This is a genomic window from Desulfovibrio sp. ZJ200 (assembly GCF_011039095.1).
Lineage (GTDB): Bacteria > Desulfobacterota > Desulfovibrionia > Desulfovibrionales > Desulfovibrionaceae > Desulfovibrio.
Genome location: NZ_JAAKEH010000029.1, coordinates 1 through 40,910, shown reverse-complemented (window position 1 = coordinate 40,910; position 40,910 = coordinate 1). Strand labels below are relative to the sequence as shown.

Annotated in this window: 37 protein-coding genes and 2 tRNA genes; 17 read left to right on the top strand and 22 right to left on the bottom strand. The window is 60.6% G+C overall.

Annotated features, from left to right (window positions below; translation table 11 throughout):
• Positions 1–109: 109 nt before the first annotated feature.
• Positions 110–376, bottom strand: a complete 267-nt coding sequence (locus G7Y52_RS09500) for a hypothetical protein (protein WP_165070940.1) — start codon at positions 374–376, stop codon at positions 110–112.
• On the opposite strand from G7Y52_RS09500, the gene priA reads away from it, so the two are divergent.
• The 4 genes from priA (at position 375) to G7Y52_RS09480 (ending at position 6,644) form a co-directional block, all read left to right on the top strand.
• Positions 375–2,744 (top strand): primosomal protein N', encoded by a 2,370-nt coding sequence (priA, locus tag G7Y52_RS09495; RefSeq protein WP_165070938.1) that lies wholly within the window; start codon positions 375–377, stop codon positions 2,742–2,744. The two genes, G7Y52_RS09500 and priA, sit on opposite strands and share 2 nt — an antisense overlap.
• 313 nt (positions 2,745–3,057) lie before the next feature.
• Entirely contained in the window at positions 3,058–3,735 is a 678-nt protein-coding gene (locus G7Y52_RS09490; protein WP_165070935.1) for an outer membrane beta-barrel protein, read from the top strand.
• 184 nt (positions 3,736–3,919) lie between these two features.
• Positions 3,920–4,591: an outer membrane beta-barrel protein gene (locus tag G7Y52_RS09485; RefSeq protein WP_165070933.1), complete on the top strand. Its 672-nt coding sequence runs from the start codon at positions 3,920–3,922 to the stop codon at positions 4,589–4,591.
• A 658-nt stretch (positions 4,592–5,249) separates the two neighbouring features.
• A complete protein-coding gene (locus tag G7Y52_RS09480) occupies positions 5,250–6,644 on the top strand; it encodes a DnaA/Hda family protein (protein ID WP_165070931.1) in 1,395 nt (464 codons plus the stop codon).
• Between the two features lie 237 nt (positions 6,645–6,881).
• On the opposite strand, the gene G7Y52_RS09475 is transcribed toward G7Y52_RS09480, so the two are convergent.
• Complete coding sequence (locus tag G7Y52_RS09475) at positions 6,882–7,070, bottom strand: hypothetical protein (protein WP_165070919.1); 189 nt, start codon at positions 7,068–7,070, stop codon at positions 6,882–6,884.
• Positions 7,071–7,170: 100 nt separating this feature from the next.
• On the opposite strand from G7Y52_RS09475, the gene G7Y52_RS09470 reads away from it, so the two are divergent.
• From G7Y52_RS09470 to G7Y52_RS09440, 7 genes are all read left to right on the top strand, one after another.
• On the top strand, positions 7,171–8,931 hold the full coding sequence (locus G7Y52_RS09470; RefSeq protein WP_165070916.1) for a YcaO-like family protein: 1,761 nt from the start codon (positions 7,171–7,173) through the stop codon (positions 8,929–8,931).
• Between the two features lie 338 nt (positions 8,932–9,269).
• Entirely contained in the window at positions 9,270–10,418 is a 1,149-nt protein-coding gene (locus G7Y52_RS09465; RefSeq protein ID WP_165070913.1) for an ABC transporter substrate-binding protein, read from the top strand.
• 238 nt (positions 10,419–10,656) lie between these two features.
• Positions 10,657–11,550 carry a branched-chain amino acid ABC transporter permease gene (locus G7Y52_RS09460; RefSeq protein ID WP_165070910.1) on the top strand — a complete coding sequence of 298 codons (894 nt, stop codon included), beginning with the start codon at positions 10,657–10,659 and terminating at the stop codon, positions 11,548–11,550.
• Positions 11,550–12,587, top strand: coding sequence for a branched-chain amino acid ABC transporter permease (locus tag G7Y52_RS09455; RefSeq protein WP_165070906.1), 1,038 nt, complete (start codon positions 11,550–11,552; stop codon positions 12,585–12,587). Before G7Y52_RS09460 ends, G7Y52_RS09455 begins: the two co-directional genes overlap by 1 nt.
• Positions 12,584–13,411 (top strand): ABC transporter ATP-binding protein, encoded by an 828-nt coding sequence (locus G7Y52_RS09450; protein WP_165070902.1) that lies wholly within the window; start codon positions 12,584–12,586, stop codon positions 13,409–13,411. Before G7Y52_RS09455 ends, G7Y52_RS09450 begins: the two co-directional genes overlap by 4 nt.
• A gap of 60 nt (positions 13,412–13,471) precedes the next feature.
• Complete coding sequence (locus tag G7Y52_RS09445; protein WP_165070898.1) at positions 13,472–14,194, top strand: ABC transporter ATP-binding protein; 723 nt, start codon at positions 13,472–13,474, stop codon at positions 14,192–14,194.
• Positions 14,195–14,466: 272 nt separating this feature from the next.
• Entirely contained in the window at positions 14,467–17,097 is a 2,631-nt protein-coding gene (locus G7Y52_RS09440; protein WP_165070894.1) for a pitrilysin family protein, read from the top strand.
• A gap of 147 nt (positions 17,098–17,244) precedes the next feature.
• Here the strand turns inward: G7Y52_RS09440 and G7Y52_RS09435 are convergent.
• From G7Y52_RS09435 to G7Y52_RS09410, 6 genes are all read right to left on the bottom strand, one after another.
• Positions 17,245–17,331, bottom strand: a tRNA-Leu gene (locus tag G7Y52_RS09435).
• A gap of 403 nt (positions 17,332–17,734) precedes the next feature.
• Positions 17,735–18,607 (bottom strand): EamA family transporter, encoded by an 873-nt coding sequence (locus G7Y52_RS09430; protein ID WP_165070891.1) that lies wholly within the window; start codon positions 18,605–18,607, stop codon positions 17,735–17,737.
• A 28-nt stretch (positions 18,608–18,635) separates the two neighbouring features.
• Positions 18,636–19,433 (bottom strand): alkaline phosphatase family protein, encoded by a 798-nt coding sequence (locus G7Y52_RS09425; RefSeq protein WP_165070888.1) that lies wholly within the window; start codon positions 19,431–19,433, stop codon positions 18,636–18,638.
• Positions 19,433–20,476, bottom strand: coding sequence for a hypothetical protein (locus G7Y52_RS09420; RefSeq protein ID WP_165070886.1), 1,044 nt, complete (start codon positions 20,474–20,476; stop codon positions 19,433–19,435). The genes G7Y52_RS09425 and G7Y52_RS09420 overlap by 1 nt, the downstream gene beginning before the upstream one ends.
• A 172-nt stretch (positions 20,477–20,648) precedes the next feature.
• The gene (locus G7Y52_RS09415; RefSeq protein ID WP_165070884.1) at positions 20,649–21,200 is read right to left on the bottom strand and encodes an NAD(P)H-dependent oxidoreductase; all 552 of its coding nucleotides are present in this window, start codon (positions 21,198–21,200) and stop codon (positions 20,649–20,651) included.
• A gap of 12 nt (positions 21,201–21,212) precedes the next feature.
• Positions 21,213–21,758, bottom strand: coding sequence for a flavodoxin family protein (locus G7Y52_RS09410; RefSeq protein WP_165070881.1), 546 nt, complete (start codon positions 21,756–21,758; stop codon positions 21,213–21,215).
• Between the two features lie 188 nt (positions 21,759–21,946).
• Between G7Y52_RS09410 and G7Y52_RS09405 the strand changes: the two genes are divergently transcribed.
• The gene (locus tag G7Y52_RS09405; protein ID WP_165070942.1) at positions 21,947–22,228 is read left to right on the top strand and encodes a helix-turn-helix domain-containing protein; all 282 of its coding nucleotides are present in this window, start codon (positions 21,947–21,949) and stop codon (positions 22,226–22,228) included.
• Positions 22,229–22,582: 354 nt separating this feature from the next.
• On the opposite strand, the gene G7Y52_RS09400 is transcribed toward G7Y52_RS09405, so the two are convergent.
• From G7Y52_RS09400 to G7Y52_RS09340, 13 genes are all read right to left on the bottom strand, one after another.
• Positions 22,583–22,659: transfer RNA gene (locus tag G7Y52_RS09400), tRNA-Arg, on the bottom strand.
• 135 nt (positions 22,660–22,794) lie between these two features.
• Positions 22,795–23,064, bottom strand: coding sequence for a 30S ribosomal protein S20 (gene rpsT, locus G7Y52_RS09395; protein ID WP_165070879.1), 270 nt, complete (start codon positions 23,062–23,064; stop codon positions 22,795–22,797).
• A 362-nt stretch (positions 23,065–23,426) separates the two neighbouring features.
• Positions 23,427–25,511 (bottom strand): glycine--tRNA ligase subunit beta, encoded by a 2,085-nt coding sequence (glyS, locus tag G7Y52_RS09390; protein ID WP_165070877.1) that lies wholly within the window; start codon positions 25,509–25,511, stop codon positions 23,427–23,429.
• Positions 25,512–25,514: 3 nt separating this feature from the next.
• A complete protein-coding gene (glyQ, locus tag G7Y52_RS09385) occupies positions 25,515–26,393 on the bottom strand; it encodes a glycine--tRNA ligase subunit alpha (RefSeq protein WP_165070874.1) in 879 nt (292 codons plus the stop codon).
• 203 nt (positions 26,394–26,596) lie between these two features.
• The gene (locus G7Y52_RS09380; protein ID WP_165070872.1) at positions 26,597–27,343 is read right to left on the bottom strand and encodes a DNA repair protein RecO C-terminal domain-containing protein; all 747 of its coding nucleotides are present in this window, start codon (positions 27,341–27,343) and stop codon (positions 26,597–26,599) included.
• 2 nt (positions 27,344–27,345) lie between these two features.
• On the bottom strand, positions 27,346–28,362 hold the full coding sequence (locus tag G7Y52_RS09375; protein ID WP_165070870.1) for a helix-turn-helix domain-containing protein: 1,017 nt from the start codon (positions 28,360–28,362) through the stop codon (positions 27,346–27,348).
• Complete coding sequence (locus tag G7Y52_RS09370) at positions 28,359–28,661, bottom strand: hypothetical protein (RefSeq protein WP_165070867.1); 303 nt, start codon at positions 28,659–28,661, stop codon at positions 28,359–28,361. The genes G7Y52_RS09375 and G7Y52_RS09370 overlap by 4 nt, the downstream gene beginning before the upstream one ends.
• Positions 28,662–28,768: 107 nt before the next feature.
• Positions 28,769–29,704, bottom strand: a complete 936-nt coding sequence (locus G7Y52_RS09365; RefSeq protein ID WP_165070865.1) for a SurA N-terminal domain-containing protein — start codon at positions 29,702–29,704, stop codon at positions 28,769–28,771.
• Between the two features lie 335 nt (positions 29,705–30,039).
• Positions 30,040–31,137 (bottom strand): peptidylprolyl isomerase, encoded by a 1,098-nt coding sequence (locus G7Y52_RS09360; RefSeq protein WP_165070863.1) that lies wholly within the window; start codon positions 31,135–31,137, stop codon positions 30,040–30,042.
• Positions 31,134–31,493 carry an MmcQ/YjbR family DNA-binding protein gene (locus tag G7Y52_RS09355; RefSeq protein WP_165070860.1) on the bottom strand — a complete coding sequence of 120 codons (360 nt, stop codon included), beginning with the start codon at positions 31,491–31,493 and terminating at the stop codon, positions 31,134–31,136. Before G7Y52_RS09355 ends, G7Y52_RS09360 begins: the two co-directional genes overlap by 4 nt.
• A 25-nt stretch (positions 31,494–31,518) precedes the next feature.
• The gene (gene mfd / locus G7Y52_RS09350; protein WP_241159687.1) at positions 31,519–34,899 is read right to left on the bottom strand and encodes a transcription-repair coupling factor; all 3,381 of its coding nucleotides are present in this window, start codon (positions 34,897–34,899) and stop codon (positions 31,519–31,521) included.
• Between the two features lie 299 nt (positions 34,900–35,198).
• Entirely contained in the window at positions 35,199–35,516 is a 318-nt protein-coding gene (locus G7Y52_RS09345; protein WP_165070847.1) for an IscA/HesB family protein, read from the bottom strand.
• Between the two features lie 133 nt (positions 35,517–35,649).
• Complete coding sequence (locus G7Y52_RS09340; RefSeq protein ID WP_165070843.1) at positions 35,650–35,973, bottom strand: IscA/HesB family protein; 324 nt, start codon at positions 35,971–35,973, stop codon at positions 35,650–35,652.
• A 282-nt stretch (positions 35,974–36,255) separates the two neighbouring features.
• On the opposite strand from G7Y52_RS09340, the gene pyrR reads away from it, so the two are divergent.
• From pyrR to G7Y52_RS09315, 5 genes are all read left to right on the top strand, one after another.
• On the top strand, positions 36,256–36,816 hold the full coding sequence (pyrR, locus tag G7Y52_RS09335) for a bifunctional pyr operon transcriptional regulator/uracil phosphoribosyltransferase PyrR (protein ID WP_165070840.1): 561 nt from the start codon (positions 36,256–36,258) through the stop codon (positions 36,814–36,816).
• Between the two features lie 317 nt (positions 36,817–37,133).
• Positions 37,134–38,228, top strand: a complete 1,095-nt coding sequence (gene yedE / locus G7Y52_RS09330) for a YedE family putative selenium transporter (protein WP_165070828.1) — start codon at positions 37,134–37,136, stop codon at positions 38,226–38,228.
• Complete coding sequence (locus G7Y52_RS09325) at positions 38,228–38,446, top strand: sulfurtransferase TusA family protein (RefSeq protein ID WP_165070824.1); 219 nt, start codon at positions 38,228–38,230, stop codon at positions 38,444–38,446. Before yedE ends, G7Y52_RS09325 begins: the two co-directional genes overlap by 1 nt.
• Positions 38,447–38,626: 180 nt before the next feature.
• Complete coding sequence (locus G7Y52_RS09320; RefSeq protein WP_165070822.1) at positions 38,627–39,217, top strand: DUF3343 domain-containing protein; 591 nt, start codon at positions 38,627–38,629, stop codon at positions 39,215–39,217.
• Positions 39,208–40,098, top strand: a complete 891-nt coding sequence (locus G7Y52_RS09315; protein ID WP_165070820.1) for an NAD(P)H-hydrate dehydratase — start codon at positions 39,208–39,210, stop codon at positions 40,096–40,098. The genes G7Y52_RS09320 and G7Y52_RS09315 overlap by 10 nt, the downstream gene beginning before the upstream one ends.
• A 238-nt stretch (positions 40,099–40,336) precedes the next feature.
• Here G7Y52_RS09315 and G7Y52_RS09310 read toward each other — a convergent pair whose 3' ends face one another.
• Positions 40,337–40,876 carry an IS630 family transposase gene (locus G7Y52_RS09310; RefSeq protein WP_277424290.1) on the bottom strand — a complete coding sequence of 180 codons (540 nt, stop codon included), beginning with the start codon at positions 40,874–40,876 and terminating at the stop codon, positions 40,337–40,339.
• Positions 40,877–40,910: the final 34 nt, after the last annotated feature.

Sequence of the window (40,910 nt, the reverse complement as noted above, 5' to 3'; positions counted from 1 at the left end):
CTTTGAAAATGCTCTGCTGACGCGAAAGCGGCAGCCGCCGCAACGCGGCGTACATTCAGGCGAAAACCGCGTTTTTCGCCTGAATGCCACCTTTGACTTTCATAAAAAGTCAAAGGTAATCTGCTCTAGCTAAACGCTCTGGCGACAGCGTTAGAGCATTTTGCTTTTGAAATTGAATACGTTCAAAAGCAAAATGCTCTAGGATACGGGGCTTTTTCAAAAAACCAACCTCATGGCAGCAAACGGCAATGCCCGCCAATGCCGTTTGCAGGCATTTTCCCGCAGGGCAGGCCGAAAATCCGGCGCGCCCGCCGGGGCATGCTCTGCCGTGTTGCCCTGAGATTCCTTTTGGGGCGGGAGCAACGAGCTTTTTCATGTACGCCCGAGTCGCCCTTCTCAGTCCCCCGTATGCCAGCCTGACATATGAGCTGCCGCCGGAGTTCCCCCCGGAGTTCTGGCAGCCCGGCCTGCGCGTGGCCGTGCCCCTGGGCAGGGGCAAGCCGGGCGCGCTGCGGGCCGCCGTGTTGCTGGAAGTATGCGCCGCCTCAGGCCTGCCGCCGAACGTGCCCTGCAAATTCGTTTGCTGGCCCTTGGAAAATCTGCCCTTGCTCCCGCCGGAACTGCTGGCGCTCACTGAAGATCTGGGCCGCCGCCAGGGCCTTGCGCCCGGGAATATCCTCGGGCATCTGCTGCCGCAGGGTCTGCGCAGCGCGCGCGCCTGCCTGCGCCGCATCCACGCGGGGCAAACGGCCTCCCTGAGCCTGCGCCGCATTGCCGAAGCCGACGCGGCTGAACGCTCTGAGCTGGCGCAGGCCTTGCGCACGGGTGAGGCGCGCATGCTGGCTCCGGGCGCTGACGCCGCCAGTGAGGAATTTTGCCAGTTGCGCGCGGAGCCGCCCTGGCCCGTGAGACCGTCGGCCGCGCGACAGATTGAGGTGCTGGAGTATCTGCACGAGCATGGGGCCGCAAGCCGCCGCCGTCTGCTGCAAAATCTTGGGCAGGCAGCGGCAGCCGCGCTCCGGAGCCTGCTCAGGGCCGGGCATCTGGCGCTTGTCAGGGAGGATGCCGGAGAAGGCGTGGAACAGGAGCTTTTGCCGCCGCCTCCCGCGCCGTTCAGCCTCAATGCGGATCAGGCTCAAGCCCTGGAATCCCTGCGCGCTGCGCTGGACGGGGAATCAGCCGCCTCGCGCCTGCTTTTCGGGGTCACGGGCAGCGGCAAGACTGCCGTGTATCTGGAACTGGCAAAGCTGTGCCTTGCCCGCGGCAAAAGCTTGCTCCTGCTGGCTCCGGAAGTGGCGCTGGCTCACAAGCTGCGTCGTGACGCGGCCTGCGCCCTGCCGGACGCGCCGCTTTTTTTTTACCACGGCTACCAGTCTGCGGCCCGGCGAGAAGCCACGTTCCGCGCGCTTGCGGCACGCAAGGAGGCCGGCCTGATCGTGGGCACGCGTTCCGCGCTGTTTTTGCCTGTGCCGCGCCTGGGCTGCATAGTTCTGGACGAGGAGCATGACGCCTCCTTCAAACAGGATGAAAGTATGCCATATCAGGCCAAGGAAGTGGCCTGGTTTCGCGTGGCGCAGGCGCAGGCGCTTTTGTTGCTGGGATCGGCCACGCCGGATTTGAAGACGTTTTACGCGGCGGAAAACGGGCAACTGCCCGTGCTGCGCCTGCCGCGCAGGGTAGGGGGCCGCGCCCTGCCGCCGGTGGAGCTGGTGGATATCAGCGGGCTGCCGCAAGCGGCTTCTTCCTTTGAGGGCGGCGGCCTGCTTGCGCCGCAGAGCGAGTCGGCCCTGCGCGAAACTCTGGCCAGGGGCGAGCAGGCCGTAGTGCTGCTCAACCGCCGCGGCTACGCGCCGCTGATGTACTGCCTGGACTGCAACAGCACCCAGCGTTGCCCGCAATGCGAAATCGGTCTGACGTATCATAAGGGTCGGGAAAAGCTGGTCTGCCACTATTGCGGCTACAGCCGTCCCTTTCCTTCGCCCTGTCCGCAATGCAAGGGCATGAATTTTCTGCCTCTGGGCGAGGGCACCGAGCGTTTGGCCGAACGTCTGGAAGTGCTGGCGGGCAGGCCCGTGCTGCGACTTGATCGCGACAGCACCCGCCGCCCCGGCCGCATGGAGGAAATTCTGGCGGCCTTTGCCCGCCTGGAAGCGCCCATTCTGGTGGGTACCCAGATGCTTTCCAAGGGCCATCATTTCCCGCAGGTGACGCTGGTCGTGGTGGCTGACGGGGATCTGGGCCTGAACCTGCCGGACTACCGGGCTGCGGAGCGCACCTTTCAGCTTCTGGTGCAGTCCGCCGGGAGAGCGGGGCGGGGCGAAAAGCCCGGCCGCGTGCTGATTCAGACCCGCGATGTGGGCCATTATTGCTGGCAATATGTGCAGACGGGCGATTACGAGGGCTTTTACGCGGCGGAACTGGCGCGTCGCCGCTTGCGGCGCTATCCGCCCTTTGTGCGTCTGGCCCTGATCCGGATTTCTTTTGCCGTGGCTGAACCCAAAGGCCCCGCCGCGCTCAACGAGCTTGCCGCCGCGCTGCGGGAGCGGGCGCGCGCCTGCGGCGTGCAGTTGCTGGGGCCCGCGCCCGCGCCTCTGGCCCTGTTGCGCGGTCGGCGGCGTTTCCACTGCCTGCTCAAAGCCGAAAACTGGCAGATTTTGCGGCAACTCTATTTTTTCGCGGAAAAATGCTGCGCATCCGGCCCGTTACGGCTTTTCCTTGACCTCGATCCCGTGAATATGCTGTAGAGAGTTTTGCTAATGAAATTAGCTAAACGCTCTAGGGCGTCGGACTTCAGACGGCGGGGAACGGCGGCGGGTCGTCAGCATGGCGATCCGCCGCCGTTCCTTTTTTTCAGGGAGTGGCATAGAGCTTGCTATAAGTATTGCGTCCGGAAAAAAATTCTTTCCGCAAGACAGAGGAAGGCGCGGACAGGCAAGGAGAGCCGGACGCGAGGGTAAGTCAAGACAAATGTTAGAAATTTTATTGACAATTTTTAACATTTGGACCAATCTCAACATTCCCTGTGAACAGAAGGGGAAAGCACTCAGGAGGACTGTCATGAGACGCGTTGTTGCCGCTTTGGCGCTTATCTTCACCCTGATTCTGCCCGGCTTGGCCGCGGCGGAAGGCACAGGCATGTATCTGGCCCCCAAATTTCTGATGTCCATCCAGGATACCGGGACCGTGGAGCGCTCTTCCGGCCTTGCCGGCTCGGGTCTGGACGAGTACAGCCAGTTTACCCTGGGCGGCGCTCTGGCCCTGGGCTATGATTTCTGGCCCCAGCAGATGCTGCCTCTGCGCGCGGAAATCGAATTCGCCCTGCGCGGCAACAGCGAAAAAAGCTGGAGCGACAGCGGTCGCTTTGTGACCAATGCCAAAGGAACGTGGAATAATTCCACCTTGTTTGCCAATCTGTTCTGGGATTTCCACAATGACTCGTCGCTCACGCCGTATATCGGCGCGGGCCTGGGGCTGGCTTTCAATTATACCGGCTATGACTTCACCGGCGCCGACGGCAGCAAGTTCTCGGCGGATGATCGCTTCACTAATTTCGCCTGGAATGTGGGCGCGGGCGTGGCCTACAACTTTACCGAGAGCTTCGCCATCGACGCTTCCTACCGTTTTGTGGGGCTGGGCTACAATGAGGTCAGCGCGCATTCCAACGGCGTGAAGTATGAAGTGGGCAACGATCCCTATAACAACGAATTCATGCTGGGCCTGCGCTTCGCCTTCTAAAAAATTCCCGCCATTCTCCGGAACGGCTTATCCCCTGTCCTGCACAGGGGATTTTTTTTATTGAATAAAGCAAGCGCGCCAACAGATTGCAGCGCCATTGCGGCTGAATAAGATTGACGTGTTGCGGCAAGCATGTAAAATTACGGTTCCGGTAACCTTAATCTTTTACTCTGGAGGAAGCGATATGAAACGTCTATTTGCAGCCGCGGCCTTGATCGCCGTTCTGGCTCTGCCGGGTATGGCCAAGGCGGAGGCAAACGGCTTTTACATTGCGCCCAAATTCCTGATGTCCATTCAGGATACCGGCACTATTTCCCGCCCGTACAGCGACATGACGGATGAAAGCTACAGCCAGTTCACTCTGGGCGGGGCTCTGGCCCTGGGCTATGACTTTTACCCGCAGCAGATGCTGCCGCTGCGCGCGGAACTGGAATTCGCCCTGCGCGGCAACAGCGAAAAGAGCTGGGATTCCACGTTCGGTGGCGCTAACGTGAGCACCAAGGGGCTCTGGAATAATTCCACCCTGCTGCTGAATCTCTATTACGACATCCAGACCGATACGCCCTTTGTGCCCTATATCGGCGCAGGCGTGGGGTTGGCTTTCAACTACACCGAGTATACCGTCAATGCGAATGCTGCTAACGGCTATATCAATGCCAGCCAGAGCGACAACTTCACCAATTTCGCCTGGAACGTGGGCGCGGGCGTGGCCTATAACTTCAATGAGAATTTCGCCGTTGACGTGGGCTACCGCTTTATGATGCTCGGGTACAATGAAGTTTCCAGCAATGGGGTAGAGATCAGCAATCAGCCCTACAACAATGAGTTTATGGTGGGTCTGCGCTTTACTTTCTAAGGAGCTGCAGCACGCTGCTCACGGGAGCAGATTCCCTTTGAGAGTACACAATCTCAACGTGGTAAAGAAGTCTGCTCCCGCAGCCGCTAAAGCTCGTTCAAAGTGGAATTGCTTCAGGCCGCCACAAAGGCTTTCGCGTTATTGCGCACTGAAAAAACCCGCCTTTCGGCGGGTTTTTTCAGTCTGTTTGTAGCGTTGCGCTGCAATGTGTCGCCCTGCCTTCAGACTTCAGAAGGATGCAGCGTATCTTGATAAGAATTCCTGTTATTACTGACTATTGCTGCGCTGCCCTGAAAAAACACGCGGCAGAGCCGGCGAAATTTTTTTTATCCTCTTGACAAACTGTTCGGCCTTTGAGTGCGAAAGGTTAGCAGTTATAGCCCAAAAAACAGAGAATGCTTGAGTAAAATCGAGATAATAATAGTTTTATTTGTGGAAATAATTTTACGAATCATGTGCATATTTTCGGAAGAAGATGCTAAAGCCTTGCTCCACAAGGCGATACGGCACAGGACAGCCAAGCCGGCTCTTTGAATTTAATAATATATTTTGCTATGTTAGTGATGAAAACTCTTGGGGAAAGCAAAAGCCGCGTCTGCCCCAGACGGCCTTTAAACCTCCTTTGCCTGAGCCGGACCTTTTGAGCTACAAGGCCCCCATGCGAGATCAATGGTCCGAAATTTCTAGAAATCTTAAAAAAATGCTGGATTCCGGCATTTTCAAGGTTTGGATTGCCCCCTTGCACGCTTCTGTGCAAGGCAGCGTTCTCCACCTTGACGCGCCCAACGCTTTTGTGGCCGGATGGCTGGAAAGCCGGATGCTTTCCGCCTTGCGGGAAGCCGCGGCGCCGGTGCTGGGAATTGCTCCTGAAGCCGTTGAAGTGCGCATCGCAAGCGGCGCTCAGGCCCTTGCCGCAGCGCCGCTCTGCGCCGGTCAGGAAAGCGCGCCAGGCCTTGGGCGGCCTTCCCCGCTTCAGGCCAGCCTGCCTCTGCCCGCGCCGGAATGCGCGCGACCGGCTCAAGCCCGCTGGCGGTATGCGTTTGAGGATTTTGTGGTGGGTCCCAGCAACAGCGTGGCCGTGGCCGCGGCCCAGGATGTCTGCCGCAAGGGCGGCAGCGTGCAGACGCTGTTCGTGAACTCCGCATCGGGTCTGGGCAAGACGCATCTGGCCCAGGCAGTGGGCCGGGCCATCAGTGAAAGCCGGAGCAACGCGCGGGTGGGGTATCTGACTGCGGAGGAATTTGCCTCCCGCTTTGTGGCCGCGTTGCGCAGCCATGACGTGGAGGCCTTCAAAAATCGCCTGCGCGAGCTGGATGTTCTCCTGCTGGAAGACGTGCATTTTTTCCAGGGCAAGGAAAAGATGCAGGATATGGCCTTGGCTGTGGTCAAAAGTCTTCAGGCCAGAGGCGGCCGGGTCATTTTCACTTCCTCCTTCTCGCCGCGCGAACTGCAGCGGGTGGACAGCCAACTGGTCTCACATTTCTGTTCGGGCATCCTGACCAGTATGGATCGTCCCACAGAGGAGATGCGCCGCCATATCCTCACCCGCAAGGCCAAAAGCTTTCAGGTGCTTTTGCCCGACGCGGTCTGCGAATTGCTGGCGCAACGCTTGCGGGGCGACGTGCGCCAGATGGAGTCCTGTCTGAACAGTCTGATCTTCAAGGCGCGCCTGCTCAATTGCGGCCTTAATCTGGATCTCGCCCTGGAAGTGCTCACGCAATACGCCGAAGTGGAGTGCGGGCCGGATCTTCAGGCAATTATCCGTCTGGTTTGCGAGACTTACGGCTTGAGCGAGCGTCAGCTTTGTTCCCGTTCGCGCCGTCAGGAATGCGTGCTCGGCCGCAATACCATCTATTTTCTGGCCCGTAAGCACACGGATTTGTCCCTGGAGGAAATCGGCGAAAAATTCAATCGTCGTCACTCCACGGTGATCAAGGGCATTACCTCCGTGGAACGCGAACTTTCCAAAGACTCCCGTTTAGGACGTCAGATCGCCAGAGCCGTGGAACTTATTGAGCGCAATGCCGGCATCAGTGGCGCGCAGCGCGTGTAAGCCCAGCCCCCGGTATGCCGCCTGCCGCCGTAACCCGCCTCTTGTGAGCGATTTACCTTTGCAACGCACTGACGCCGCATACGTTGCGTCAGCCCCGAAACCGGACTAGAGCGTTTTGCTAATAAAATTAGCTAAACGCTCTGGCGACCGCGGGAGCGGACGCCCGCGCCGAATGAGCGTCCAGACCGCGTTCTGGACGCGAAATGATGGCAGCGCCGCTTTTGAAATTGAATAATTTCAAAAGCAAAATGCTCTAGAGCAGATTACCTTTGACTTTTTATGAAAGTCAAAGGTGGCATTCAGGCGAAAAACGCGGTTTTTGCCTGAATGTACGCCGCGTTGCGGCGGCTGCCGCTTTCGCGTCAGCAGAGCATTTTCAAAGAGAAAATGCTCTAGCCTTGAAATTTGTAAAATTTCAATTGTCATTCCGGGAAAAACGCACTTTTTCCCATACTCCACGCCACTTCGCGGCGTGAGAGCATTGCAGAGTTACCATGCTCCAGTAATTTCACTCACGCGAGGAAGCATGTCGCCCGTCCGCCCTGAACCGCAGTTGATCGAGTATGTCTACACCCACACCCGCACGCAGGCGACCACCGGCTATTTTTCCTGTGAGCCGCCGGAATCCCTGAGTTTTGAGGCCGCCATCCAACGGCTTGAGGCCGCGCCTTTGGATGATTTTCTCCATCTGCACTGCCTGCGCGCGCTGAGCGCAAAAAAGCCCGGGGAGCTGCGCTCTCTGGCCGCCGCCTGTTATGATCCGGCCGCCGATGTTTTCACGCGGCCCGCGCTGGCCGCCTTGCTGGCCGAATGCGCGATCCTGCTGCCGCACTGCCGCGAGGTTTGCGCCGCGTTTCCGCCTGATGCGGCCGCGCGTCTGGCCCGTGTCAGCCCGGCCGTGTACCTGCGGGCCGCACAGTTGCCGGACGCAACAGCCGCCGCGGCCTGGAACGAGCTCTTTCAGGCCAACATCTGCGAGCATCACCCCCTGCCCCGGCCGGAAGAGGCTGAAGCGCCGCTTCTGTTCGATCCTGCGGAGCTGGCCGCCACCGCGCGGGAGCTGGAAGCGCGCTCAGGAATCCTGGCCCGGCTGCATGCCGCGCTCCTGCCCGAAGCCGGGCCTGCCTGGCAGCGGCCGCCCGCGCAGGAAACATTTTTGCGGGCTCTGGATGCCCTCATGGAAGCCGGTCTGATCGCAGGGCCGGAAATGCGGCATGAGGCCTCGCTTTCGCCCATTGCCTTGTTGCGGGCCTGGCAGATTGACCTCACGGTGCGCAGCGGCTCCCTGCACTACAGCCTGCGCGGCGAGGCCACGGCCTACGGCCGGGGGCTCTCGCTGGCCCAGGCCCGCGCATCCTATGCCATGGAAATCGTGGAGCGGGCCAGCGCCTATGTCAGTGTGGGAGAGGGCGGCGGCCTTTCGCCTCACGGCGAGATTCTGAATCGTCTGAAGCCGCTGCCCCTGCTCAAAGCCCGTTATTCCGAGCTGCAAAAGGCGGGGCGGCCCGCGCTGGATCCCAACCGTTTGCCCCTGGAAGCGCCTTACGCGGACGCGCCTCTGCACTGGCTCCAGGCCAGGGCCGCCGACGGCGCGGCAACGCTCGTTCCGGCCCAGGCGGTTTTTTTATTCTGCAATCTGGACGAGCCGGCCCTGTTTCTGGCCGGGGGCTCCACAGGCCTGGCTTCGGGCAATACCCTGGAAGAAGCCAAAGTTGCGGCGCTCACTGAAATACTTGAACGCGACGCCGAAGCCACCACCCCGTTTTGCCGCTCTCGCTGCTTCAGGCTCAGAAGCCGCGATCCTCGGCTCCAGAGCCTGTTGGACGACTATGCCGCCCGCGGAATCCGGGTGCAGTTTCAGGATATTACCACTGAGCTGGGTTTGCCCGCATACCAGTGTTTTGTCAGGAGCCCGGAGGGCGCCGTGGCCCGAGCCACGGGCGCGCATCTGAGCGGCGCGCGCGCCGCCCTGGCAGCCCTGACCGAGACGCCCTGGCCCTATCCCCACGGGGGCCCCTCCGGCCCCGGGCTTCAGGGGCTGCCGGAGCGTATGCTGGAAGATCTGCCGGATTACGGCCTGCCGTCCCCCGCGGAGAATTGCCGACTGCTGGAAGCCGCGCTCGCTGCGCACGGCAAAGCCCCGCTCTATGTGGAGCTGACCCGTGCGGATCTGGGCCTGCCCGTGGTGCGGGCACTGGTTCCGGAACTGGCGCTTACCGCTGAATGGGATCGCTTTTCACGGCCCGGGCCAAGGCTGTTTGCGCGCTATCTGGGCATGTATGCCTGAGGGATCGCCGTCCAGCGTTTATTTGCCAATTGCAGCAATGGCACAAGTTGTCTATAGTGCACAGCATATATTGTCATTGCTGCCGAAGCAGCGCGCCGCAACGCCGGTTGGCGGGGCGGCGGGCCGTTCTCGGGGCCGCCAAAGCATTCTGTTACAGAAATGCTGCGAGGCCCCGCGCCGGCGCGTGCCTGTCGCGGCGTCTGGGAAACGCGCGCGGCAATGGCAAGGATTGGGCGAAGAGATACGCTGTTACGGAGCCGGCGGCGCGGCCCGAGGCGCGGTTTGTCGCGCGGCTGCCCGCTGTCTCGCCGTGAACCCGCAACCTTTGGAGGGTGAGGATGAAACTGGGCAAACATCTTGCAGTGCTGGGCGCGTTGGCGCTTTCGCTGGGTTTGGGCGTACAGGCGGCGTCCGCTGCGGCCAAGGCCCCCATCAAGATCGGCGTGTATCTGCCGCTGACCGGCCAGAACGCCTTTGGCGGCCAACTGGAGCTGGAAGGCGTGCGCCTGGCCCACAAAGAAATGCCCACGGTTCTGGATCGTCCCGTGGAGCTTGTGGTTGTGGACAACAAGTCCGACAAGGTGGAAGCGGCCAATGCCGTGAAACGCCTGGTGGAACGCGACAAGGTCGTGGCTCTGATCGGCACCTACGGTTCCTCTCTGGCCATGGCCGGGGCTGAAGTGGCTGAAAAGGCCAAAGTGCCCGGCGTGGGCACATCCTGCACCAACCCGCTGGTGACGCAGGGCAAGAAGTACTATTTCCGGGCCTGCTTTATCGATCCCTATCAGGGCGCGGCCGCGGCCACCTACGCCTTTGAAAATCTCGGTTACAAAAAGGCCGCCGTGCTTATGGACATGACCAATGATTATGCCGTGGGCCTGTCCAGCTTTTTCATGCGCTCCTTCAAAAAACTGGGCGGCGAGGTGGTGGCCAACCTGAAATACAGCTCCGGCGACCAGGACTTTACAGCCCAGCTCACCGAGCTGATCTCCAAAAAACCCGATATCGTGTTCATGCCCGCCTATTTCGCCGAGGGCGCGATCATTATGAAGCAGGCCCGCGAGCTGGGCGCCACCTTCCGCCTGATGGGCGCCGACGCCATGGATAATCCCGATACGGTCAAGCTGGGCGGCAAGGCCGCCGAAGGCTTTTTGCACACCACCTTCCCGTACGATCCCAACATGGCGAACATGAGCCCCGAGGCCAGGCGCTTTACCGAAGCCTGGAAAAAGGCCTATCCGGACAAAGAAACCAACGTGAACGGCGCGTTGGGCTATAACTGCTACTTCCTGATTGTGGATGCCATCAAACGCGCGGGCTCGGCCGAGCCCCAGGCTATCGCCAAGGCCCTTGGCGAGACCAGGGGCCTGCCGACCGCTCTCGGCACGCTCTCCATCAACAAATACCACGATGCCGAAATGCCCGTGGGCATCATTGAATACAAAAACGGCCGGCGTGTGTATGTGGGCGAAGTGACGCCCAAATAAACCTGCCGGCGGCCCCGTGGCGGCACAGGCCGCTGCGGGGCCCATTGTGTCATTGTGCGCGCCCCTGCGCTGTTTTTCAAAGCTCCGCTGCAGGGCCTTGCCTGCGCGGGATGCCGCCGCAGCGGCTCTTCCCGGCGTTTATGAGCACATGACAAAAGTATTGCGCTTGCTATTTAGAGCATTTTCACTTTGAAAATGCTCTGCTGACGCGAAAGCGTCAGCCCTGCCAGAGGTAGTCATGAGCCTTGAGATGTTTTTGCAGCACTGTTTCAACGCCCTGACCCTGGGCTCGCTCTACGCGCTGATCGCCATCGGCTATACCATGGTCTACGGCATCTTGCGGTTGATCAACTTTGCCCACGGCGACATCCTGATGGTAGGGGCCTATTTCGTCTTCTTCGGCACCTTTGCGTATGGCTGGCCCTGGGGCGTGGCCGCGATCCTGTCCGTTGCCGGGGCCAGTCTGCTGGGCGTGGTCGTCGAGCGGGTGGCGTACCGCCCCCTGCGCGACGCCCCGCGCATCTCGGCCCTGATCAGCGCCATTGCGGTTTCCTTTTTCATTGAAAGTCTGGCTGTGGTGGTATTCACCGGGCAGCCGCGGCCCGTGCTGCAGCCGGAATGGCTGATTTCGGAATGGCAGCTGGGCGGGCTCCGCATCCTGCGGCTCACGGCCTTTGTGCCGGTGATGACTGCCGTGCTGGTGGGCATTCTGCTCTACATCGTCTACCGCACCAAGCCCGGCCTGGCCATGCGCGCCATTTCCAAGGATATTGAGACCACGCGTCTTCTGGGCGTCCGCGTGGACAACATCATCGCCTTCACCTTTGCCATCGGTTCGGCCCTGGCCGCCGCCTCAGGCATTATGTGGGCGCTGCGTTACCCGCAGGTGCATCCCTACATGGGCATCATGCCTGGTTTGAAAGCCTTTATCGCCGCGGTCTTCGGCGGCATAGGCTCCATTCAGGGCGCGGTGATCGGCGGCGTGGCCCTGGGCTTTGTGGAAATCATGACCGTGGCCTTCATGCCCGAGCTTTCGGGCTACCGTGACGCCTTTGCCTTTGTGCTGCTGGTGCTGGTGCTGCTTTTCAAGCCCACCGGCCTTTTGGGCGAGCGCATGGAGGAGAAAATCTGATGCGCCTGAACGTCTTCACTCTCCTGAATATTCTGCTGATGCTTGTGGTGGGCTGCGCGCTCTGGCAGGCCGAGAGCTTTCTGGGCGACTATCAGATCTACATTGTCAAGCTGATTTTCATCAACGCCATCCTGGCCCTTTCGCTGAATCTGATTTACGGCTTCACGGGCCTGTTTTCGTTGGGGCAGGCGGGTTTTATCGCTGTGGGCGCCTATGTTTCCGCGCTCTGCATCCTGCCGCCTGAGCAGAAGGAAATGATGTGGATTCTGGAGCCGATCATCTGGCCGTTCTCCGAGCTCTTTACGCCCTTCTGGGCCTCGGTGCTGGCCGGGGGCTTCGTGGCCATGATCTTCGCCTTTCTCATCGCGGTGCCTGTCTTGCGGCTGGGCGACGATTATCTGGGCATCGCAACCCTGGGCTTCGCGGAAATCATCCGCGTGCTGATCGTCAACGCCACGGCCGTGACCAACGGTTCTCTGGGCATCAAGGGCATACCGGCTCATGCCACGCTGCTGGCCTGTTACGGCTGGACGCTGTTCACGCTCATTGTGATGGCGCGACTGGTCTTCAGCAATTTCGGCAATGTGCTGCGCTGCATCCGCGACAACGAGATCGCGGCCAGCGTCATGGGCATCAATGTTTTCGGCTACAAGGTGCTTTCCTTTTGCATCGGCGCCTTTTTTGCCGGCGTGGGCGGGGCGCTTCTGGGCAGCCATCTTTCCACCATCGATCCCAAGATGTTCAACTTTCTGCTGACGTTCAACGTGCTGATGTTTGTGGTGGCCGGGGGCCTGGGCTCCCTGACCGGCAGTCTGCTGGGCGCCACGGTGATCACCATCCTGCTGGAATGGCTGCGGGCCATCGAGGAACCCATGAATCTGGGCTTTATTGAGCTGCCCGGCATCCCGGGCATGCGCATGGTGGTTTTTTCGCTGATTCTTCTGGCCATTATCCTGCGCAGGCGCGAGGGCATTATGGGCACGCGCGAACTGACCTGGAAACAGATTTTCGCCTTCTGCAAGAGGCACGCGGCATGAGCGGCTTTGCATTCAACAGGCCGGAAGAGGCGCTGCTGCTGGCCGAAAACGTGACCATGCGTTTCGGCGGGGTCACGGCTGTGAGCGATCTCTCGCTGGCCATCCCTCAGGGCTCCATCGTCGGGATCATCGGCCCCAACGGCGCGGGCAAAACAACGGTTTTCAATGTGCTCAGCGGTTTTTACACGCCGCAGGAAGGCTCTGTCATTTTTGCGGGCAAAAGCATCAAGGGGCGCAAGCCCTACCAGATCTGCCGTCTGGGCATGGCCCGCACTTTTCAGAATATCCGCCTTTCGTCGCAGATGACCGTGCTGGAAAATATCATGGTGGGCTGCCATGTGCGCCGCCGTTCTTCCTGGTGGATGGCCCCCCTGGGATTGCCGCGCTTTTACAGGGAAGAGGCGGATATTGCCCGCAAAAGCCGTTTGCTGGCCGAACGCCTGCATTTGAGCGAGCATCTTAATGAAAAAGCCGGGAGCCTGCCGTACGGAGCGCAGCGCCGTCTGGAGATCGCCCGCGCGCTGGCCACTGCGCCGCGCCTTCTGCTTCTGGATGAACCGGCCGCGGGCATGAATCCTCAGGAAAGCCTTGAACTTATGCACTTTATCGGGCGTATCCGCGATGAATTTGATCTGACCATTCTGCTCATTGAGCACGACATGAAGGTCGTCATGGGCGTCTGCCAATATATCTGGGTCATGGAGTACGGCGCACTGATCGCCCAGGGCGATCCCGATGCCGTTCGCAGCAATCCTGTGGTGATCCGGGCCTATCTCGGCGAGGATGTGCTTGCCGCAAAAAGCGGCGGCCCCGGGGGCCGCTGAACGGCTCTTGCGGCCACGGTTCACAAAGAAGCGGGTTTGGGTATGACGGATCAGAGCAATATGCTTGAAATACGCGATCTTCATGTCCGCTACGGCGGGATTCAGGCTGTTCAGGGCGTGAGTCTTTCCATTGCGCGCGGCAGCATTGTGACGCTGATCGGCGCCAACGGCGCCGGCAAGAGCAGCATCATCCGCTCCGTTGCCGGTTTGAACAAAACCATCAGCGGGGAGATTCTCTTTACCCGTCATGACGGGGAGAAGCCGGTTTCCCTCATGGGTCTCAAACCCGAGGACATGGTGCGCAAAGGCATTTCCCTGTCGCCTGAAGGCCGGCGCATTCTGCCGCATTTGACAGTGGAGGAAAATCTCTATCTCGGCGCATATTCGCGTAAGGAAAAGGACGAGATCGCCGCGGATCTGGAATGGGTGTACACGCTTTTTCCGCGTCTCAGGGAGCGCAACTGGCAGAAAGGCGGCACGCTTTCCGGCGGCGAGCAGCAGATGCTGGCCGTGGGCCGGGCGCTCATGAGCCGGCCGGACATGCTGATGCTCGACGAGCCTTCACTGGGCCTGGCGCCGTTGCTGGTGCATGAAATTTTTGAAATCATCAGGCGGATCAACGCTGACGGCAAAACCGTGCTTCTGGTGGAGCAGAATGCCTATGCGGCACTTTCCGTGGCCCATTACGCCTATATTCTGGAAGTGGGCAGGGTGGTGCTGGAAGGACCGGGCCGGGAATTGCTGGAAAATCCCAGGGTCAAGGAGGCGTATCTCGGCGGATGACGCCCGCCTGCTTCAAAAGGCAGGCATATTTTCATGGTTGAGAAAGGAATTTCACTCTAGAGCAGATTACCTTTGACTTTCATAAAAAGTCAAAGGTAATCTGCTCTAGAGCGTTTAGCTCATTTCATGAGCAAAACGCTCTCATTCTCGCTGTCGATCTGACACAGGGAGCGGCAAGGCCGCGTTTTTAGGCGCAGGCTGTGCCGAAAAAATCCCCGGAGCGAACAGCTCCCTTCAGAATGTTTGAATCTTTCTTTGCGCAAGGAGTTTTCATGCGACGCATTTTTTCTGTATTCGCCCTGGTTCTGTTTTTGGCGGCCATGGCCTCGCAGGCCGCGGCACACGCCGAAACGCCGGGCCGGGACGAGCGTCTGACGCGCCTGCCCAACGGGCTTCTCATATACATTATCAAGGACACGCGTTTTCCTCTTGTGGCGACCCGCCTTTATGTGCGTGCGGGCTCGGCCAATGAGGAGCCGCGCCTGGCGGGCATCAGCCATGTGCTGGAGCACATGGTTTTCAAGGGCACGGAGCACCGCCCCAAAGGCCGGGTGGCCCGGGACGTGGAAGCGCTGGGCGGCTACCTGAACGCGGCCACCAGCTTTGACAAGACCTATTACCTGACGGATATGCCTGCCGCGCACTGGCGCACGGGCATGGACGTGGTCAAGGACATGGCTTTTCAGGCCACGCTGGACCCCAGGGAGCTGGAAGCCGAGAAAAACGTGGTTATTTCCGAGCTCCAGCGGGGCGAGGATTCGCCCATGAGCAAGCTCTTTGAGAGCCTGCAGGTGGCCGGGCTGAAGAACACGCCTTACGGGCGGCCCATAATCGGCTATGTGGACAGCATCAGGGCCATTACCGCCGATGATTTGCGCGCCTATGTCAAGCGTTGGTATCAGCCGCAGAACATGATGCTTCTGGTGGCCGGGGATATTGAGCCCGACGCCGTGCTGGCGCATGCCCGAAAGCTTTTCGGCGATCTGAAAAACAATGGGGATCTGCCCGTCTTCCAGCCGCTGAATCTTGGCGACGCGGCCGGAGGCCCGGCCGTTGAAGTCAGCAGAGGCCCCTGGAACAAAATCTACCTGGGCATTTCCTTTCCGGCGCCGGGCCTGCGGGATCTGCGCTCCGTGGATCTGGACGTGCTGAGTTATTTGTTGGGAGGGGACGGCACATCGCGTTTCTACCGCAAGTACAAATACGAAAAGCAACTGGTGGACAGGATCAGCGTGGACAATATGAGCCTGGCGCGCGCGGGCCTGCTGATCCTCACTGCCCAGTTGGACGCCGACAAGCTGGAAGCCTTCTGGCAGGAACTGACCAGGGATCTGGCCGCTCTCAAGGCCGGGGACTTTACTGCCGAGGCGCTGGGCAGAGCCAAATTGAACCTGGAGGACAGCATGGACCGGGCAGGGGAAACCCTGAACGGTCTGGCCTCCTGGCTGGGGGCGGTTCAGTTTGATCTGGGCGGTGCGCAGGCAGAGCGCAATCTGCGTTTTGCCCAGCGCAATGTGGATGAGCCCCAATTGCAGCGCGCCATCAGCCAGTGGCTTGAGCCCCGGCAGGCGCGGGTGCGGGTGCTCGCGCCGCAAAATGCGGCCCTGCCCGACCTGAAAGCCGTGCTGCGCGCCAACTGGCCGTCTTCCGGCAATGCGGCCGCGGCCGCAGCAACGCGCCCGGCCGCCAAAGAGCGGGAGGTGCTGCAACTGGGCCCGGGCCGCACCCTGATTTTGATCCCTGACGCCACAGTGCCCTATGTTTCCCTGGATTTCATGATGCCCGGCGGCAATGCCCTGCTCAAGCCGGATCAGCAGGGGCTGGCGGATCTTGCCGCGCGTTCGCTTACCGACGGCAGCGGCCAACTGGACGCCCAGGCGATGGAGCGCTATTTCTCGGAACGCGCGGCCGCTGTCTCGGCCACGGCGGGCCTGCAAACCTTCGGCGTCTCTCTCACCGGCCCCTCGCGCTTCAATGCCGATTATTTCCGCATGCTCGGCGAAATATTGGGCAAGCCGCGCTTTGAGGCCAGGGAAGTGCGGCGCGAAGCGGACACCATGAAGTCCGCCATCCGCCAGCGCGCGGACAGGCCTCTGGCCTATATGTTCGCCAGGCTCAATCCCTTTTTGTATCCGGGCGGCCAGCCTTACGGCTATGACAGCCTGGGCACGGCGCAGAACCTGGATCGCTTCGACCGCAAGGATGTGCTGGCTTTCTGGAAATTGCAGTCAGGCCAGCCCTGGGTCCTTTCCGTGGCCGGGGATTACGAGCGCGAGGCCGTTCTGACCTTTGCCCGCTCCCTGCCTGCGCCGAAAAGCGCGGGCCTGACTCTCGCGCCCCCTGCCTGGGGGAGCGACAGGGATTTGGATCTGAATCTGCCCGGCCGCAACCAGGCGCATCTGCTCCTGCTTTTCAAGGCCGTGCCTCCGACCCACCCGGACGCGCCTGCCCTGACGCTTCTGGAATCCGTGCTTTCGGGCCAGAGCGGCCTGCTGTTCAGCAGCCTGCGCGACGAACAGGGGCTCGGATATACGGTGACTTCCTTTTACCGCGGCATGCCCGAGGCAGGCTTTGTGGCCTTCTATATCGGCACCACGCCGGATAAAGTGGAGCAGGCCCGGCAGGGCTTTGCCAGGATCATTGCGCAGATCAAAGCCAAACCTTTGCCCGCGGCCTTGCTGCAAAGCGGCGCCAACCGCCTTTGGGGCCAATACCTCCGCGCGCGTCAGAGCCTGGGGGATCGCGCCGGCGAGGCGGCTACGGACGCTGTGCTGCATCATCCCCAGGATTTTCAGAAGAAGCTTTTGCAAAAAGCCGCGACTGTGACGCCCGAGGCCTTGCAGGCCGTGGCCCGCAAGTACCTGGAACCGGCCAATGCCTATGAAGTGAAGCTGCTTCCCTAGAGCATATTGTTTTTGAAACGCTCGCTTCGGCGCTTAGAGCATTTTCTCTTTGAAAATGCTCTAGTTTTTACTAGACAAAAAGAGAAGGCCGAAACCACATTTTTCTTAGTGATTTCGGCCTTCTCTGGACTATTTTGGACTTCTTATTGGTACCGGGAGCGAGACTTGAACTCGCAAGAGGTTGCCCTCGGCGGATTTTGAGTCCGCTGCGTCTACCAATTCCACCATCCCGGCATATCAGAGCGGCCCGGCTGTTTCCTGTTTGCCAAACGCGTTTGCGCCGCCGTAAGTGTGCTTACTATCCCAGTCCGCCGCCTTCCGTCAAGTGGGAGCATGACGTTTTGCCGCTGCAAGGCCGCGTCTTCCGGCTCAATCCACGTCCCCTTCATGTGTGGAAAGGCGAATCCCTCATGGCGCGCAGGCATCACGCCCTGCGTTTGAGCCCGGCACTGCCCGGTTTGGCCCATAAACGTGATCCATGCGCACAACACTGCAAGTGGATTGCACTGCGCTTTTGCAGCCTCCGAAAAAGCGGCCAGGCGCGCTTATATCCCTGACCGGGCCTGCAGGCTGCATCTGCCCGGAGGCTACGGAGAGCGGCCCGCAGCCTGATGCGCGAGGGAGCAGGCGAAGATTTTTATTCGCGGCTTTTGTCCGTGCTCAGCAAGATGACCGCCGAAAGCACCAGAGTGCTGCCGATCCAGCCGCTGATGCTGAAATTTTCCTGCCAGAACAGCCAGACCCAAAACGTGCTCAGCACGGGTTCCAGATGGCAGGTCACGGCCGCGCGCACCAGGCTGAGCCGCTTCAGGCCCTGGCCGTAGCAGATATAGGCGAAATAGCCGGTGAGCAGACCCAGAAGCAGCAGCCAGAACCAGACGCGGGGCGCATGGTGCAGACTTGCGGGCACGCCGAGCCAAAGGGCCAGGGTTCCGCCCAGGAGCATGAAGGCATAGATGGCGGCGGTGGAATAGCGGCTCTGCCACCAGCGGTAAAAGGGATAATGCGAGGCATAGCAGAGACCGCTCAACAGGCCGCAGGCAATGCCCCACATGGATGCCTGCCCCGGCAGGCTGCCGCCGGAAAAGCAAACCAGTGTGGTGCCCGCGAGCGCAATGCCGATGGCGCTGATTTTACGGGAGGAAATCCTTTCCTGAAAAAGAAGGCGGGAAAAAAAAGCCACCCAGACCGGCGCCGTGTAGAGCAGCACCACGGCCATGGCCGCGCCGCTCAGTTTGATGGCGTATTGCGTGGCTCCGAAAAAGACGCCTACGCCCCAAAAGCCGAACACGGTAAAAATGCAGGCGTCGCGCGGGCGGATGCGCAACTGCCCGCTCAGCGCCGCATGCCCCAGAAAGAACGCGCCCCCAAACGCTGCCCGCCAGAACGCCGTTTCCAGCGGGCTGAGCCCGGCGTTCATGCAGATTTTGGAAATAACGCCGATCAGCGACCAGAAAAAGGCCGCCAGCAAAATCCAGACATAGCCGCCGAGGCGATCACTCTGATGCATGCGGATTTCCAGGTTGTGGATTTGGCGGTCAGGCGTGCGCTGTCCTTGATCCCTGCTGCTCACAAATGCCCAGCAGGCGCAGAACCAGACCCGCCACCTGGGTTTGCGCGCCGGGCAAGGGCAGATCCGCCCAGGCCCGGCCCATCAGCCAGAGCGGCACGCGGCGGTTTTGCGCCACGGCGTCGCTGTGCCCGCATTCATTGTCCATGCCGTGATCGCTGGTCACCAGGACGGCATAGTCTTCGGCCAGCCAGCGCGGCACATGGCGGGCCAGCAGGTTGTCGGCCCGGCGCGCCGCCTGCCGGTATACCGGAGAGTCCGCCCCAAAGCCGTGCCCGGCAAAGTCAATGCCCATGGGATGCACCAGCAGCAGATCCGGCGTATGGCGCAGGCGCAGACATTCGGCATCATGAAAAAGCTCATCGTCAGGATAGGCGTCATTGCCGTAAAACAGGCCATGACTGACAGGCAGGCGCGGATCATCGATCAGGCGATCCCTGCCGGGCGCAAAGGGCGCGCGATTGCAGAGCTCGCTGATCCAGTAATAGGCGGCCGCGGCAGTGGTCAATCCGGCGCTGCGCGCCCGCTGGAAGATGGTGGGCGCCGGGCAGAGCCGGGCGTCGTCGTTATGCAGAATGCCTGTCTGCACCGGAGCAAGCCCGCTGAGCAGCGTGGCGTAAATGGGCCGGGAAAGCGACGGCAGCTCGGCCTCAAGCTCGCAGTAGCGGGCTTCGCCCGCTTCCTCCAGGGCCAGAGAGAAACTCAGGCAACGTCGGGCCGTGCTTGCGGCGAGCCCGTCCAGCAGCACGAAAACCAGACGGGGCATCACCAATCTCCTTTTCCGGCCGGGCGGGCGGGAAAATTCAGGGCCGGGGCCTGCGCATAAAGCTGGGCGGCCGTCACGCCCCGGACGTCAAAGGACTCCCTGAGCCATTGCAGATAGACGCGGATTTTTTCCAGCAGAGCGGCGGCGGCGGTCTCATCCGGCACATGGGGCGAAGCGCCGGGCAGCATTTCCGAGGAGTGCCAGAACAGGCTGAGCACCTTGCCGCCGCGCGTAACGTGGGTGCGGGCGGCCAGCCGCATGATCCGCAGACTGTGCCAGATGGGATTGGCGCTCAAGGCTCCCCAGAAATGAAAGGAATCCAGCAGCGCGTTGTGGCGGGCGGCAAGCCCGTGCCAGAACCGCGCCGCAACGGGCCAGAGCGGGATCTGGGTGATGGGCGCTTCCAGCAGGCGGCAGCCCGGCGCATCTTCGACCCAATAGGGGTCCGGGGGCGCCAGAAAATGATCCGCGCCGTCCTTGAAAGCGCGCAACGGGCAGATGGAGCTGTCCACCCTGATGCCCGCCTCGGCCAGCAGCGGCCGCACCACGGATTTCAGATCCCAGCGGCCCATGCGAAAGCTGGTCAGCGGCGCGGACTGGAAATCGCGCCCGGCGTCCAGCAGGGTTTGCAAACGTCGGCGCAAAAGCTCGCGCGGCATGCGATCCGTGCGCAAGGGCGGGCCATCTGCCCCGCCCTTGTTGCCCGAGCCCTCCGGCAAGGCCGAGGGCGCGCCCAGGGGCGGGGTGCTCCAGTGGTGCAAATGCGCGGCGATCTCCGCGCCGCAATGGTCGCGCATCCAGGCCAGCACCCGACGGCCTTGGGCATCGGCAAAAACAGCGTGCGCGCAGAAGAGCGTCAACGGAAAGCCCAGCTCGTGCGTCAACGGCGCCAGACGCGGCAAAAGGCCCACATTGCGCACGCCGCACCCCGAAGCGGCATAGCGGCCTGAAAAGAGTCCTTCTTCCTCCACATCCAGACTGACAATAACGCGCAACGACCCGTTTTTGCGGCTCCTGTCTCTTTCAGAGGCGAGTGTCGTCATGGCGACATACTATGCCCATGTCTTTTGCAAGGCAATCGGGCAAGTGCGGGCGCAGCGCATTCCCGGCCATGCGAAAAGGATCGGCATGGCAATGCCGGTCCTCTCTGAAACAGCGGCGGCGAGCAAGGCTTTTGGAGCGTTTTGCTCATAAAATCAGCGAAACGCTCTGGCGCTATTGAATGGATTTCCCCAGATCAAAGGCTTGCTGAATTTCGCTTTTTCCTTTGATATCGCCAACATCCATATTCCCTCCGGCCAACACATGGCCGAGGTTCTTCCACCGCAAATGCTCCATCAGGTGGTCGTAGTAAAGAACCGCGTCCTCAAAGCCGTGGCCCTCCGCCGCCATCAGCAGGGCGGAGGATTTTCCGTTTCCTCTCAGGAGATTGCCGTCCCCCTCCTCCAGAGCGAACAGGCGGTCAAGCGCCGTCCTGAGCTGGCCGCTCATGGTCCAGTAATAGAGCGGAGAGGCCAGCACAATCACATCGCAGTCCCGAGCCGCCGGGTAAATCTGCGCCATGTCGTCCTTTTGGACGCAGGGGCACTCTTTCTTGCTATGTCCGCCGAAGCACCCCTTGCAGCCGTGGATTTCCATGCCGTCCAGAAAAAACTCGCTAACGCTATGTCCAGCACTCTCCGCCCCCTCGGTAAAGGCTTTGACCAAGGCGGAAGTGTTGCCGTTTTTTCGGGGACTGCCGTTGAGAATGACAATTTTTTTGGACATACCCACACTCCCTCAGAACTTCTCCGCCAGCTCAGCCGCCTGAGCGCAGCCGTCAGTCCTGGCGATAGCGCCGGCCTCCAGAACGCCGGGCACCAGCACCTCGCCCACCACCGTCCACTTCATCAGGGCGGCAGACCGCTCAATGGGGATGCGGACGCCGTCCATCACGGACATATCATCTTCCTCGCAGCAGACGATCATGGCGCACTCCTTGCCCGCAAAGTCCTTGCCGCCCACCACCAGCGAGTACAGCCGGTCAATGACGCCCTTAATCTGGGCAGGGATAGAGTACCAGTAGACCGGGGTGGTGAACACCACGGCGTCCGCTTCCAGGACGGCGGGGGCGATGGTATTGAAGTCGTCATCAAAAGAGCAAGCCTTGCCGGTTTTATAACAAGTCTCGCAGGCGTGACAGCCTCCAATCTTCATCATAGCGGCGTCAAAGCGGGTGACAGTGTGGCCCCTGGCCCGGGCCGCCTGGACGAAAGCATCGGTCATGGCAAAGCTGTTGCCGTTCTTCCGGGGACTGCCGGTAATGACTACAATTTTCTTGCCCATAAGAGAAAAGCACTCCTTTTTTTCAAGCCGACTTGACTTGTTTCACGGCTCGTATTAGTATAGTAGTGTGAATTACTAAATTGACAAGTACGCACTTCAAGGTGTGATACTTACCAAAAGGAGAGTGTGCCATAAGTATTGATTGCATCAAGGACACCAAATTGGAGGACACGGGTTTCAGCTATACCATGTCGCTGATCCAGGGGAAATACAAGATGGTTATTCTCTATACCCTGGCAGGATACGGCGTGGTTCGCTTCAATGAGATGAAAAAGTATATTGGTACAATTTCATACAAAACTTTGAGCGCAACGTTGAAAGAGCTGGAATACGATGGTCTGGTCCACCGCAAGGAATATCCTCAAATTCCGCCCAAGGTGGAATACAGCCTGACAGAGCGGGGCGAATCTCTTATCCCCATTTTAGACGCCATGTGTGAGTGGGGAGAGCAACATCGGGAAAAGCCATAGATTTCATAGGCAACTGTTTGTATTTCCCTCCTGTTTATGAGATAGAGCGTTTTGCTAATGAAATTAGAGCAGATTACCTTTGACTTTTTATAAAAGTCAAAGGTGGCATTCAGGCGAAAAACGCGGTTTTCGCCTGAATATACGCCGCGCTGCGGCGGCTGCCGCTTTCGCGTCAGCAGAGCATTTTCAAAGAGAAAATGCTCTAAGAACAGCCCATCGTACAGGCTGAATAAGCATGTCATGGACCGGCAAAAGCGGGCGGGGGTTGAAGCCCTCCCGGGTATGTGCCATGCCCGGCCCCATGTGCCCAACAAAAAAGGCACCTGTGGAAGAATCCACAAGTGCCTGAAATTATGGCGCGCCCGAAGAGATTCGAACTCCTGACCTACAGGTTCGTAGCCTGTTGCTCTATCCAGCTGAGCTACGAGCGCGTAACGATGGAATTTATATTAAACACATAAGCGCGTCAATATTTTTCACCCCACAAATTCCAATTTATTCTTCAAGGCAGTGCCTTGGGCCTGGAAGGCGCGCGAGAGTTCAGGCGTGGCACGCAAAACGATCGTTTATTCCGCTTCAATGCCGTTGACAGCGCGGGCCAAGCGGGAAATCTTGCGGGCGGCTTTTCTCCAGTGCAGCGCGCCCTTGCCTGCGGCCTTGGCCAGAATGGACGTGGCCGAGGTCAACGCGCCCTGGGCAAGGCTTTTATCCTTGCCTTGAATGGCGGAGCGCACATCCTTGATGGCGCTTTTTACGCGAGTCCGGGCAGCACGGTTGCGGGCGGCCCTTTTCAGGCTCTGCTTGTGACGTTTGATGGCTGACTTATGGTTTGCCACGATATTCCTCCACTATGTTGGGGCTTGCCCACGCAAGCCATGCTCCCGGATGGGCGGCAGCCGCTGCACGGCCCGACCGCTTGCTTCTGCAGCCGGACAACTGGCGGCCCGGCGATTTCAAACAAAGGTCGCCGCTTTTGGCGCAGATAACGTGAAGACGGCTTGTTAGCATAGCCGCGACTCCCTGTCAAGCCGCAATGGCGAACTCCACAGGGCTGAGGCAGCTAAATAGTAAATGCAATAGTTTTACTCTGTTATCATAAGCGCGGCTCCGCCGCAACGCGGCGTACATTCAGGCGAAAACCGCGTTTTTCGCCTGAATGTCACCTTTGACTTTTGCAAAAAGTCAAAGGTGATCTGCTCTATAATTGAAGCGCGGCAAAATCCGCCAGTCGGGCAAAGCGGGAGCCCAGCGCCTGCAACATTGCCAAACGATTGCGCCGAAGATCCGCATCTTCGCACATGACCATCACCCCGGCGAAAAAGGCGTCCACTGCCGGGCGCACCTCATTGAGGGTCGCCAATGCAGCCGGATGATCGCCCGCCGTCCACAGCGCGTCAAGCCGTGGCAGCAGGCCTTCCAGCGTGGCGGCCAGGGCCTTTTCCGGTTCTTCGCGCAGCAAAGCCGCATCCCAGTCAGGCGGCAGGGATTCGGCACTCCCCTGCTTGCGCAAGATATTGCTCACCCGCTTGAAGGTCTGCACGGCTTCGGCATAGCCCGGCTCGCGGCTGAAGGCCTTGAGAGCCGCCAGGCGGGCCGCGCACTCGCGCACTCGCGCGACGCCCGCGCCCAGGGCCGCGTCTACCAGCAGCGTATCCTGCCCCTGGCTTACAAGATAATTGCGCAGCCTGCCGGAGAAAAACTCCATGAGCCTGGCCAGAGCCTGATCCGGCGGCAGCTTCCACCGGCGAGGGCCATAGAGTTCCTGGGCCTTGGCAAGCAGCTCGCGCACATCCAGATCAAAACCGAAATCCAGCACAATGCGGATGATCCCCAGCGCGCAGCGCCGCAACCCGTTGGGGTCCGCCGCTCCTGTGGGGATCATGCCCAGGCCGAAACAGCCTGCCAGCGTGTCAGCCTTGTCGGCCAGGGAAAGCAGCGCGCCCGCAACGGAGCGCGGCAAGGGGGAATCCGGCCCGGCGGGAAGGTATTGTTCCTTCAGGGCAGTGGCGACAGTCTGCGGTTCGCCCTTGCGTTCCGCGTAAATGCCGCCCATGATGCCTTGCAGGGTGTCGAATTCTCCCACCAGTCCGGTCACCAGATCAGCCTTGGAGAGCCTGCCGGCCCGTGCGGCCTGATCCGCGAGTTCCGGCGCGCAACGCCCCGCAAGCCAGCGGCAGAGCGCCTCCAGCCGCCGCGTCTTGTCGCCCATGCTGCCCAAAGCGCCGATAAAGATGACCTGATCCAGCTTTTCCAGCCAAAGATCGAAATTCTCCCGCAAATCAGCGCGCCAGAAAAAACGCGCGTCTTCCAGGCGGGCGCGCAGCACGCGCTCCCAGCCGCGCCTGACCAGCTCCGTATCCTCGGGCGTCACATTGAGCACCGTCAGAAAGTGCGGCAGGAGGCTGCCCTCGCCGTTTTCCACGCCAAAGCTCTTCTGGTGGCTCTCCATACTGGTCAGGAGCACCTCACGCGGCACTTCCAGATAGGCCGCGTCAAAGTCGCCCAGCAGGGGCACGGGATGCTCGGCCAAGCCTTGAACTTCGTCCAGCAGGCTGTCCTTCCAGAGCACCCGCCCCCCGGCCTTGCGGGCCTGGGCGTCGCCGCCCTGCATAATGATCCGGCGGCGTTCAGCCGGATCAAGGGTGACGGCACAGGGGCCCGCCACCACCGCGAGATAGCGATCGGCATGATCCACGGTAAAAGGCCCGGGACCGTGGATGCGATGGCCGTACGTTTCCCGGCCCGAGGTGACCGGGCCCACGCTGAAGGGCACCACTTCCGCATCCAGCAGGGCCAGAAGCCAGCGCAAGGGGCGGGCATAGGCAAAGGTATGCGCGCCCCAGCGCATACGCTTGGCAAAGGGCACTGCCGCAATGATTGCCGGGCAGATGCGCGCCAGCAATTCTTTGGCCGCAACGCCGCCCGTGCGTTTGCGCACGGCCACATACTCGCCCTTTTCGGTCTGCACGCGGAACACATCGTCAACCGTAAGGCCATGCGTTCGGGCAAAACCCTCCAGAGCCTTGGTGGGCGCGCCGTCCGCGGCATAGGCCGCGCGCGCCGGCGGTCCGGAGATGATTTCTTCCTTTTCTTTTTGCACGGGGTTCAGGTCTTCAATGAGCACAGCGGCCCGGCGGGGCGTGCTCATGACCCGCAACGCGCCGTGCTCAAGGCCCGCCTCGGCCAGCGCAGCCGTGAACCGCGCGGCAAGTTCCGCTTCTTCGGGAGCCAGAAAACGGGAAGGCAACTCCTCGCTGCCGATTTCAAGCACAAACGTCGCCACGCCTCACCTCGCTTCCTTGTTGAGCATGGGAAAGCCCAATTCTTCCCGCTGGGCCGCATACAGCCGGGCCACGCCCGAGGCCAGGGCCCGCACCCTGCCGATATAGCCGGTGCGCTCCGTGATCGAGATGGCCCCCCGGGCATCCAGCAGATTGAAGGTATGCGAGCATTTCAGACAGTAGTCATAGGCGGGCCACGGCAGCCCGAACTCCAGCATGGCCTTGCACTGGCCCTCAAAATCATTGAACTGACGCAGCAGCATTTCCGCGTTGCTGACCTCGAAATTGTGGCGTGACTGCTCTACTTCATTCTGGTGGTAGATCTGGCCGTAGGTCACGTCTTTATTCCAGCGCAGATCATACACCGATTCCACGCCCTGAAGATACATGGTCAGCCGTTCCAGCCCGTAGGTAAGTTCCACGCTGACCGGTGAGAGATCTATGCCGCCCACCTGCTGAAAATAGGTAAACTGGCTCACTTCCATGCCGTTCAGCCAGACCTCCCAGCCAAGGCCCCAGGCTCCGAGGGTCGGGGATTCCCAGTCGTCCTCCACAAAACGGATGTCATGACGGGCCGGGTTGATGCCCAGCGCGTTCAGGCTTTCGAGATAGAGATCCTGCGCATTGTCGGGCGAGGGCTTCAACACCACCTGAAATTGAAAATAACGCTGCAGGCGATTGGGATTTTCGCCGTAGCGACCGTCCGTGGGGCGACGCGAGGGCTCCACATAGGCCACTTTCCACGGTTCCGGGCCGATGACCCGCAAAAACGTGTGCGGATTGAACGTGCCCGCCCCGCACTCCACGCCCGAAGGCTGCTCAATCACGCAACCACGGCTTGCCCAGTAATTCTGCAGGGTGAGAATGACATCCTGAAAATACATGTGTGTCCCCTGTGCTCTGCTTTTCAGACCGGATTACCTGTGAAGTTTTCCCGATTTCACTGTTATCGTTGCGGGAAAAACGCTGCTTTTTCCCACAAGCCGCGCCCTTCGCGACCGGATGGCGGCCCTTCAGCCGCTTGCGCGCCAGGCGCGCAGTACGGAAGAAAAAAAATTGCATGCCCGGCACTGAAAAGGCCTGGCTCTCACACGCGCCGGAAGTAGCCGTTCTCCCACGAAAGCCCCAAATGATACTGCACAAAACCGTCGATGGCCCGCGCGCAAGCCCGGCGCTCCGCGGGCGGCGGCTCCTCGCTTTCCCAGGCGGAAGGCAATTCCCGCTGGACCCGGCGCAAAAGCTCAAGGCTTGAGGCTGAAAGCTCCACGCCGTAACGCGCGGGCTGCGCGCTCCGGCAGGCGGGACAGCGCAACTGTCCCTCATCCACCACAAAGAGCATGGAAGCCGACGGGCTTGCGCCGCAACTGCCGCATTTGTCCAGATTGGGCGCAAATCCCAGAGCTCCGGCCAGGCGCAGGCGAAAAAAGAGCGGCAGCAACGAGGGCAGATGGGGCGCCTCCTCCAGGGTCCGGCGCAAATCATCCACCAGCGCAAAGGCCTCGGACGCGCCGTCGTCGCTGACGCCCAGCGCCTCCACAAAGCGCAGGCAGTTGGCGGCCAGCCCCATGCGCTGCCAGTTGCCCCGCAAGGTCTGCGGCCCGTTCAGCAATACCGCTTCTTCCAGATTGAGAAAATTCCCTCTTCCGCTCGCTTTGACACGACATTGAAGCGTATTGAACACATCCAGGCAGCCGCAAAAACGTCTGCGGCTGCGGCTGCCGCCAAAGGCAAAAAGCGTCAGCAGACCATGCCTGCGGCAGAGAAGTTTCAGCCAGAGATCCGCCTCGCGAAAATGCCCGACGCGCAGCACCAGGGCGTGATCCGCCCATTCCATCTTCAGCGGGCCGCCGGAGGGAAAGTCAGAGTCCGCACCTGGCCGGACTGGCCGGGCGCGGGCAACTCCTCGCCATTATAACGGATGCGCACCCCACCGGCGTTGCCCAGCTTCAGCTCCAGGCTTTTGGTAAAGGTCAGCGCAAAGGTGTCCCCTTTGCGCAGGGAAAACTGGCGGGTATCCGTGTTGTCCGCATTGGAATGCACCCAGCACTCCTCCGTGGCCGTGATGATCAGCTTATGCGGCCCGGCCGGGAGAGCGCCCTGCGTCTGCGCCGGCGCCGGGGCTGAAGAGGCATTGGCCGCCTCGCGCGCGGGCGTAAGGTTTGCGCCGGGCGCCAGGCCGCCTGTCCCGCGCTCTCTGGCTGAAAGAGGCATCTGCGTTGCGTCGGCCTGCCGGTTTTGCGCCGGAACCTGGGCGGGCGCGGCGGGCAGGGAGGATTGGGGCACGGCAGCCGGGGCCGTGGAAGGGGACGCCGCGGCCGGCGCAGGGGCCGCTTCCTGCCGGGCCGGGGCCTGAGCCGCAGGCTCCCTGGCGGGCTCGACGCGCGCCCCGCGTTGCGTATCATCCGGGGAATCCGGCGACGGCAAAGGGGGAGAGGGCTGAGCCATGCGCCGGGTCTGGCGGCTCAGAAACTCGAAAGCTCCCTGCTGCCACGCCACATAAGCGCCAATGCCCAACAATGCGGCAATGATCAGCAGCCCCAACCACTTGTAGCGCCTGCGCGGCGCCCAGGCGGCATCAGACAGATACACGCTCTGGGATACGGCCTGAGCATCGGGCTCATTCAGCGTTTTAACGGCCTCGCTCACCTCTTCCGCCGCCAAACCGAGGTATGCGGAGTACGAGCGAATAAATCCTTTGGTATATGCCGGATGCGGCAGGGAAGAAACATCGCCGTCTTCAAGAGCGCGCAACTGGCGCGCGCCGATTTTCAGATGATCGGCCACATCTTCAATGCTCAGGCCACGCTTTTCGCGTTCGGCGCGCAAGGCCGCGCCCAGTTCCTCTAGAGTCATGAAAGCCTCTGTATGGTTACGTGCCGCAACGGTTCTGCTGCCATCTCACACATAAAGTTTTCCGTGTGAAGATCGCTTCGCCGCAAAGCATGGTTCTTGTTGCTGTCGATAGCGATGCTGTCGCTATCTGTACGCCCTTGCGGGCTAGAGCAGATTACCTTTGACTTTTTATGAAAGTCAAAGGTGACATTCAGGCGAAAAACGCGGTTTTCGCCTGAATGCACGCTGCGTTGCGGCGGCTGCCGCTTTCGCGTCAGCAGAGCATTTTCAAAGTGAAAATGCTCTACCTTGCAGGGCATGAAGCGAACTGTGAAAAAAACGTATCGCCCTTTTGCAAAGATCCGCCGCGGCAAACAGACATTCCTGAACCCGTGCGGCTCCAAAGCCGCTTCAACGCCGCAGCCGTTTACAAACGAATGTCGATAACGGCCTTGCTGCGCAATTGGGTGGTATATTCCTCAAAACGCTCCATAGCCTTGGGCTGGCGCAAAATCGCATCAATCTGGGGGGTGGCTTGTTGCAGGGTCAGGGGTTTCTCCGCGCCGCCGCCGGGCCGGAACAAATGCACCTGCGCCTTGCGGCCCTGCAGATCAAAAAGCTCGGTCACATCGCCGGGCTTCATTTTGTTCAGCCGTCCTTCCCATTCGGGATTCAGGCGATCCCACTCCACCGGTCCCATGTCGCCGCCCTTGTCTTTATTGGGCGCAATGGAATATTTACGCGCCGCTTCCTCAAAGCTCAGCTTGCCCGCCTTGATCTGGGCGGCCAGGGCCTGCGCATTGACATTGGGCGCATAGACCAGCACGCCCATATGCAGCCCGCTGCGATCGTAAAGATTGTCTTTGTGGGCCTCATAATATTCTTTGATTTCCGCAGGCGTCACAACCACCCTGCGGCCTACTTCCATGCCCATTATTTTTTGGCGCAGCAGCGTTTTTTCAAAATTTTTGCGCAGTTCGGCGACCGTCATCTTCTGCTGCGCCAATTGCGCCTCGAGCTGCTCCCTGGTCAGATTGCGGGATTTCATGAGCTTGGCCAGCTCATTATCCACCTCGGAGGGAGTAATGCTGACTTTGAGGCGCCTGGCCTCCTGCGCAAGGAGAATATCCATGATCATCATGTCCAGTACCTTGCGGAATATCTTGTCCACGGCCTTGGCCTGGGCGGGATTGTTGGGGTTCAACCTGGCGCGGGCCAGTTCGGGCAAGGCATTTTTTTGCAGATCGAACATGGTAATCACCTGGCCGTTGACCACGGCCGCCACTTTATTGAGCTGGGCGGCCTGCACGCCGATAGCGCTGCAAAGCCAGATCGCCAGCAGCAGAACAAGCGTTTTCCTCACTGTTTTCCCCCTGCACAGTTCTAGAGCATTTTTTGAGCGAACCATACGGATAAAGACAGCACTTGGCGTGCAACCGGGCTTTGCCCAAAGAAATCGCCGTCGTTATCCGTATGCCGCTGCCGCGGCGACGGCTGCGGCTTGCCTTTCAGCTTCCTCAAGCTGCGCTTTTTTGCGAAAGGGCAAAACTCCCCCGGCTGGAGGCGGCTCCTGGAGCGGATTGCTTTTGCAATGCTGCGCTTTTGCAACGGCTCCGGAGTCCCGCTATCTGTATTGTCTAGCCCAAATCAGCCGTATATGCAATGTCCGGCCGGTAACGGCAGGGAAGCGGCGATCCATCACAGTTCTCCAGCGCCGCCCGCTTTACCGGGCGCATCAGCGGAAGGTTGGCGCGCATCCCGCGCGGCATGCCCACTCTGCCCGGCCTCCGGCTCAGGAGCCTCCGCATCGCCGCTCCCGGGCCCCGCCGCGGCACGGCCGTCCCGTTTCTCGCTCTGCTGCCGCCCTGAGAACGGCAAAAGCAAGTCATCCTTGAGATAGGGCGTCACCTGTATGGTGGAGCGGGCAAGGTTGCGCTCCAGCCAGCTCTCGAACGCCGTGATTTTTTTCTGCTCCCGCAAAATGCGCTCTATCAGAGGGTACGCGTCGACAAGCGCAAGCGTGCGGGCCTTGTGCCGCTGCACAAGGCCGATGGCCTGCCACGTCTCATCCTCACGGCGCGCGGCGCTGCACGTGCCGGGCTTGAGCGAGGCCACTTCCCGACGCCAGGATTGCGGCAGCTCCTCGATTTTGACATCCAGACATTGGGCCAGCAAAGCCTCGCGGGCCGCTGTTCTGCCCTGGGGAAAGGCGTTGCGGAAGTCGTCCAGAGCCTCGCGCCGTTCCGCTGTCGCAAAGCAGATTTCCAACGTTTCGGGCAACTGAAAGTCCCCGGTATGCGCCTGGTAATACGCGCGCACTTCCGGCAGAGCGACCCGGATGCCCGGCAGCAATACCCTTTTTTCAAAAGCGATCATGGCCAGATGATCCCGCATCAGGGCCCGCCAATGCTTCTGATCCAAAGACTCGTCCGCCAGAAAGCGTGCAAGCCCGTCTGCGCCGTAATCCTCGCGCACAACGGCCACAGCCTGCTCCAGCGCCGCGTCGCCCACGGGAATTTGCAGGCGTTGCAATTCCTGGCGCACCAAGGCATGGATGATCAGCGTGCCCAATGCCTCGCCGTATTGGCGCTTCATGCTTTCCAGCGAGGGACGTTGCAGGGTGCCGAGAGCCGCGGAACGGCTGTCCAGCAGCGCCTGCACGGAACGTAAATGAATAGGCTCGCCATTGACCACGGCCACCACGCCCTCGGGCAGGCGGCTTTCCGGACAGGCCGCAAGAAGAAAGCAGCAGAAAAAGAGCGCCACAAGCCGCGCGGCCCGCAAGACGGCATTCACCGGGTCAGCCCGTGGCTTTCGTCAATGAGCGCGTACAGCTCCTCATCCGGGAATACGTCATCCAGCACAATGGTAATCCAGTGTTTTTTATTCATGTGATATGCGGGCAGGGCCGAACCCGGGGCGCTGCGCAGCAGGATATCCAGCACATGGTCGCTTTTCAGATTGACGACGTCCACGTTTCCCGTGCCCGCCAGCCCAAGCCTGGCCCGGGGCAGAGTCATGAGCAGACCGTACCACTTGCCGCTCTCCGCGTGGCGCAGCACGGCATATTCCGGGTACTGAGACCAGGGATGTTCCGGCTCGGTCTGAAATGCCCTGGCTGCGTATGCCAGGATGTCTTCTCTGCTTGCCATGCTTCTGCCCTCCCTGTAAGCCTTTTCAGGAAGCGGCCGCGCAGCGGATGCCTTCCAGGGTCTGGCGCGTATTCCGCAACGCCTCGGGAAAGGACATGCCCTGCGGCAGCGGCAGCCACAGCCCGGCCGGGGGATGCAGCCGCGCGCCCGGCGTTTTTGCGGCCAGTTCCACGATGCGCTCGGGCTGCACGGCGTTCTGGCCGTCCGGCCAGAACAGGCGCAGATGATCCCGGTGCACGTCGGCACGCTGTACCTGCAAGTCCGTGAGAAATTGCTTGAAATCCAGCACGGCCAAAAAGTTGTGCAATTCCTCGGGGAAAGGGCCGAAGCGATCCCGCATGGCAAGCGCGGCTTCTTCCCTGGCCGCGCCGTCCGGGGCCGAAGTAAGCGCCTTGTAGCAACGCAGGCGCTCGCGACCGTCGTCAATGTACGACGCCGGAATATGGGCAGGCAAGCCCAAAGTGAGTTCCGTTTCCACGCTGGCCGCGGTCGGGCAGCCCTTGAGGCGGCCCACGGCTTCCTCCAGCATTTCCAGGTAAAGATCAAGGCCCACGCGGCTCATATGCCCGGACTGCACCTCTCCCAGAATGTTGCCCGCGCCGCGCAGGCGGAGATCCTCCATAGCCACCTGAAAACCCGCGCCCAGATAATCCATGTCCAGAATAATGCGCAAACGCTCCTCGGCCAGCGGAGTGAGCCGCTCGGTATCGGGCACCACGAAAAAGGCATAGGCCTGCCGATCGCTGCGCCCCACCCGGCCGCGCAGCTGATAAAGCTGCCCCAGGCCGAACATCTGGGCCTGATCCACCACCAGCGTGTTGGCGCGCGGAAAGTCCAGGCCCGACTCCACAATGGAGGTGCAGACCAGCACATCCAGCTCGCCGTGCCAGAACTTGCGCATCGTGTCCTCAAGCTCGGTCTCGGACATCTGGCCGTGCGCCATGCCTATTCTGGCAGCAGGCGCCAGCGACCGCACATAGTCGGTCACGCGCGCCAGCCCCTGAACGCGGTTGTAAACCCAGAACACCTGGCCTTCCCGGGCGATTTCGCGCTCCAGCACCGCGCGCAGTGTGGCCTCGTCGCGGCGCAGCACGGCCGAAGCCACGGGCTTGCGATCCTGGGGGGCGGTCTCAATGATCGAAAGTTCCCGGATGCCGGACATGGAAAGTTGCAGCGTGCGCGGGATGGGCGTGGCCGTGAGCGTCAGCACGTCCACGTTCTTTTTGAGGGCCTTGAGCTTTTCCTTGTGACGCACGCCGAAGCGTTGCTCCTCGTCCAGGATCAGCAGGGCCAGATTGGGCAGTTTCACGTCGTTGGACAAAATCCGGTGCGTGCCGATCAGGATGTCGATCTGCCCGGCTGCCGCGGCTTTAAGCGTTTCCTTCTGTCTGGCCCGCGGCACAAAGCGGCTGAGCAGGCCCAGATTGACCGGGAAGCCGGCCAGCCGGGCCCGGAAGGTCTGATAATGCTGCTCGGCAAGCACTGTCGTGGGGCAGAGCAAGGCCACCTGACGCCCCTCGGCAGCCGCGCGGAACGCCGCGCGCAGGGCCACTTCTGTCTTGCCGAAGCCCACGTCGCCGCAGATCAGGCGATCCATGGGTTCGGATTTCTCCATGTCCTCCAGCACGTCCTGGATAGCCCTGGCCTGATCCGGCGTTTCCTCAAAGCCGAACGTCGCCTCGAACTCGCGGTACAGCTCGCCCGGCGGATCATAGCGAAAGCCTTTGGCCACCTTGCGGTAGGCGTACATTTCCACCAGATCCGCGGCAATCTTTTCAATGGCCTTGCGGGCCTTTTCCCTGCTCGCAACCCAGCCCGCGCCGCCCAGGCGGTCCAGGGCCGGTTCCACGCCTTCGGCTCCCTTAAACCGCTGGATCAGCGAGAGTCTGTCCGCGGGCACATAGAGCTTGTCCCGGCCGGAATACTCGATCAGCAGAAAATCGTTGGCCGCCGCATTGAGATCCAAATGGTGCAGGCCCGCAAAACGGCCGATGCCGTAATCGCGGTGGACCAGCAAGTCCCCTGTTCTGAGATCGTCAAAATTGTCCAGCCCCTTGAAAACCCGCGAAGAGACACGCGGCGTTTTTTCCGCGCGGGGGTAAAGAATCTCCTCGCCCAGCACCAGCGCGTTATCCCAGACAAGTTCCACCCCGGAGCGAAAAGGGGAAACCAGGGCGAACAGCCCGCGGCTTTCCGGCGCATAGCGCAACGCGGGGCTGAGGCCCTCCTGTTCGGCCAGCTTCAAAAACTTTGCCCTGCTCCTGCCTGAGCCGAAACTCAGGATGACCTGACGGCGGCTGTTCTGCCATTCCTTGAGGCCCGCCGCCAAATGTTGCCAGGGCCGATCCTGCGCGCCGGGCAGCGGAAAAAGATCCGTGAAGGAATGCAGGGCGCGCTCCGGGAAATCCGCTCCCTTTGCTTCAATTCCCATGACCAGAGGTTCCGCGAAAACACATTGAAAACTGCGCCAGGGCGCGGGCAGCGAGTGTTTGCGCAAGGCCAGAGCGGCCGGTTGCTGCAAGGGGGCGTCCTCTGCCTCCAGTTGCTCCTTGAATGCCAGCCGGTCGTTGCGCAGGGCCTCCGCGCTGTCGGCCTCTCCGGGCAAAAGCCAGAGACTGTCCGGGGGCAGCCAGTCCTCCAGCAGGCTCGGCGCCTCAAAGACGCAGCCGGGCAAAAGCCCCGCGCCGCCGCCGTCCAGGGCCTTTTTGAACGAATAGCACTCGTTTTCGCTGATCCGCCCTTCGCTGCGCAACTGATCGCAACGCTTGCGGGCCGCCGCAAGACCGGGCCTGCCCAGAGAAAGAGGGCTCACCGGCAGAAGTGACACTTCGTCAAGCGATTGCAATGATCGCTGGCTTTCCGCGTCAAAAAGACGCATGTCCTCAATAACGTCGCCGAAAAATTCCAGACGCACCGGCCTGGCATAGCCAGCGGGGAAAATATCCAGAATATCGCCGCGACGGGCCATGTCGCCGGGGCGGGTCACCAGGGAAACGCGCTCGTATCCCCACTCCACGGCCTGATCCAGCACAAGCTCGGGCGAAAATTCATTGCCTTTTTGCAGGTCCAGGCTGCGCGTGTCGAAAAAATCGCCGGGCATATAGCGCAGAAGCAGACTCTGCACGCCGACGATCACGCAGCGCGGCCGTCCCTGGGCCAGCCCGTAAAGCGCTGCGAGCCTGGCCGCCCAGGCGGCGCGATCCGCCCATTGGCTCATGGCGGGAAAGGCGAGGCACGGGCTTTCCCAAACTGCCCGGTCCACGGCTGCGTCACCCAGGGAAAGCTCGGGAATGAAGAGAGTGATCAGCGCGCGGGCCGCGTTGAATTCCTCACGATTACGGGCCAGGAGCACGGAGCCGCGCCCCTGGGCCAGAGCCTGCGCGGCCAGACGGCAGCGAGTGGCCATTCCGCTGCGCTCCAGATAGAGCGCTTTATCCCGGTTTGAAAGCAAGGCGGCAATATTTTGCATGGCAGCTCAGAGAGACATGAGGGCGGCCCAAAAGGCCGCCCTTTCATCAGAATAGTGCGTCCAGGCTGAGAGCATTTCAATTTTTGAAACATTCCGGCACCGCACATCTTGCGGTGAGCGACGCCTCAGCCGCTGGGGGCTGTGCCGCCTTGCGGATGATGACAGCAGAGACAGGCGCAGGCAAAATTTACTTGCGCCTTTACGCGCCGGAGCGAGCGTTTCAAAAGCAATATGCTCTACTTGCTGCCGCAAGCGCCGCAACAACCGCCGCAGCCGCCGCTCTGGGGCAGGGGCGCCGCGGGCTCCACCACAAAGCCCATGTAGGTCAGATCTATTTTCACGCCCTGCACCTTGGCCAGCAGTTCCTTGTTGATGCAGAACGTAAAACCGCCCTGCTCTTCCGCCTGATCCTGATCCGTGGCGGCGTCCAGGGCCAGGGCGAGTTGCGGGCCGCCACAACCGCCAGGAGTCAGATAAATCCGTATCGTGCCTTTTTCCTTATCTGCGAAAAAGGCTTCAAGTTCCTTGCGGGCGCTCTCTGTCAATTCAAGCATGATTCCTCCGTATGGGGCGTAACGTCAAAATTTTTCGCAACGCACTGCGAGAAACAAGTACCCTGAGGACCAAGGCATGGGCGGCGCCTCCCGCGGGGATCATGCGCGCCAGGGCATCTTCGGAAGAAACGCTCTAATGGCCGCCGCAGCCGCTGGAGCAGGAACCGCAGGAACTGCCGCCGTCGGAAGCGGACAGGGGCACCTCGGGTTCCACCACAAAGCCCATGTAGGTCAGATCTATTTTCACGCCCTGCACCTGGTTCAGAAGATCCTTGTTGATGCAGAACGTAAAGCCGCCTTGTTCCTCAATCTGATCCTGATCGTTTGACTCATCCAGAGCCAATGCGAGACGAGGACCGCCTCAGCCGACTACGGCATATATCCGAATGGTTTGTTTTTTCTTGTCCGCAAAATAAGCCTCAAGCTCTTTGCGGGCGGTATCCGTCATTTCGAGCATGTTTCCTCCAAGGTTCCAAGGTTTAAAACAAAAAAGAACTAAGGTTAACGGGCAGGATTGTCAATTGCCGCCAGGGCTTTTCTCCCGCGGCAAAAACGGTTAGAAGTCTTTATGAGATGACTTCTGGCGTCAGGCGAGAGCCTGACGCGGGGCATAGCCGCCGGAAACAAGCCAAAAAACGCGTTTTTTGGGCGAAGTGATCCTCCTGCATCGTCCTCTGGCGATGCAGGAAATGCGTTCGTGAGCCCCCTCGCACGGCGCTGCCGCCAGTCTGGAGGAGATATGACTTCGATCCTGCTTCTGAAAAAAGATGAAATAGCGCGCATTCTGGACCGCCTGGCCTCTCAGATTCTGGAGCGCCACGCCCAATGCGGGGGTGTGATGCTGGTGGGCATCCAGCGGCGCGGCGCGGATCTGGCGCGGCGTCTGGCCCGCCTGGTGGAAAACCGCCTTTCCCGCCCTGTGCCGCTGGGCATTTTGGACATCAATCTCTACCGCGACGACTGGACGAGCCTGGAAGGCAAGCCGCATATCGGTCGCTCAAGCATTCCGGGCAGCGTGGACGACAGCGTGATCATCCTTGTGGACGACGTGTTGTTCAGCGGGCGCACGGTGCGCGCGGCCCTTGAAGCCCTGATGGATTATGGCCGTCCCAGGGCTGTGGAGCTGCTGGTGCTCATAGATCGCGGGCACCGGGAACTGCCCATCCATGCCGATTATGTGGGCCGGGTGGTCAATACCGGCAGGCACGAGCATGTGGACGTTCTGCTGGAAGAACGCGACGGCGAGGACGCCGTGCGCCTGACATCCGGAGAGCCCGGGCAACCCTTGGCGCAGCCGTAGCCGCGCTTCGGGCCCTGCGGCAGTTTCACGCGCGCAGGGGGCGGCGCCTGCCGGGGCACAACAATTCCGCGCAAAAACTTTCGTTTTTTGCGATCACCATCAACGTGCAAGGAGCTGAACATGCTGCTGCGCAAGACCTGACGCGAAATACGCGGCTTCACGGCGTGGAGCGTATGCGGACGGCGGCGCGGGATGCGGCATCGGTTCTTTGCGACATCAGCCTGATTCCCCGGTTTTCCCCGTCCGCGCACGGCGCGATCGCAATGCGATCGGCGGTGGAAAACGGGCGCACGCGCGCCCACAACCTGGGGGTTCACATGAAATCGGGCTTCAACATCTTTGCCACAACCACGGGCATAGTGGGCACCGGGCTGGTGTTCGGCGTTCTGGCCGTGCTGCTTCAGCAGGCGGGCAACCCGGGCAACATGGGCATCTGCGTAGTCTGCTTCAACCGGGACATCGCGGGGGCCGTGGGCCTGCATCGGGCCGCCGTGGTCCAATATCTGCGGCCTGAAATACTGGGCATGGTTCTCGGCGCTTTTCTGTCCGCCCTGGCTTTCGGCGAGTATAAGCCGCGCGGCGGCTCCTCCCCGATCCTGCGCTTTTTGCTGGGGGCCATTGCGGGCATCGGCGCGCTGGTTTTTCTGGGTTGCCCGTGGCGCGTTATTCTGCGTCTGGCAGGCGGCGACGCCCATGCGCTTTTCGGCCTGGCCGGCCTGATCGTGGGCGTGGGCATCGGCACGCTGTTCTTTCGCAAGGGTTTTTCCCTGGGCCGCAGCCAGGGGCAGGGAAAAATCTCGGGCCTGGTCCTGCCTGCGATCATGCTCGGCCTGACAGTGCTCTACCTCATGGACCCGCAGATTCCCGGCGAGCCCAAAAGCGGCGTGCTCTTTTACTCCATAAAGGGCCCCGGCTCCCAGCACGCGCCCTTTCTCTTCTCTCTGGCGGCGGGCCTGATTGTGGGCTTTCTGGCCCAGCGCAGCCGCTTCTGCACCATGGGCGCCATGCGCGACGTGCTGCTCTTCAATGAGTGGCATCTGGCTCTGGGTTTTCTGGCCATGCTGGCCTCTGCCCTGGTGCTGAACCTGAGTTTTGGCAGCTTTCACTGGGGTTTTGAAAATCAGCCTGTTGCCCAGCCCAATGACCTCTGGAACTTTTTGGGCATGGTCACCGCGGGACTGGCTTTCGCCCTGGCCGGCGGCTGCCCCGGCCGCCAGCTTTTCATGGCCGGCGAAGGGGACAACGACGCCGCGATCTTTGCCCTGGGGCTGATCGTGGGCACGGCCATGGCCCATAATTTCGGCATGGCTTCCAGCGGAGCGGGAATCGGCCCGCACGGCGCGGCCGCCACATTGAGCGGTCTTGCGATCTGTCTGTGCATCGGCTTTTACAACTGCAAGCGAGGCGCCTGATGGCTACATTTATTGATACCCGCGGGCTCTCCTGCCCGCAGCCGGTCCTGCTCTTTCTGAACGCGGTCAGGGAAAATGCCGCCGGTCCCTTCAGCGTGCTGGTGGATAATGACGCGAGCCTTGAAAATATAAGCCGGGCTGCCCGCAACCAGGGCTTTGCCGTGCAAACCGGCGAGGAGAGCCCGGGCGTGACCCGCCTGGAAATCAGCAGGCCATAAGGAAAAGGATATTCCGCTGTGCCGGCGGGAATGTGGGGCGCGATCGCGCCCCACACCTTGCGCGCTGCCGCGGCAGGCTGAAAAACAGGCTTGCGGGCAAGGGCCACGCCGTTCGTGGGCGGCGGGCGCTGTGAAGTGCGGAACTGCCAAAGATCAGGCGTGCAAAGCCGGGGAAAATTCATGACGCACAGGCATCCGGGCCTGCTCCGAAAGTTGGCTCAAAAACTCAGCGCCGCGCTGCGCGGCAAGGCGGCATCCAGGCAGGCGGGCCTCAGTGATAAAGGCCTGCTGGTTTTCTCGCACACCGGCGAGGTGATCCGGGCTGAAGCCCTGCTGCGCAAGGCCGGTTTTCCGGTGGAGGTCAAAGGTCCGCCGCCCTGGTTGCGCACGGGCTGCGACATGGTGGTGCTTTTTCCGCTGATCAGCCGAGCGGCTGTAGCCAACATCCTTATGCGGAGCGACATCACGCCCTTGCAGACGGCCAGCGTCCAGGACGCCCTGCTGGAACCCGTCTCGCTGTTTCAGACGCAACGCCTGGGTCACTGGCTGATGGTGCGCGCGGCCAATATGAAAATCACCATTGATCTCACGGATGATCGGATCGTCAATATTTCCGGCGGCGGCTGCCCGGATGTGCCCTGGCTGGCCCAGAATCTTTGCGGCCTGCCCCTGAGCCAGGCGCCCGAACCCTTGAGTCTTGGGCAAACCCTGTGCTGTTACAGCTTGCAGAAAGCCTTTGAAGAAATACGGAGGCAACGCCAATGTGGCTGATCACGGGCACCCTGCCTGATCCGGACTTCGCGATCCATCCCGAGGCCGTGCAAGCCAGAAGCCGGGTGGAAAACAATGCCCTGATCCTGCCAGGCGGTCGCGCCGTTCCGGTGCAGCGCGGCACGGCGGCCCTGGCAGCCACGGCTTTGCTGGCGTGCGAGGCTTACGGCTTCCCGCTCCCCGGCCTGCTTTTGGCCGGAGATACGGGACAGGGAACAGGGAGTCGGCGGATTTACGCCTGGCTTGTAACGCATTTGGCAAAGTTGGCTCCCGCCGGCCTCACCTTCCACTATCTTTTTCCGGATCTGGACTGGCACAACCGCGTGCTGATGGCTTTGCAGGCTTTGGAGCGGAAACCCATGCTGGCGGCTGACGCGGGCTTCATGTATGTGGCGAAAATGAGCGGATATGCCGACGCCTATGATCTCTTCACGCCGGATCTGGGCGAACTGGCTTTTCTGGCGGATGAAAAAGCGCCACATCCCTTTTATACGCGCGGCTTTCTGCTGGCTGAGGAAGACAACGTGCCCGAGCTGCTCCAGCGCGCCCGGCGTCACGGCAATTGCCCAAGCCATATAATTGTCAAGGGCAGCACCGATTATATTGTCTGCAACGGGGAGATCGCGGCCAGAGTGTCGCAGCCGTCGGTTCCGGCCATGGAATGCATCGGCGGCACCGGCGATCTGGTCACGGGGCTGGCCACAGCCTTTCTTGCCGGGGGCGTACCTCTCTGCCGCGCCGCCGAGGCCGCGGCGCGGGCCGCCCGGCTGCTGGCATGGGAATGCGCGCCCACGCCCTCCACCCAGGTGGGAGAGCTGATCAGGCGTCTGCCGCAGGTCTTGCGCGCGCGCAAGAAGGAAATTCTCGGAGATTCAGCCTGAGCCGGGATGAGAGCGTTTGGCTGATTTCATGAGCAAAAACGCTCTGCTTGAGGAGTTCTGCCCTTGAAAATGCATCCAGAGTCAGCTCTCATTAGGGCCTGTTAGCACTATCCTGCGCATTCTTAACTATTTTAAAGAGTTCAACGAAAATCCTTTCCCCGGCAGAATTACGAGGCAGTGTTCCGAAAAAACAAGGTTTTTTCTGATAAGCGTGAACAGGCCCTAGAGCATTTTGCTTTTAACTTTTTACATAGCCACAGGATTTAAACCATCCTTCAGCGTCTTTTTGTGTGATACAACTTAATGCTTTTCCAATGGATTTGTACAGTTCATCACATGTTTTTGCTTTCATACCCCGAAGTAATTGTTTCACTTTGCTCCACATCTTTTCAATGGGATTTAAATCCGGGCTGTATTCTGGAAGGAAAATATACTTGCAGCCTTTTTCCCTTATCAAGTTTTGGGCTGTTTTTGATTTATGGACATTCAAATTATCCATTATAACAATATCGTTAGCTTTAAGCGTTGGAAGAAGGAATTTTTCAATATAGGCATTGTACATTTTTCCATCCAGTGCCCCATCAAAAACAACACTGCAAGTTTCTCCCGTTACCCGGATTGCTGAAAGTATGCTTATCCTTTCCCAACGTCCCTCTGACGCATGATCATGGCAACGTTGGCCATCTCTGGCTCTGCCGTATAATCTCGTCATATTGGTTTTGGCACCGGTTTCATCAATAAATATCAATCTATTACATGAAGCTTTTTGCTGGAACAGTTTCCATTCCTCACGTTTCCTTCTTACATCTTCG

Bases quoted from the DNA above. Each gene is read 5' to 3' on its own strand.
- G7Y52_RS09355 (WP_165070860.1), bottom strand. From the start codon at position 31,493: ATGGCAAGCAGAGAAGACATCCTGGCATACGCAGCCAGGGCATTTCAG.
- G7Y52_RS09500 (WP_165070940.1), bottom strand. From the start codon at position 376: ATGAAAAAGCTCGTTGCTCCCGCCCCAAAAGGAATCTCAGGGCAACAC.
- G7Y52_RS09375 (WP_165070870.1), bottom strand. From the start codon at position 28,362: ATGACTCTAGAGGAACTGGGCGCGGCCTTGCGCGCCGAACGCGAAAAG.
- G7Y52_RS09345 (WP_165070847.1), bottom strand. From the start codon at position 35,516: ATGCTTGAATTGACAGAGAGCGCCCGCAAGGAACTTGAAGCCTTTTTC.
- G7Y52_RS09445 (WP_165070898.1), top strand. From the start codon at position 13,472: ATGCTTGAAATACGCGATCTTCATGTCCGCTACGGCGGGATTCAGGCT.
- mfd (WP_241159687.1), bottom strand. From the start codon at position 34,899: ATGGCCACTCGCTGCCGTCTGGCCGCGCAGGCTCTGGCCCAGGGGCGC.
- G7Y52_RS09470 (WP_165070916.1), top strand. From the start codon at position 7,171: ATGTCGCCCGTCCGCCCTGAACCGCAGTTGATCGAGTATGTCTACACC.
- G7Y52_RS09465 (WP_165070913.1), top strand. From the start codon at position 9,270: ATGAAACTGGGCAAACATCTTGCAGTGCTGGGCGCGTTGGCGCTTTCG.
- G7Y52_RS09370 (WP_165070867.1), bottom strand. From the start codon at position 28,661: ATGCCCTGCAAGGTAGAGCATTTTCACTTTGAAAATGCTCTGCTGACG.
- G7Y52_RS09405 (WP_165070942.1), top strand. From the start codon at position 21,947: ATGTCGCTGATCCAGGGGAAATACAAGATGGTTATTCTCTATACCCTG.
- G7Y52_RS09420 (WP_165070886.1), bottom strand. From the start codon at position 20,476: ATGACGACACTCGCCTCTGAAAGAGACAGGAGCCGCAAAAACGGGTCG.
- G7Y52_RS09475 (WP_165070919.1), bottom strand. From the start codon at position 7,070: ATGACAATTGAAATTTTACAAATTTCAAGGCTAGAGCATTTTCTCTTT.
- G7Y52_RS09490 (WP_165070935.1), top strand. From the start codon at position 3,058: ATGAGACGCGTTGTTGCCGCTTTGGCGCTTATCTTCACCCTGATTCTG.
- G7Y52_RS09455 (WP_165070906.1), top strand. From the start codon at position 11,550: ATGCGCCTGAACGTCTTCACTCTCCTGAATATTCTGCTGATGCTTGTG.
- G7Y52_RS09485 (WP_165070933.1), top strand. From the start codon at position 3,920: ATGAAACGTCTATTTGCAGCCGCGGCCTTGATCGCCGTTCTGGCTCTG.
- glyQ (WP_165070874.1), bottom strand. From the start codon at position 26,393: ATGTATTTTCAGGATGTCATTCTCACCCTGCAGAATTACTGGGCAAGC.
- G7Y52_RS09460 (WP_165070910.1), top strand. From the start codon at position 10,657: ATGAGCCTTGAGATGTTTTTGCAGCACTGTTTCAACGCCCTGACCCTG.
- G7Y52_RS09430 (WP_165070891.1), bottom strand. From the start codon at position 18,607: ATGCATCAGAGTGATCGCCTCGGCGGCTATGTCTGGATTTTGCTGGCG.
- G7Y52_RS09450 (WP_165070902.1), top strand. From the start codon at position 12,584: ATGAGCGGCTTTGCATTCAACAGGCCGGAAGAGGCGCTGCTGCTGGCC.
- pyrR (WP_165070840.1), top strand. From the start codon at position 36,256: ATGACTTCGATCCTGCTTCTGAAAAAAGATGAAATAGCGCGCATTCTG.
- G7Y52_RS09480 (WP_165070931.1), top strand. From the start codon at position 5,250: ATGCGAGATCAATGGTCCGAAATTTCTAGAAATCTTAAAAAAATGCTG.
- priA (WP_165070938.1), top strand. From the start codon at position 375: ATGTACGCCCGAGTCGCCCTTCTCAGTCCCCCGTATGCCAGCCTGACA.
- G7Y52_RS09425 (WP_165070888.1), bottom strand. From the start codon at position 19,433: ATGCCCCGTCTGGTTTTCGTGCTGCTGGACGGGCTCGCCGCAAGCACG.
- G7Y52_RS09415 (WP_165070884.1), bottom strand. From the start codon at position 21,200: ATGTCCAAAAAAATTGTCATTCTCAACGGCAGTCCCCGAAAAAACGGC.
- G7Y52_RS09440 (WP_165070894.1), top strand. From the start codon at position 14,467: ATGCGACGCATTTTTTCTGTATTCGCCCTGGTTCTGTTTTTGGCGGCC.
- G7Y52_RS09315 (WP_165070820.1), top strand. From the start codon at position 39,208: ATGTGGCTGATCACGGGCACCCTGCCTGATCCGGACTTCGCGATCCAT.
- G7Y52_RS09410 (WP_165070881.1), bottom strand. From the start codon at position 21,758: ATGGGCAAGAAAATTGTAGTCATTACCGGCAGTCCCCGGAAGAACGGC.
- yedE (WP_165070828.1), top strand. From the start codon at position 37,134: ATGAAATCGGGCTTCAACATCTTTGCCACAACCACGGGCATAGTGGGC.
- G7Y52_RS09380 (WP_165070872.1), bottom strand. From the start codon at position 27,343: ATGGAATGGGCGGATCACGCCCTGGTGCTGCGCGTCGGGCATTTTCGC.
- G7Y52_RS09325 (WP_165070824.1), top strand. From the start codon at position 38,228: ATGGCTACATTTATTGATACCCGCGGGCTCTCCTGCCCGCAGCCGGTC.
- G7Y52_RS09320 (WP_165070822.1), top strand. From the start codon at position 38,627: ATGACGCACAGGCATCCGGGCCTGCTCCGAAAGTTGGCTCAAAAACTC.